Source organism: Arthrobacter sp. SLBN-112 (genome assembly GCF_030944625.1).
In the GTDB taxonomy this organism is placed as follows: Bacteria; Actinomycetota; Actinomycetes; order Actinomycetales; family Micrococcaceae; genus Arthrobacter.
Genome location: NZ_JAUSXY010000001.1, coordinates 2680145 through 2737815, shown reverse-complemented (window position 1 = coordinate 2737815; position 57671 = coordinate 2680145). Strand labels below are relative to the sequence as shown.

The window sequence follows — 57671 nt, the reverse complement described above, 5'->3', positions numbered from 1 at the left end:
TGCCATAGTCCACGTCCCCCGGGTTCAGCGCGTAGAGATGCACCGACCGGTCCTTGGCCAGTTGCGCCGCCTGGTCCAGGGTCATGATCGGTGCGCCCGAGAGGAAGTTGTCCGTGGCCAGCACCACTGACCGCGAGCGCTGCGGCACGGTGCTTCCCGTGCCCGCGGAGCCCTGGAAGCTGTTCAGGCAGGACGCCAGGCCGTCACCGATCAGCGAGGAACCACGGCCGCTCCAGGTGCCGTCAAGGAATCCGGAGCTGCCGGGCTTGCCGTCGAAAGCGTCCTTGGCGAGCTGGAGCTGTTCCTGGGCGTAGGCGTAGTCGTCCGTCAGCGGGAAGACCTGGATGGCGCTGCTGTCGAAGATGGTCAGGCCGATCCGCTCGCCGTTGAACTTCCTGGCCAGGCCGGAAAAGACGTCCACCACCGCGGCGTCGGCGCTGCTCATGGAGCCGGACGCGTCCAGGCACAGCATGATGTCGCGGTTGTGCTGCTCCGGCCTGGTGGTTGCCACGTCCACGGGGCGGGCGGCGGCAACGGCAGTGGAGGCCAGCAGCACGGCACATGCCGTCCCCGCCAGGAGCAGCCGCCTCCGGTGCCGCCGGAGGGCTGCCTGGTATTCCGGCAGGGCGGTGAGCCGGTCTGCGTGGGCCACCGGCCGGCGTCGTACGTTGGGCTGCCCGTTCCGCCGCAGCCCGGCCCACACGGCCCAAGCCACGGCAGCGGACGCCGGCAGGAGCACCCACCACAACATCAGTTCCATGCGCTCACCGCCGCCGAAGCCCGTGCCGCTGAGGCGCCCACGGAGGGCAGCGGACCGGGAGCGAATTCGGCCGGGTAAAGGGCCTCGACGGCGTCTGCGGCCGCCGGAAGCGGGTGCCGCAGCAGGTCCTGGTGCGTCATCCTGGTGGCGTCCACCCCGGTGGCATCCCGGACGAACCCGCGCAGGAGCATGCTGATCTGCTGGTGCGCGGCCCGTAGCTCGAGGTTCCCGGCCGCGGCTTCCCGTTCCACGTCGTGGATGCGCTGCAGGTAAGCCGCCTTGAGCGCCGGGAGGTCGGTCAGGGCGGGGCGCACCGGCGCGGGACTGGATGCGGGAGCAGTGCGGGTACTCAACAACACATAGGCATACCACCCGGCCACCAGGGCCAGGACGGCCACTCCGCACCACATCCAGGCGGGGTTGTAGGGCAACGGTCCGTAGAATCCCGGGTCAGCCTGCACGGCGGTGCCTTTCCAGCAGGGCGAACAGGCCGGTAATGACGTCGTCGCTGGCCGCCACTTCCCCCTCCGTGATCCCGGCAGCACGCAGCATGGCCTTGCGGTCCGCATCGCGTTGGGCAACGGCCGTGGCATAGGCGGCTGCCACGGCCGCGGACGCCGCAGGCTGCCAGGCCAGGAGCGCGGAATCGGCCACGCTGTAGGAATCCCCGGTCCCGGCAGCATCCGCCGTGCCGTGTGAATCCGCGGGTTCCATGCCGGACGGCGCAAGGTCCGCGTCCCGGACCGTCAGCCAGAGGATTTCGTGCTGTGCGCGCAGCCTGCGGAGCAGTTGGCCGGTGGCGGCATCCGCCGGCAGTTCATCCGCGACGACGAACAGCAAATGGCGGCCCTTGACGTTGCGGGCCACGTGCTGCAGCTGGTCCTGGATCCTGCTGGGGGCCCCGTCCAGCGTGGTGTGGGCATCGACGTGCCTCAGCAGCCGCTCCAGGTGTTGCTCGCCGCCCTTTGCGGGCAGCGACCGGGTAATGGAAGAGTCACCGCAGACCAGGCCCACCACGTCCCCGTGGCGGTGGGCGAGGTAGCCGAGTACTCCCAGCGTGAGGACGGCAATGTCCTTCTTTGCCTCCCCGGACTTCGCCACTGCGGCCATGTTGCGCCCCGTGTCGGTGACCAGGAGGACTGTCTGCCGGCGGACGGCCACGTAGCGCCGGATCAGGGGCGAGCCGTGGCGCGCCGAAGCCTTCCAGTCGATGTCGCGGACCTCGTCACCGGGAACGTAGGCGCGCAGGTCATCGAAGTCGAGGCTACGGCCCCGGAAAACGGAACCGTATTCGCCGTCGAGCATTCCACGGGCTTTGCGGTGCGCGTAGATGGCCATCTTCGACTTCACGCGCTGGAGGAGGCTTGCCACGCGGGGTCAGGGGGTTTGGACGGCTGCGACGACGGCGTCGATCACCGATTCGACCGGCACCTGCTCAGCCACTGCATCGAAGTTCAGGATCAGCCTGTGGCGCAGCACCCGGTGGGCCAGCGACCTGACGTCCTCGGGGATGACGTGGTCGCGGCCGTTCAGCAGGGCCACTGCGCGGGCCGCCTGGCTGAAGGCGATGCTGGCACGGGGGCTGGCGCCGAACTCGATGAATCCGGCAAGCCGGGCATCGATGTATTGGGCAGCGTTGCGGGTTACGTACACCAGTCCCACGATGTAGTTGATGACCGCCGGATCAATGTAGATGCGCCTGACAAGGGCCTGGATTTCGGTGACGGTGTCCAGGGAGGCGGCGGCCGCGGGCTTCTGGTCCGGGGTGAAGATGCCGGCGTCGATCCTGCGGATAATCTCGGCTTCCTCCGCGGGCGAGGGGTAGTCCAGTACATCCTTGAGCATGAAGCGGTCCATTTGGGCTTCGGGGAGCTGGTAGGTTCCCTCCTGCTCGATCGGGTTCTGGGTGGCCAGGACCAGGAACGGTGAGGGCAGCCTGTAGTCCTGGCCGCCGATGGACGTCTGGCGTTCCTGCATGGCCTCCAGCATGGCGCTCTGGGTCTTGGCGCTCGAGCGGTTGATTTCGTCCAGCAGCACGATGTTGGCGTGCACCGGCCCCAGTTGCGTGACGAATGTTCCCTTGGCTGCGTCGTAGATCTGGGTTCCCACAATGTCGCTGGGCAGCAGGTCCGGGGTGCACTGGATCCGGCGGAACTCGGCGCTGACGGCCTCGGCCACCGTTTGTGCCGCGGTGGTCTTTGCCAGTCCCGGCACGCTCTCCAGCAGGATGTGGCCGCCGGTCAGCAGGCCCACCAGGAGCGATTCGCGCAGCCGTGACTGCCCCACCACCTTCGCGTCAAAGCTGCGTGAAATGTTCGCGACCACCTGCTGCGCCCTGGCCAGCTCCGCCGGTTGGATTCTTTCGGGCACGCTGGTCGAAAGCACTGGTATTCCCCCTGATGACGGTGATGGACTCGCGGGCCGGGCCGGCCATGTCCCGTCCGCCATCCTATCCAAGACGGTGGCGCCGGGTCCGGCAATGGGCACCCCTCCCCATGCCGGGCTTGCGGGTCTATCCTTTTGCCATGATCGAGCTTCCAGACAGTTACAAGGAGTACCTCGCCGGCAAGAACCAGATGTTCGTCGACACGGTCAGGCCTGTCCTGATGCAGTCTGCGGCGGACAAACGGCACGGCGTCCGCGTGGTGAACAATCACTCCGGCCACCAGGCCCACCTGGACGACACCCTCCCCTTCGGTGTGGTGCTGGAGGATATCGATTAGCCCCTGACAGCTCCGGAAAGGGCCAACGAGCTGCCACCGCCGCGCGCCACGATGACGTAGAGGGCCAGGACCGGAACGGAATAGAGGATGGAAAACGCAGCCAACTGGCCGTAAGCCACTGCCCCGTGCTGGCCGAAGAAGCTGAAGATCGATACTGCCGCGGGCTGGTTGGCCTCGGAGAGCAGGAGCACGAACGGGACGAAGAAGTTCCCCCAGGCCTGGATGAACACGAAGATGAACACTACGCCCAGGCCCGGGCCCATGAGCGGCAGCACGATTGAACGCAAGCCAGCCATCCGGGATGCTCCGTCCACCCAGGCGGCCTCCTCCAGCGCCAGCGGCACCGCATCCATGAAGTTCCTGGTCATCCAGATGGCCATGGGCAGGCTGGTGGCGGACAGGAACAGGACCGTGGCGGGCAGGGAATCCAGCAGCTGAAGCTGCACGAACAATCCATAGACTGGAACCATGATGGCCGTGACCGGCAGGCAGGTACCGAACAGAATGCCGTACATGAACGGAGTGTTGAAGCGCGACCGGTAACGGGAGAGCGGGTAGGCCGCCAATACGGCCGCGGCAAGCGTCACGCCCCCGGTCCCCACGGACAGCAACAAGCTGTTCCACAGCGGCCGGAACAGCAACTCCGGGGTCAGGACAGCGGCGAAGTTGTCCAGGGCAGGCTGTTGCGGAAGTTTGATGCCGTGCCCGGCGGCCGGGTCCAGGGAACCGAGGACCAGCCACAGCAGCGGCAGCAGGAAGCAGGCGCCCATCAACAGGAGGGCTGCGTCCGCCATCACACTCCCCCGTGGATGGCGCCGCTGCCCTGGCCGGAGGGCCGTCCGTTCGGCCGTCACGGCTTCTGCTCCCGGAGCAGGCGGAGATAGGCTGCCCCGAACACTGCGCCGATCAGGATCAGCACCGACGCGACGGCGGTGCCATAGCCGATGTCGCCGAATTTGAAGGCCTCCTGGTAGGCCATGACCGGCAAAGTGGAGCTGCCGTTGGCCGGCCCGCCTGCGGTCATGACCCAGATCAGGGTGAAGACGGCCAGGGTCTGCAGCGTGACCAGCATCAGGTTGGTGGCGATGCTGCCCCTGATCACCGGCAGGGTGATGAACACCAGGCGTTGCCAGGCGCCGGCACCGTCCATGTGCGCGGCCTCGGTGAGTTCGGCCGGGACGCCGCCCAGCGCCGCACGGTACACCAGCATGGAAAAGGCGGTGCCGCGCCACATGTTCGCCAGGATCACAGCCACCATGGGCACAGCGTAGAGCCAGTCGATCTCCGCGAACCCCAGCCCGCCGAACAACTGGTTGAGGGTTCCGTCGCGGCTGAAGAAGGCGTAGGCGGCGAATGCGGCCACAATTTCGGGCAGGACCCAGGCTGCCACGACGGCGGTGCCCACCGTCGCCGAGACGGCCGGGCGCGCACGGCGCATGAGGACCGCCAGGGCCAGGCCCAGGATGTTCTGGCCCAGGACGGCGGAACCGGCCACGAAGAGCACCGTCAGGGCCAGCGAGAGCGGGAACACCGGGTCCTGCAGCAGCCGCTGGTAGTTTTCCAGTCCCACCCATTCCGGGTTCCTGGCGTGCCTGCCGGTGAGGCCCGCGTTGGTCAGCGAGGCCTGGAAGGCCCACAGCACCGGGCCGGCAAGGAAGACGGCCAGAAGCAGGACGGCCAGCAGGACCGGCAGGTAGCGGGCCAACTGCCGCCTGTGGTGGTGGCGCGCCACCGCTACTTCCGGATGGTCTTGTCGCCGCCCACGATCCCGGCCACTGCTGTGTCGTAGTCGCCGGCCGCCTGCTCCGGGGTTTTCGTGCCGGTGATGACGGCCTCGGTGGCTTCCTGGATGGCAGCGGATATCCGGGGGTAGTCCGATGTCGCGGGGCGGTACCGGGTCACCGCCACCAGGCTGGACACGTCTTTCACGAAGGGGTTGGCGGACTGGTAGCCGGGATCAGCGGCGACGTCGGTGCGGACGGCGATCTGGGAGCTGGCGACGGTGAAGGACAGGGAGTTCTTTTCGTTCAGCGCCGTGGTCAGGAACTTGAAGGCCAGGTCCGGCTGCTTGGTTTCCGAGCCCACGGCCAGGGTCCAGCCGCCGGACATGCTCACGGCCCCCGGTGCCCCGCCGTTCTGCGTGGGGAACGGTGACACACCCATGTCCTGCGCGTACGCCGGCCATTCGTAGTTTCCGCCTTTTTGCCAGAACGACGGCGCGTAGGAGCCTTCCACGGTGGCGCCCAGTTTTGCCTGCGGGAACCAGTCACCGAACACCTTCTTCCAGACGTTCGGGTCCAGCGCATCGGCGGGCGCGACGGCGAGGTTTTCACGGTAGAGCGTTTGGAGGAAGGTGAGCGAATCCTTGAAGCCTGCGGACCCGACGACCCACTTCTTCGAATCCTGGTCATAGAGGCCGGCGCCGGTGCCGTACAGCAGTTCGTAGAACCCCTGCATCACCGTTCCCTCGCCGGTGCCCTTGCCGGCGTACATGTTGAACGGGATCACGGCGGGGTTGGAGGCTTTGATCTTCCTGGCGGTGTCCAGGATGTCCTGCCAGCTGGCCGGGCGCCAAGGCAGTCCGATGCCCGCGGCCTCGAAGACCTTTTTGTTGTACCAAATGGTCCGTGTGTCGGTGCCCAGCGGCACCGCGTAAGTGCCGCCGTCGTCCGCTTTCCCCGCTTCTTTGGCGCCGGCGTCGAACTTGCCCCAGTCTTCCCATGCCTTGAGCCGGCTGTCCAGGTTCAGGAGGTACCCGGCGTCCACGTCCGAGCGGACTTTGAACGTATCTTCGTAGAAGACGTCCGGGGCAGTGGACGGGGACCTGAGCGCCAAGGCCAGTTTGGTGCCGTAGTCGTCATCGTTGGCCTGGATGGGCTGGAGTTCAACGGTGACGCCCTGGTTCGCGGCTTCGAACTCCTTTTTGGCGTCCTGGAAAACGGTGTCCAGGGCCGTGAACGAGTCTGTCTTCTGATAAGCCACCTTGATGGTCTTGGCGCCTGCAGGTTCGGCGGGAGTACAGCCTGCCAGGGCAAGTACTGCGGCGGCCAACAGGGACACGGTCGTGGATACCCGGCGAAGCATGGCCCGGTCAGCTTTCCAGCAGCAGCCGCTGGGCGCGGGGCGCGAGGGTATGCTCCAGGACCAGCGATGCCGCGCCGATGGCTCCCACGTCCTCCCCTACGCCGGTGCCCACAACCTCGATCGGATGGATGAGGCGGGCAGCGCTGTTGATGTCCAGGAGGGACGGGATCAGTTCCAGGTAGCGTTGCGACAAGCATGTCCAGAAGGGGCCGCCGAAGACAACCCGTTCAACATCCAGGGTGTTGGTGACCACCGAAACTGCGCGCGCCACCAGGACGGCGGACTTGTCGAGGATGGCGGCTGCCCGTTCATCTCCGGCGTAGGCCCGTGCGCACAGGTCGGCGAAGCTCTGCTGGATTTCGGCGGCACTGCTGGCGTGGGACCCCTCCAGGATGCCTGCCGCCTCCGCTTCCGCCACCAGCACCTGCGGGATGCATGAGGATTTCACGCAGCCACGCTGACCGCAGTCGCAGGGAGGGCCGTCCGGATCCACCACGATGTGGCCGATCTCGCCGGCGTTGCCTGACGTTCCGCGAATTACCTCGTCATTGAGGACGATGCCGCAGCCGATGCCGGTTCCCATGTACATGAAGACGAAGCTCCCGGCGCCGCTGGGGCCGCCCGCCCAGGTTTCCGCCACGGCGGCGCTGGTGACATCCTTGTCCACCAGCACCGAGTAGCCGGTTGCCCTGGCCAGCGCCTCACGCAGTTCCACCCGGTCCCAGCCCGGCAGCAGCGGCGGGTCCACCACGGTGCCGTTGTCCAGGTCGATGGGACCCGGTGCGGCCACGCCCAGGCCCGCGATGCGGCTGCGGTCCACGCCGGAGTCGGTCACGAGCTGCGCCAATTCCGCGGCGATGGTGGTGATGACGGCGGAGGGATCGTTCCCGCCGGGGGTCTTGATCCGTGAATGCTGCACCACCGCGCCCACGAGGTCCAGCACCACGAACGTGGTCACGGCCGGGTCCAGGTGGACTCCGAGTGCGTACATGCCGGCCGGGTTCAGGCGCAGGATGGTGCGCGGCTTCCCGGGTCCGCTGCCCTCTTTGCCGGCCTCCACGATGAGGTTCTGGTCCAGCAGGCGCCGGGAGATATTGGAGATGGTCTGCGGGGACAGGCCCACGATCTGCGCGAGTTCAACCCGGCTCAAGCCCCCGGTGGTCCTGCGGATCGCATCGAGGATGACGGTGAGGTTGAAATCACCCATCCTGGGCAAGTTGGTTCCGCGCCTCGGAGAAGATTGGCGGATCTCAGACACGGTGTCCCCTAAACGTCTTCGGCTACCTGCATATGGTGATGCTTTGAATCGTACGTTAAGGGCGGGCGCGCGCCCACATGGCCCGGCGGCGGCGCGGCGCGGGCGACGATCCACGTCAACGGCGGGTGCTTCGGGTGACGGTGAACTTGGGGTTCATGCCCTGCACCACGGTGGGCCCCACGTGCCTTTCCAGGGCCGGCAGGTAGGCGAGGTGCCGGTTGAAGACCGTCCACAACTCTCCGCCGGGGGCCAGGACGCGCCCAGCAGCCTCGATCATCTTCAGCCCGGCGCCCGCGTGGACGCCGGCGCCGACATGAAAGGGCGGATTCAGCAGGATGGCATCGGCAGCGCCATCGGGGAAGGTGCCGAGCGCATCGTCCTGCAGGACGGCGATACGGTCCGCCAGGCCGTTCGCCCGTGCGGTGGCCAGGGCGGACTGCACCGCGGCCGCCGACTGGTCCGTGGCCGTCACGGCCGCGCCGGGGAACTGGCGGGCGTACATCGCGGCAAGGATTCCGGTGCCGCAGCCAAGGTCGACGGCGTGCCGCGCCGGTTTCATGGCGGGCAGGAACGAGAGCAGGAAACGGGTGCCAATGTCCAGCTTGGCACCGGCGAAGACAGCGCCGTGGGCGGCCACTTGCAGGTCCAGCTCGGCGAGGTACTCCACCACCGGAAAGCGCAGCGGCCCGGAAGGTTTTGGTCCGGCGGCCAGGACCAGCCGTGATTTCTGCCGTGCCAGCTGCGGTTGGACGGTGGTGAAAAACCGTTCCAGGACCGCGTTCATGCCCAGGGACATGTGTTTCACGCGGCCGCCGGCCAGCAGCAGGACGCCAGGGGACGCATGCCGGGCGACCGCGGCCGCAATCTCCTCCAGCTCCGCCAAGGTTTTGGGCAGTTGCAGCAGGACGGTGTCCGCGCCGGCCAGGAGTTCAGGCCCGAGGGGCAGCTGGACGTATCCCGTCCCGTCACCAGCTGCGGCAACAAGGCCCGGCATGTGGGTGTCGCATTCGGTGGCGTTCAGCCGCAGCGCCCGCTCCCCCGTCACCAGATCCTGGTGCACGCGCAGGGAGGCCGGAGCGAGTATGGCGGATGCGCCCAGCGTCAGGGCGCCGTATCGGTCACCAATCACGGCAACAGTGCTGCCGGACCGGCCAAGCTGGGCTGCGGTCTCCAGCAGCAGCCGGTCCGTGGCGTCCCAGGCATGCAGGTTGGGCGCTTCCACGTCGGGCCGCCGCCGCAGGACATCGAAAACGTCCGCCAGGGTGTTTGCTGCCACCGGTGTCCTGCCGCCTTCTGTCGTTCGTTCCGTCCCCGGGTGCCCCGGGGGTCACCCCCACGTTACCGTTTCCGCCGCCGCAACCATTCCGGGCAGGGCTGCGATGGCGGCCACTGCCGCGCGTCCGGCCCGGTTGGCGCCGATGGTGGACGACGACGGCCCGTAGCCGACCAGATGGACGCGCGGCTCAGCTGCCACCTGGGTTCCCTCCATCGCGATCCCGCCGCCTGCTCCGCGGAGGTGAAGCGGTGCGAGGTGTTCCAGTTCGGCCCTGAAGCCGGTGGCCCAGAGGATGACGTCCGCCTTCAGGAAGCTGCCATCGGCACGGCGGACACCGTCCGGTTCGATGGACGTGAACATGGGCTGCCGGTCAAGGACACCACGCTCCCTGGCGGCGCGGAGGGCTGGAGTCCAGATGAGTCCGGTCACCGAGACGACGCTTTGCGGTGGGAGGCCTTGACGCACACGGTCCTCCACCAGCGCCACGGCGTCGTGCCCGGCCCGGGCGTCGAACGGAGCATCCCGCCAGACCGGTTCCCGGCGGGTGAACCAGCTGGTGGACGTGACACGGGAAATCTCGTCCAGCAGGCCCACGGCGGAGATGCCGCCGCCCACCACGATCACGTGCTTGCCCGTGAATTCTTCGGCGGCGACGTAGTCCGCAACGTGCAGTTGCCGGCCGCGGAACGAGGACCGGCCCGGGTAGATCGGCCAGAACGGGCGCGTCCACGTACCGGTGGCGTTGATGACCGCCCTGGCGCTCCAGCCGCCGTCGGACGTCTCCACCCTCAGCCGGCCGGCCGGGTCGTCGTCTTCCCGCCTGACTGCCCGCACTTTGACGGGCCGGTGCACTGAAAGGCCCAGTGCCGCCTCGTAGCGGCCAAAGTAGCGGGACAGGAACTCGGAACTGGGCTCGGCGGGATCCACCTCCGGTTTGGGGATTCCGGGCAGGTCGCTGATTCCGTTGACCGTTGCCATCCGCAGGCTCTTCCACCGGTGCCGCCAGGCGCCGCCCGGACCTTCCTCGGCGTCAAGCACGGCATAGTCGAATCCCCGGCGCTGCAGGTGGTAGGCGGCGGACAGGCCCGCCTGGCCCGCACCGATGACCACCACATCGGTTGGGTCAGGAATCACTCCCCCATGATAGTCGCGGAGGGCAGCGTAGCCTTAGGGTAGGCCCATGGACACTGCAGGAGCCGCAAGGACCACAGGACATGCTGACCGGCTGGCAAAGGCGTTGGGGGTGGTGCTCGGCACGGAAACGATCCCCTTGCGCCTGCGGGCCTGGGATGGCTCGGAGGCCGGACCAGCAGATGCGCCGGTCCTGGAGTTCAGGTCCCGGAAGGCCCTGCGGCGCATGCTTTGGTCGCCGGGGCAGCTGGGGTTGAGCCGGGCCTACGTGGCGGGCGAGATCGACGCGCCGGGTGACGTCTTCGCCGCCTTCGGGGCACTGAGCTCGGCCGGGAAGTTCGCCGAGCCGGGCCCTTTCCGGCCGCCCACTGCCCGCGAACTGTGGCTGCTGGCAAGGACGGCGGTCAGGCTGGGGGCGGTGGGTCCCAACCCGGTTCCGCCACCGGAGGAAGCCCGCATCGCAAGGAAGGGCAGGATGCATTCACGGGGCAGGGATTCGGCCGCCATCTCCCATCATTACGACGTCGGCAATGACTTCTACGCCCTGGTGCTCGGACCCTCCATGGTCTATTCCTGCGCGGTATGGCCAGCCGGGGGCGCGCCTGATCCGGATGCGCCGGACGCGGGCCTCGACGCCGCGCAGGAGGCCAAGCTGGACCTTGTCTGCCGCAAACTGGGCCTTCAGCCCGGGATGCGGGTCCTGGACGTAGGGTGCGGTTGGGGCAGCTTCGCCATCCACGCGGCGGCCAGGTACGGGGTCAGCGTTGTGGGCGTGACGCTGTCGACCGAACAGGCCACCCTGGCCCGCAAGCGGGCTGCGGACGCCGGCCTGACCGGCAGCGTGGAGATCCGGGTGCAGGACTACCGGGATGTGCAGGACGGACCGTTCGACGCCATCAGTTCCATCGGGATGTCGGAGCACGTGGGCCGGGCCCAGACCCCTGCCTACGCCGCAGCGCTTTTCGGGCTGCTCAGGCCCGGCGGCCGGCTGCTGAACCACGCCATCTCCTGGAACGCCGGGCCCACCAGCCCCGACCCCGACTCGTTCATTCCCCGGTACGTGTTCCCCGACGGTGAAATGATCAGCCTGGGCGAGATGGTGGGCGCCCTGGAAACGGCCCGCTTCGAAGTTCTCGACGTCGAGGCCCTCCGCCGCCACTATGCCCTCACCCTCCGGGCCTGGGTCAGGCGGCTGGAACAGAACTGGGAGGAAGCGGTGGCCTTGGCAGGTGCGGGCCGCGCCCGGGTATGGCGGCTGTACATGGCGGCCAGCGCCTTGGGCTTCGAAGACGGGCTGACCGGGGTCAACCAGGTCCTGGCCCGCCGGCCGGGCGGGGCGGAGCCACCACTGCGCCGCAATGACTGGCTGTGACCCCGGGCCCGGCCGTGACCCTACGCGACCGGCGAAGGGCCGCCCGGCTGGGTGTAATGCTGGGTCTGCTCGATCTGCACCACTTTCGGGTCCGTCTCGTCGGCGGCGTAGTCCGTCGGCCGGGTCAGGTCCTCCCCCGTCCGGACCTTCAGTGCCCGCAGCACCACGGTCAGGACGACGGCGACCACAAGGTTGAGCGCGAACGCCGACACTGCGATGTACACGCTGAAGTCCGTGCCCGGGAAGGCGGCCACCGAGCCGCCGAAATGGGCCTTGGTGACCGGATTGACCACGTTGTAGGCGGACACGGTTCCGAAGACGATCCCCACCGCCCAGCCGGCCAGCAGGGCCCACCGGTCAAACCAGCGGGTGTACAGGCCGGCCACCACGGCCGGGAACGTCTGCAGGATCCAGATGCCGCCCAGCAGCTGCATGTTGATGGCGGCGGACTGGTCCATCGCGATGACGAACACGAGCGCGCCCACCTTCACCACCAGCGAGACGATCTTGGATACTTTCGCCTCGGTCCTTGCATCGACGTCGGGCCGGATGAAGTCGCGGTAGATGTTGCGGGTGAACATGTTCGCGGCGGCGATGGACATGATCGCTGCCGGCACCAGGGCGCCGATGGCGATGGCGGCAAGCGCGATTCCCGCGAACCAGGCCGGGAAGTGGTCAAGGAAGAGCTGCGGGACCACGAGTTGCGGATTGACAGACCCATCCAGGTCGATGGGCTTGGTGCCGGCCTGGATCGCAACGAATCCCAGCAGGGCCAGGAAGCCGAGCATCAGCGAGTACAGCGGCAGGATCGCAGCGTTGCGGCGGATGGTGTTGCGCGCCTTCGAGGCCAGCACTGCTGTCACCGAGTGAGGGTACATGAACAGTGCCATGGCCGAACCAAGCGCCAGTGACCAGTACGCGGAGTAGTTGGCGGCGCCCGGGATGAAGACGCCCGCCGGCTTGCCCGTGGCCTGGCTGACAGTGCCCAGCTTGGCCTGTGCGGAGTTGAAGATCGTGTCCCATCCGCCGAACTTGATGGGCAGGTAGATCACGGCCACGATAACAGCGAGGTAGATCAGCAGGTCCTTGACGACGGCGATCATCGCCGGTGCCCGCAGGCCGGAGGTGTAGGTGTACGCGGCGAGGACCACGAAAGCCAGGATCAGCGGCAGGTCCGTCAGCAGCACGTTGCCGGAGCTTCCCAGGCCCAGGACAGTGAGCACCGCCTTGATACCGACCAGCTGCAGCGCGATGTAGGGCATGGTGGCAACGATTCCGGTGACGGCCACGGCCAGGGAGAGCCACCGGCTCCCGTACCGGCCGCCCACGAAGTCCGCCGAGGTGACGTAGCCGTGGCGGTGGGACACCGACCACAGCCGGCTCATGATGATGAAGATGATCGGGTAGAGGACGATGGTGTACGGGACGGCGAAGAAGCCGCTGACCGCGCCCGTGGCCCACATCGCCGCCGGGACCGCCACGAAGGTGTACGCGGTGTAGAGGTCACCGCCCAGCAGGAACCAGGTGATCCAGGTTCCGAACCCGCGGCCGCCCAGCCCCCACTCGTCGAGGCTGTGCAGGCCCTCCACGTCGGGTCCGCGCCGCCACTTGGCGGCCAGGAACCCCATGACGGCCACGACGACGAACAGCAGCACCACGATGACGAGGGCGGTCCAGTTGATTTCGCGTCCGTTCATGGCCGGTCCCCTCCCAGCCCGGTCCCGGCGGAGGTGCCGGCCGCCCTCGGCGGGCCGCCGGCACGTGCCTCGGCCCGCCGTCGTCGGTCTTCCCTGTTGACCAGCCAATAGGCTGTTCCGGTCAACACAGCCGAAACTGGCACCCAGACCAGCTGGTACCAGTAAAAGAACGGCATGCCGCCCAGCCGGGGCGCGTCAAAGGAGTACAGCTGCGGCATCAGCGGGAGGAGAATGGCGGCTGCCAGCAGGACGCCGGCACCAATGTAGGGGGCCGCCCTGGCCGGACCCCGGATCGCCGTATCACGGGAAAGCGGCGTTCCGTTCGGGAACGCTTCGCCGTTCGCACCGTAGGCGGAATTATCTGCATGGGACATCTGCGACCTCCTCGTCAGCGACGTCCCGAGGCTGCGTACCGGATGAATGCGGCCCAGCGGCGGGACTCTGGGCCCTCCACCATCAGTTGTACCCCCGTTTGACCTGCGCGGGAAGAGTTTTCCACCGGCGCTGATCCGAATCCGGGCAGCAAAGAAAAAGCGAACCATCACTCAGTGATGGTTCGCTTTTCCATGCTTCTTACGGTGGAGCTGAGGGGACTCGAACCCCTGACCCCCTGCATGCCATGCAGGTGCGCTACCAGCTGCGCCACAGCCCCGTAAAAACTTGTTCCTTCCGGTCGAATTCCCCGGAGCAACCTGACCAGAGTAATGCACTTTTGCGCTGTACGCCAATCGGGCGTTTCCCATCTCGTTGGCGTTCGCCGGCTGCCCCGGGAACTTGCACCCTTCCACGGCCGCGAACGCGGCGAAACAAAAAATCCGCCGGAACCTTAAAGGTTCCGGCGGATTTACCGGTGGAGCTGAGGGGACTCGAACCCCTGACCCCCTGCATGCCATGCAGGTGCGCTACCAGCTGCGCCACAGCCCCGGAATGTTGCCGCTCCGAGAAGCTTTCTTCCGGGTCTCCCCCCGAAGCAACTCAAATATCTTAGAACAGCAATTCCGAAAATTCCAAATCGGGAATATTCACGAATCTGGGCGTGCCTACTCGCCGTCGGACACCGCGGCGGCCTGGGCAGGGACGTCGTCGCCGAGCTGCAGGTCCACCACGGGGCAGTCCTTCCAGAGCCGCTCGAGGGCGTAGAAAACGCGGTCTTCCTCGTGCTGGACGTGGATGACGATGTCGGAGTAATCCAGGAGCACCCACCGGCCGCCGGACCGGCCCTCACGGCGCACCGGGCGGAGGTCCTGCTTGGCAAGTTCTTCCTCGATGCCGTCCACGATGGCGTTGACCTGGCGTTCGCTGGGTGCTGAGGCGATGAGGAAGACGTCCGCGAGGGCCAGCCGCTCGCTCACGTCCAGGGCCACGATGTCGTGGGCTATCTTGTCGGCGGCAGCCTTGGCGGCCGTACGGGCCATGGCGATGGACGTTTCTGTTGCAGTCACGGGACTCCTTGTTTGGGTTAAGTGTTTGATGCCGCTGGTCGGGTCAGCGGGAAATGCCGGTGACGATCAGGATGATGCCGGCAACCAGGGCCAGGATCCCGAACGCGAGGATACAGAATTGCAGGACCCGGTTACGCCGGGCCCTGGTGAGGCCTGCCGTTGCGGCGTCCAGTGGATCGAGGCCGTAGGCGGACCTGGCGGGCACCCGGGGAAGGTCCTCGAACAGGTCCTCCGACTGGCCTTCCGTACGCGCTGCCGGTTTGGGCCGGCTGGCCGCCTTGGCCGCGGCTTCGGCACGGGCGATCACTTGGGACCGGCCGGTGCCGGAATCGGCAGGTGCTGTTTTGGTGCGGGCGGCGGGCCGGCGCTTTCCGGCACCCTGGACCTTCGTGCCGGGGCGGGTCGTGACCGGAACATGGGAGGTTGCCGGCGGTTTCATCACCGGGCGCTCGACGCCGGGCACCTGGACGAACTCGAGCGGCGTGACCATGGCAAGGTTGCTGGCCGTGGACGGCCCGGCCTTGTCCTGGGAGGCGGCATCCGCTGCGGGGTTTGGGGGACCCGCGGGGTTGGCGGCGCCTCCTGCCTGTTCGGCGAGTTTCTGCCGGGCCATAGCCCGCCGGTTCAAGACCGCAGCCCTTTCGGCCAGCGCAATCTGTTCGGCGAGGATCTCCGGATCCACCGCTTCGGGGTCGTGGGAGACGATGTGCTCCATTTTGGCGATCTGGTTCCGGGCCTGTGCTGCGATGAGCGCGCGCGCTTCCAGGGCCTGCTCCACCGTCATGCCGTCCGGCGCGGTGGCAGGGGCCGGGCCGGGGCCGCCCGTTGTGGCCGCGGGGTTGATCGTGTCCTCTGCCGCGGCGTCCTTCCCGGCGGCGGGCTTTGCCGCGGGTGCCGGTGTCCCGGTGGACGGCGGCGCGGGCGGGCCTGCTGCAGGGGGAACCACCGGGTTCGCGGCCGTCAGTGCCTGCTCCTTGAGCTGCTGCAGCCGTAATTGGCGCCGGGTGGGCGGGCCGCCGGCGGACAGCTGGCCCTCTTTCTCTTCCAGCTCCTTGATGGTGCGCAAAGCGGCGCGGTCACGGGCCCGGATCTGGGATGAGCGCTGGGTGGCGGCCTGGCCTGGAACAGCCGGCGGACGGCCGGCGGGCTCGGCGCTTGCGGACGAGGCAGGGCGGACGGCAGATTCCGGCCGGGCAGGTTCGGGCGTGCCGGGGGCCGGCCGATTCGCGGCAGGCGGGCGTTGCTCCGTGGCGGCCGGGGTCGCCTGTTGGGCGTCCCTGGCCTTCCGGAGTTCCCGGCGGCTGCGGATGGGGGGCTGTTCCTGACTCATTGAGAACTCATTCAGTACTGGCTGGTTCGCGTGCTTCGGAAGTTGGTTCATCCGCGCCTGACGGCGGATCGGCATAGAGATCGTACTTGGCGATGTACTGCACCACCCCGTCCGGGACCAGGTACCAGACCGGATGGTTCGCTGCCACGCGGGCACGGCAATCCGTGGACGAGATGGCCATGGCCGGGACTTCCAGGAGGCTGACATCCTCACGGCCCATCCCGTCAAGGACGTGTCCCGGGCGGGTGACTCCCACGAAGTGCGCCAGCGACCAGAGCTCGTCAATATCCTTCCAGGACAGGATCTGCGCCAAGGCGTCAGCACCCGTGATGAAGAACAGATCGGCGTCCGGCCGCTGGGCCCGGAGGTCGCGCAGGGTGTCGATGGTGTAGGTGGGACCTGGCCGGTCCACGTCTACCCTGCTGACGGTGAAGCGCGGATTGGAGGCCGTGGCGATGACGGTCATCAGATAGCGGTGCTCAGGCTCGCTGACCTGTTTATGGGACTTTTGCCATGGCTGCCCAGTGGGGACGAAGACCACCTCGTCGAGGTCGAATTCGGCCGCGACTTCGCTGGCAGCAACCAAGTGGCCATGATGGATGGGATCGAATGTCCCGCCCATCACACCCAGCCGCAGCCTTCCCCGGGCACCATTGCGGTGCAGGTTGTGCGAAATGTTAGTGGCCCTGCCCGCGATCGTGCTTGTTGGGGTGCTGGCGGTGCGGATCCGCGTGCTCGTCGGTGGCTGCGTGCCGGTTGCCCAGGTTGTTGTAGGACCAGGCGATGAACATCAGGACCACCAGGATGGCGAACATTGACACGCCGAAGACCCACGGCTCGGCCAGCAGCGGGGCAGGCTCCTCGTGGGCTGCGTCGCCTGCGGCGGCGATGGACGTGACGATCTGCTGGAGCAGCATTTTCTCCCCTATGTTCAAGGATTTTCGGGCAGCGGAACCTTCCGCCGCTTTCTAAGGTTCTGGTCTATGTTACCGCGTTGCTACCCGCGGACTTGGCCTTCGCCTTGGACAATCCACTTCGTGGTGGTGAGCTCGGTCAGGCCCATCGGCCCGCGGGCGTGCAGCTTCTGGGTGGAGATCCCCACCTCTGCGCCAAGGCCCAGCTCGCCGCCGTCCGTAAACCGGGTTGAGGCGTTGACGATCACCGCCGCGGAATCCACCTCCGCGATGAACCGTTCAGCGTTGGCGAGGTTGTTGGTGAGGATCGCTTCGGTGTGCCCCGTGGACCAGGTGCGGATGTGCTGGACGGCCTCATCGAGGCTGTCCACCATGGCCACCGCAAGGTCCAGGTCCATGTATTCCGTTGCCCAATCCGCGTCGGTGGCCGGCTCCGCCTCGATCCCGGCCGGCAGGGCGGCACTGATCCGCTGGTCAACGTGCAGGCGAACCCCCGCGTTTCGGAGTGCAGTCGCGACGGCGGGCAGCACGGTCGCGCCGGAGTGGACCAGCAGGGTTTCCACGGTGTTGCAGACGCTGGGCCGCTGGGTCTTGGCGTTGAGCAGGATCTCCACTGCCATGGACTCGTCCGCGGACTCGTCCAGGAAGATATGGACGTTTCCCTCACCTGTCTCGATGACCGGCACGGCCGAATTGGTAACGACCGTCTGGATGAGGTCGCGGCCGCCGCGGGGAATCAGCACGTCCACCCGGCCGCGGGCCTTCATCAGGACGTTGGCGCCGGCCCGGCCGAACTGGTCGACGGTCTGCACGGCGTCGGCCGGCAGGCCAACCGATTCGAGGGCTTCACGCAGTACCCGCACCAGAACCTGGTTGGTGGCTTCGGCTGCGCTGCCTCCGCGCAGGATCACGGCGTTTCCGCTCTTGAGCGCCAGCCCGGCGATGTCCACGGTGACGTTGGGGCGTGCCTCGTAGATGGCTGCCACCACGCCCATGGGTACGTTGACCTGCCGGAGGCGCAGTCCGTTGGGGAGGGTTTGGCCGCGGACAACGTTGCCCACGGGGTCCGGAAGGTTGGCCAGGTTCTCAAGGGCTGCCACCAGGGCCTCAACACGGGTTTCGGTGAGGGTGAGCCGGTCCAGGAGCGCCTTGGACGTGCCGTTGTCCTTGCCGCGCTGGACGTCCATGGCGTTGGCGGCGAGGATGGCCTGCACGTTCTCCTCGAGTGCGGCTCCCACGGCGCGGAGGCCGCGGTCTTTCCATGCCCGGTTGGCGGTGGCCATGCTGCGAGCGGCGTGGCGGGAGCGGTCCGCGATGGCGTGGACTGCCGCTTCGACGTCTGCTGCGGAGACCGGTACCCCGGCTGCCGCCTGTCCTGCCGCCGGACCCGGCTGCGCGTGGGCAGCAGTGGTTCCGGTATTAACAGCTGCGTGGATCAGGGCTTCAGTCATGGTCCAAGTTTAGGCGAGCCGGCAGCTTAGACCAGCACCAGGTCATCAACATGAACAACTTCGCGGTCATAGCCGCTGCCCAGTTCCTCGCCCAGTTCCCTGGTGGAGCGTCCCAGCATGTGCGGCAGTTCCTGGGATGAGTAGTTCACCAGTCCCCTGGCAACTACGGTGCCGTCGGCGCCGGCCAGTTCAACGGCGTCGCCCGCTTCAAAGTCGCCGTGCACTGCGGAGATGCCCGCCGGCAGCAGGGACGTGTGGTGGTGGCGCACGGCCCGCACCGCGCCGTCGTCCAGGACCAGGCGGCCCTGGACGGAAGCGACATGGGCCAGCCACAGGAGGCGGACCGGCTTGCGCGAGCCGTTCACGGAGAACCACGTGCCGACGTCCTCGCCGTTCAGGGCCGCCGCAGCGTTGGGCGTGGACGTTACCAGGGCGTGGATTCCCGAACCTGCCGCCATGCTGGCAGCTTCCACCTTGGTCATCATTCCGCCGGTGCCCACCCCGGCCTTTCCTGCTTTGCCAATGGACACGCCCTCGAGGTCGTGGGCACCGGTAACCAGCGGGATGCGCTTGGCACCGTGCGCGGGCGGACCGTCGTAGAGGGCGTCGACGTCGGACAGCAGCACGAGCGCGTCGGCGCGCACCAGGTGCGCCACCAGGGCGGCGAGCCGGTCATTGTCGCCGAAGCGGATTTCGTGGGTGGCCACGGTGTCGTTCTCGTTGACGACGGGGACCACCCCGAGGCTCAGCAGCCGGTCCATGGCGCGGAGGGCGTTGGTGTGCTGGCTGCGCCGCATCAGGTCCTCGGCTGTGAGCAGGACCTGGCTGACGGTGACGCCATGCGCACCGAAGGCCTGGGTGTACCGGGCCATCAGCAGGCCCTGGCCCACGCTGGCCGCGGCCTGCTGGGTGGCCAGATCCCGGGGGCGCTTGGCAAGCCCCAGCGGGGCCAGCCCGGCGGCGATGGCGCCCGAGGACACCAGGATGATTTCGGCACCTGCGTTGCGCTTGGCGGCCAGGGCGTCGGCCAAAGCCGTGAGCGACTCCTCGGAAATGCCGCCCTTGATGCTGGTGAGCGAGGAAGACCCCACTTTCACCACGATCCGGCGGGCCCCTGCCAGCAGGCTTCTGTCCACGGACCCCGCAATGGGCGCCGTGTCCGGGACCCTAGAGGTCATCGTCCGCTTCCATTCCGCCGTCCTTGACGGGCCGGGCAGCACGGCGCCCGCTGACGGACTCGGTCCAAATGCCGGCCTTGCGTTCAGACTCGAGTTCGGCGCGCGCGGCAGCCTTGGCGTCCTTGCGCTCCTGTTGCTCCTCGCGCTTCTGGCCGCGCGTGGGGCGGTCGCCGATGTCGGCGAAGCGCACGTCCGTGCCACGGGGTGAGGCCAGGAGTTCGGCACCCGCCATCATGGTGGGCTCCCAGTCGAAGACCACGCCGTCATCCTCACCGATGACCACGGTGTCCCCCGGCTTGGCGCCCTGTTTGAACAGCTCTGTCTCCACGCCGAGCTTGGCCAGCCGGTCTGCCAGGTAGCCGATGGCTTCCTCGTTGGTGAAGTCTGTCTGCTTGACCCAGCGCTCGGGCTTCTCGCCGAGGACGCGGAACAGCGGCTCCAGGTTCTTCTCCTCGCGGCGGATCTTGAACCCGGCTTCATTGACGGCACGGGGCCGCAGCACGACGGGCTTGACCTTGGGCGGCTCGGCGGCAACGGCGTCGCGGGCGGCTTTGACGATCTCGGCCATGGCGAACCCAAGTTGGCGCAGGCCCTCGTGGCTGGTGGCAGAGACCTCGAAGACGCGGTATCCGCGCGATTCCAGTTCCGGGCGCACGAATTCGGCCATGTCCTTGCCGTCGGGCAGGTCCACCTTGTTCAATGCGACCAGGCGGGGGCGGTGGTTGAGGGGAACCACCTGGCCGTCGGAGCCCGCGTAGCTCATGTCGACCGCATACTTTTCGAGCTCAGCCTCGATGATGGCGAGGTCCGAGAGCGGATCGCGGTCGGATTCGAGGGTGCCGCAGTCAAGCACGTGGACCAAGGCAGCGCAGCGCTCGACGTGGCGCAGGAAGTTGTGTCCCAGGCCTTTGCCCTCGCTGGCGCCCTCGATCAGGCCGGGGACGTCGGCGATGGTAAACCGGACCTCGCCCGCCTGCACGACGCCAAGGTTGGGAATCAGGGTGGTGAAGGGGTAGTCGGCGATCTTGGGCCGGGCGGCGGACATTGCGGCGATCAAGCTGGACTTTCCGGCGGACGGGAAGCCCACCAGGGCGATGTCTGCGATGGACTTCAGTTCCAGGACCACATCGCGGGAGTCACCTTCGATTCCCAGCAGCGCGAAACCGGGTGCGCGCCGCTTCTGCGAGGACAAGGCGGCGTTGCCCAGGCCGCCCACGCCGCCGGCTGCGGCGATGTACTCGGTGCCCTCACCCACGAGGTCCGCCAGTACGGTGCCGTCCTTTGACTTGACCACGGTGCCGTCCGGAACGGGAAGGATCAGGGTCTCGCCGTTCTTGCCGCCGCGCCAGTCGCCCATGCCGGGACCGCCGTTGCTGGCGTGCCGGTGCGGTGCGTGGTGGTAATCGAGGAGGGTGGTGGTCTGGTGGTCCACCCGGAGGATCACGTCGCCGCCGTCGCCGCCGTTGCCGCCGTCGGGCCCGCCCAGCGGCTTGAACTTCTCACGGTGGACGGAAACGCATCCGTGGCCGCCGGTTCCGCCGGATACGTGAAGTACTACCCGGTCTACAAAGCTGGCCACGTGGATCTCCTCAGAATGCTGTTTACGCGGCGCCCGGGGACGCCACAACGATTGTAGTGCGGTTAAAAGAACAGTGGAGCGGGCCCTCAGGCCCGCTCCACCGCTTCAAAACTGGTTGTTACTCTGCGGCTGCAGCAGCAACGATGTTGACTACGCGACGTCCGCGGCGGGTGCCGAATTCAACGGCGCCCGGGGTCAATGCGAACAGGGTGTCGTCACCGCCGCGGCCAACGCCGGCGCCCGGGTGGAAGTGGGTGCCACGCTGGCGGACGATGATCTCGCCTGCGGAAACGACCTGGCCGCCGAAGCGCTTGACGCCGAGGTACTGAGCGTTGGAATCGCGACCGTTGCGAGTGGAGCTCGCGCCCTTTTTATGTGCCATCTGAAATGCCTGCCTCTAAATTCTGGGGAATCTGTTGAAATGCCTGAACAGTAACCGGTGGTTACTTGATGCCGGTGATCTTGACCTTGGTCAATTCCTGTCGGTGACCCTGGCGCTTCTTGTAGCCGGTCTTGTTCTTGAACTTCTGGATGACAATCTTAGGACCACGCAGGTCCTGGAGGATTTCAGCCGTAACAGTTACCTTGGCCAGGTCTTTGGCTGCGGAGGTGACCTTGTCACCGTCAACCAGGAGCAGTGCGGGCAGCTCAATGGTGCTGCCGGCTCCACCGGCGACGCGGTTCAGGGTAACGAAGTCTCCAACGGAAACCTTCTCTTGGCGGCCGCCTGCGCGGACAATCGCGTACACCACTTGGGAACTCACTTCTCTCGACGTTTATAACAAAATTTGCGTGCGGAACCGACTCACTAAAAGCCTGGTTTCTCGCTGTGCCTCAACGCCGTGGGATCATAACCCAAGTGTTGGCGTAAGCACCGAAGATCCAGAATACGCTAAATCCGTCTCCAGCCGCAAATGAGGCTGGTTCCGGCGGGCCGGCTGTGATAGTAACCACAACCTGGCATGCAGCGCCGCAACTGTGCGTATCCATCATAGCCGCGGCGCCGCCGTCGGACGTCAGGAGTGCAGGCGCGGCGCGTCGAAGAATTCCACTTCAAGCCGGCAGGACTGCTTGAACGCCGTCAGCATGGCAGCCTGTTCCTGGTCAGAGGCCTTCCGTCCCGCCGCATCCACGATGGCGATGGCCTGCCGGGTGGCCTCCGCGAAGCCTTCGTCGGCGTACGTGCGGAGCCATGCAGCGTAGGCGTGCCCGTCAGGTTCGCCCGCCGCGAGGAACTGTCCGTGCAGTGCCCTGCCCACCTCGGCGTAGAGCCAGAAGCAGGGCAGGACAGCGGCGGCAAGGACGGCATAGCTGCCCGACGCCGACACTGCGGTGAGGTGGTCAACGTAGGCCTTGGTGACGGGTCCAAGACCGGTTTGCCCGGGCCGGGTGCTGAGCCATGAGCGGTGGAGTTCCGATTCCACTTCAAGGCACTGCCGGGCTGAGCCTGCCCAGAAAAGCTGCTCCGCTTCGGAGGGGGCCAGGGCGCTGGCCCGGGCCAGGACCCGGGAGTATCCGTTCAGGTACAGGGCGTCCTGGGCGAGATAGTAGGCAAAGTCTTTCTCAGCCAGTTCGCCTGAGGCCAGGCCGTGGATGAAGTCCAGGGCGTAGATGTCCGCCAGGTCCTCCCGGGCTTCGGCCCAGAGCCGGTCAGCGAAGCCGCCTTCCTGGAGGTGGGCCCGCACATGGTGGAAGTGGTGCACGGGTCCGTTCCCCCGGCCGACCTCGAGCCGGCCGGAATTCTCAAGCGCCCCGGCCAGCCAGGGCTTGACCGTCCGCAACGACGCCTCCCAGTCGCCCAGGCGCGCCTGGACCGTTGCCATGGCAGAGGACAGCGAACAACCCGTGCCATGGCTGTTCCGGGTATCGATGCGGGTGCCGGGCACTTCCACGACATCATGCGCCAGCACGCCGGCGGTGTTCACCAGCGCGTCCGGGCAGCTTTCGCCTGACAGGTGTCCGCCCTTGACCAGGACGGTGGCGCCGGTGGCATCAGCCAGGCGCCGGCCCTGGTCCAAGGCTGCTTCCCAGTCCCCTGCCGGCTCCTCGCCCACCAGCACGGCGAGTTCCGGCAGGTTGGGGGTGATGAGGTGTGCAAGGGGCAGCAGTTCCCGGAGGGCGGCTTCGGCGGATTCCTTCAACAGCCGGTCGCCGCTGGTGGCCACCATCACCGGGTCCAGGACCACGACGGCGGGACGCACCTTTTCGAGCCATTGGCGGACCGTGCGGATCACCGCTTCGTCACCGAGCATGCCGATCTTGACGGCGTCGATGGTGATGTCGTCGCTGACGGCATCGAGTTGCTGGGCCAGGAAGGCTGCAGGTGGAACGTGGACGGCCACAACGCCGCGGGTGTTCTGTGCGGTGAGTGCGGTGATGGCAGCCATGCCGTATCCGCCGTGGGCTGCAATGCTTTTGAGGTCCGCCTGGATTCCTGCGCCACCGGATGGATCGGAGCCCGCGATGGAGAGGACACGTGGCACCTCCCGGCCCGCCGGAATCCCGGAGGGAACAGTGGAGGCGGTTGGCAGGGGCATGGAAAGGGTCGAAGACAACAGACATCCCTTCGCCGGTACTAGCCGGACAGGTTCAACGGGTGTGGATCTCAGCCGGCCTTCTGCGCGGCACCCCGTGTCGGTTTCCCAGCCTAGCCGGTAGCCCCGGGCTGCGGTAAAGCTGACAGCCCCCGGATGCAGGAAGTCCCCGCCTGGTGGACTGGTCCCCCCGTAATGACGGGGGGAATGGTCCACGGGACGGGGACTTCATTGGCAACCTTTGACGCGCGGCCTAGAGTTCCGAAGCTGGAACGCCGACGCCGAGGATGATGGGTTCCGCTGACGGCTTGCCGGTATCAGCAGGCTTTGCCGTCTGCTGCTTCGCGGGTTCCGGGGCCTTGGCTGCGTGCGAGTGGCCGGTATTGGCGGCCTGCACGTTCTCATGGTGCTGGACAGCGGTTTCGTTGGCAGCACCCTGGGCCCGGCTGGCAGCCCGGTGGCGGCGCGGCCTGCGTTGGCGGGTCTGCTCCAGCGTGTGGTCGGAGTAGTCCTTCTCAGCCGGCGCTTGCCCGACGCGCGCCTGGGCTTCCCCGCCCTGCGGCAGGTGCTCCGGCGTGGCCTGTTCCGTTGCCGGCTCAGCGGCTCCGGTGTTCTCCGGCGCGGCCTCAACGGGCGACGCCGGCTGGCCGAGGTGGGCGAATGCTTCCGCGAGCCGGTCAAGCGTCAGGGCAGGCCTGGGTTGCTGCTCCTCCGCATGCTCCACGAACGGAAGCGGGACTTTCTCGCCGCCAAACGTCAGGACCGCCGCGGGACGACCGTGCGCGTCGGCGTCGTGCGCGTCACCGTCTGCTGCCTGAGTAGGCTGGACCGGCGTTTGCGGGGCCGGAGCCTGCTGTGCCGGCGCCTGCCGGGCGGCGGCCAGCTCGTCGTCATGCAGGTGGGCCGCGTGGGCGGCGGCGGCAATGTTCGCCAGGGCAAGCCTGGTGGCCTCCGCCTTGGCGTGCCGCTCGGCGTCGGCGGGATCAGGCTGCACGGTGTGGACGTGCACCGCAGGTGCCGGTATCGTCTCGGCCTGCTGGCCGCCACGTCCGCGCCGGCGTTTGCGCTCGGTCCGGGCACCGGGCTGGCCGGCGTCGGTCCGCTGCCCCTCGGGGCGGTGGGCTTCCCCACGGGCGTCGGGACGGTTGTCGGCGCGCTGGACGTGGTGTTCGGCCGCCACGATATTGGCCCGCCGGTGCTCCACGGGATCGTCGTGGGTCACCACGCCGCGTCCGGCGCACGCCTCACACTGCTCGCCGAAGACTTCCAGCAGGCCGGTGCCCATGCGCTTGCGGGTCATCTGGACCAGGCCAAGGGACGTGACCTCGGCGACCTGGTGCTTGGTCCGGTCGCGGCCCAGGCATTCCACCATGCGGCGCAGGACCAGGTCGCGGTTGGATTCGAGCACCATGTCGATGAAGTCGATCACGATGATGCCGCCGATGTCGCGCAGCCGCAGCTGGCGCACCACTTCCTCGGCAGCTTCGAGGTTGTTCTTGGTGACGGTTTCCTCGAGGTTGCCGCCGCTGCCGGTGAACTTGCCGGTGTTGACGTCCACCACGGTCATGGCTTCGGTGCGGTCGATGACCAGGGAACCACCGGAGGGCAGGAACACTTTCCGCTCAAGTGCCTTGTGGATCTGCTCGTCGATGCGCCAGGCGGAGAAGATGTCCTGGTCCTTGGTCCACTTCTCGAGGCGTCCCACCAGATCCGGGGCCACGTACGTGACGTAGGCCTCGATGGTGTCCCAGGCCTCCTCGCCGGAGACGATGAGCTTGGAAAAGTCCTCGTTGAAGACGTCGCGGACCACCTTGATGGTCAGGTCCGGTTCGCCGTACAGCAGTTCGGGGGCAAGGACCTTGGTGGAGGCGGACTGGCTCTCGATGCCTTCCCATTGCGCGCGGAGGCGGTTGATGTCGTGCGTCAGTTCTTCCTCGGACGCGCCCTCGGCCGCGGTGCGGACAATGACGCCGGCGTGTTCGGGGAGACGGTCCTTGAGGATGCGCTTGAGGCGGTTGCGTTCGACGTCGGGCAGCTTGCGGGAGATGCCGGTCATGGAGCCGCCGGGCACGTACACCAGGTAGCGTCCGGGCAGGGAGATCTGGCTGGTGAGCCGGGCGCCCTTGTGGCCCACCGGGTCCTTGGTCACCTGGACCAGGACGGTATCGCCGGACTTGAGCGCGTTTTCGATCCGGCGCTGCTTGCCTTCGAGGTTGACGGCTTCCCAATTGACCTCGCCGGCGTAGAGCACGGCGTTGCGGCCGCGCCCAATGTCAACGAACGCCGCTTCCATGGACGGCAGCACGTTCTGGACCTTGCCCAGATACACGTTGCCGATCAGCGAGTCCTGCTGGGTCTTGGACACGAAGTGTTCGGCCAGGACGCCGTCTTCGAGGACGGCGATCTGGATTCTGTCGTCACGCTGCCGGACGATCATCTGCCGGTCGACGGACTCGCGGCGGGCCAGGAACTCGGCTTCGGTGATCACCGTGCGGCGGCGGCCGGTGTCGCGGGATTCGCGGCGGCGCTGCTTTTTGGCCTCGAGGCGGGTGGAGCCTTTGACGCTGGTGACGCGGTTATTCACGGGCGCTTCGGTGACCGGGCGCGGCGCGCGGACACGGGTCACCGTGTTGGGCGGGTCGTCATCCCCGCCGCCGGTCAGCTCAAGGTCCTGGTCACCGCGGCGGCGGCGGCGACGACGACGGGAGGTCACACCGTCTTCCAGCTGCAGGCTGGCGTCCTCGTCACCTTCGTCATCGGCGTCAGCCCCTGCACTGGCGCCGTCGATGTCTTCGTCCGCCTTATCATCAACGCGGCTGCGGCCGCGGCGGCCACGGCTGCGGCGCCGGCGCCGGCCGGCCGAGTCGTCGGCCTCTTCGGCTTCGTCCTCGTCAGTCTCCTCAGTCGCGGGCACCGCAGGGCGGACCACAGTGCTCAAGTCCGGGGCCTGGAAGAGGACCGAGGTCGCGGAACCCGGTTCGAGGAACAGGGAACCAAAGGGGCTCGCCGCCGCAGCGGACGCGGCTTCGCTTCCGGCTTCAGGAGCGTCGGTGGCGGCGGCAGGCTCCGGTGACTGCGCAGCGTCCCGGGGGGCCTCCTGGACGGTGCCTGGTCCACCGGCGATCTCCTGGGCCGCGGGAGCTGCCTCGGGGGTTTCTTCCGCTGCCGCTTCTTCCACGGCTTCCGGTGCTGCAGGGGCGTCGGCAGCGCCATCCGCGGCCGGTGATGCGGCTTCCGGGGCCGGGGACGCGACCTTGCGGGTGGCTACCCGACGACGGCGGACGGGCTTCGTTTCGACGTCCGCTTCGGCATCCGTGGCGGGGACGGCGGCGGGGCTTTCTTCGGCCCGTACCGCTGCGGATACCTCAGCCGAAGGGGCGGCGGCAGCGGCAACGGACTCAGCGTCATCCGCGAAGGCCGGAAGGGGTTCAGCAGCGTCGGGCTTCTTCCGGGCACGGGTGCGGCGGGCCGGGGCCTTCTTCTCCGCGACGGGTTCTTCCACCGGCGTATCGCCGGCGGGTTCGGGTGCGGTGGCCCTCCGCCGGGGTCACGGCGTCGGCCTGGGGCGCCGCCTTGCGCCGGGTGCGCGGTGCCTTCTTGGGTGCAGCAGCTTCCGCTGCTTCGTCGTTAACTGCCAGATCTCGATCATTTTCCATATGTGGCAACACTCCTGCCCCTGACGTACCGCCACATCCGGCACCCATTGGGGCACATATTGTCAAAACCCGCAGGCGTTGACAGAAGTCAAATGGATGCTCCCAGGTTCGCACCGGCATTGGGGTGCGGCAGCCCACGGGAGCCGGCGGATGTTCTGAAACCCGTTGTTCTGCGTGCCACAACCAGGTGCCGCTCAATGGAGTCGCGGGAGTGCCGGAGAATTCCGAAGCCTGCCCTGCTCATCATTGGCGGTCTTGGGAACAAACCACCGGACCGGAGTCCGAATGTGGATCGGCTTCCAGCCACTGTCATTCTCTCATACCCGGGCGGGATCGCCGCGGAGGCCTGCGTTTCCGTTGCCTTCCCTGGGTGGAAGCACCAGCCACCGGCGTTACAATCAGGCACAGGAGCACCGGATGAAAAGGACGCCACACCCATGCCCAGCATCTCCCCCGTCAGCGCCCACGAAAGCGACCGCGCCGTCCAGCCGCGCACCAGTGCTGCCGAAAACATTCCCCCGATGACCCGGAACCGGCCGTTCGGCTGGCTGCTGGTCATCACCGGAATCGTGGGGTGGCTTGCCTCCGGAACGCTGGTCCTGGAGAAGCTCGAAGTACTCAAGGACCCCAACCACACCACCGTGTGCGACGTGAATCCCTGGATCTCGTGCGGCCAGGTCATGCAGACCTGGCAGAGCTCCGTGTTCGGCTTCCCCAACATGTTCATCGGCATCGTGGCGTTCGCCATCATCATCACAGTCGGCATGGCCCTGCTTTCCGGCGCCACCTTCGCCCGCTGGTACTGGGTTGGCCTGCAGGCAGGCGTCACGCTTGGCTTCGCGTTCGTGGTCTGGCTGTGGTCCCAGGCCCTTTACTCCATCCACATCCTCTGCCCGCTCTGCATGATCGTGTGGTCGGCCATGATCCCGCTTTTCGTGTGGACCACCATCCGGAACATCACGGCCGGCGTCATCCCCATGCCCGCCCGCGCAACCCGCATCCTCGGTGACTCCGGCTGGATCATCACGGCACTGCTGTACGTGGCCGTCATCGCCACCATCTTCTTCGCATTCATCCAGGTGTTCGCGGGAACATCCGGCTTCTGAACCGCAGACAAAAGAAGCCCTTGGTTCCGAAGAACCAAGGGCTTCTTGCTGTCCCGGGCCTGTCAGGCCTGGAACCAGATCTTGATCTCGCGCTCGGCGGAGTCGATGGAGTCCGAGCCATGCACCAGGTTCTGCTGCACCTTCAGGCCCCAGTCACGGCCGAAGTCGCCGCGGATGGTGCCCGGTGCCGCCGTCGTTGGGTCGGTGGTGCCGGCCAATGAACGGAACCCTTCGATGACGCGGTGGCCTTCGAAGATGGCTGCCACGACCGGGCCGCTGAGCATGAACTCCACCAGCGGCTCGTAGAACGGCTTGCCCACGTGCTCTTCGTAGTGCTGCTCCAGCAGTTCCCGGGTGGCGTCAACCTTCTTCAGCTCAACGAGGCTGTAGCCTTTGGCTTCGATCCGGGCCAGGATGGCACCGGTCAGGTTACGGGCGACGCCGTCGGGCTTGATCAGGACGAGGGTGCGCTCTGTAGTCACAACTGCTCCAATGGTTTGGGTGGGGTTTCGGGTCAAGTCTACGGGGACTAAGGCTGGGCCGGGCCGGCCGCCTGGTCCGGGTGGGAGGCTTCCCATTCAGCTTGCTCGCGTGCGCGCTGCGCCGCTTCACGGTCCAGCCGGATGCCGGTGCGGATCCCGTACCACCAGGCGATGGCGAACAGGGCGCCCACCAGGAACATGGCGGGCTCAAAGATCCCCGTCAGGATCAGGATGACCTGCAGGATCCACCCCAGTGCCACGCCCCAGGGCTTGTTGAGGACCGCGCAGGCCGCCACCATGACGGCGCTCAGGGCAAGGCCGACGCCCAGGATGAGGGCGGGCGGGAACTCCCCGCGGCGCAGGCCGAACACAGCCAGGGTGGCGAAGAACATGACGAACGCTTCCAGCAGCAGCACCGTGGAGGCGAACATCACTTTGGTGGAGCGGCGCTTCTTCGGCATCCCGGGGCGCCACTCGCGCTGTGCCTTTGTGAGTCTGGCCACGGATTACGCCTCAGTCTTCCCGAGCAGGATCCGGGCTTCGGCCACCAGGGTGATGGAGCCCGTGACCAGCACTGCGCCGGAGAGGTCGTCATTGGCTTCCGCCCGCTCAACGGCCCACTCCAGGGCGTCGTCCAGTTTCTCGGCGACGTGCACCTTGTCTTCGCCGAAGCCAAGGTCAACCGCGAGTTCTGCGAGTTCGGCTGCCGGAACCGCCCGCGGGGAGTTGGACTGGGTGAAGCAGTACTCGTCCGCCAGGCCGCCCAGGGATTCCTTGAGTTCGCGCAGGATCTCCTCGGCGTCCTTCTCCTTGAGCACACCCACCACCGGAACCAGCTTGGTGAAGGTGAATGCTTCCTGCAGGGCGGCGGCGGAGGCCTTGATGCCGTCGGGGTTGTGTGCGGCGTCCACGATGATGGTGGGCGCAGTGCGCACCACTTCCAGGCGGCCGGGCGAGGTCACTGCCGCGAACCCTTCCTGCAGGACCTCGAAGTCGAGTTCCTTTTCGCCTCCGAAGAACGCCTCCAGCGCGGCGACCGCCACGGCGGCGTTCTGGGCCTGGTGGGACCCGTGCAGCGGCACCAGCAGGTCCGGGTAGCGCCCGGCGATGCCCTGGATGGTGACCATTTGGCCGCCGACTGCCACGGTGCGTGACTCGACGCCGAACTCCACGCCCTCGAAGCGGAAGGGCACGCCCACTTCCTTGGCCTTCTCCAGCAGCACCTGGGCCGCGTCGATGGGCTGGGCGGCGCTGATGAGGTAGCCGCCGGGCTTGATGATGCCGGCCTTTTCGCGGGCGATGTCCTCCGTGGTGTCACCGAGCAGGTCGGTGTGGTCCAGGGAGATCGGCGTAACCACCGAGACCTGGCCGTCCCCGACGTTCGTGGCATCGGTGATGCCGCCCAGGCCCACCTCGATGACGGCCACGTTGACCGGCTGGTCAGCGAAAATGGCGAAGCCCAGGATGGTGAGGCATTCGAAGTACGTCAGCCGCGGCTGGCCTTCGGCTTCCAGTTCCGAGTCCACGATCTGCAGGTAGGGCCGGATTTCGTCCCATATCCGCACAAAGGTCTCATCAGGCACGGGGTGGCCGTCGATGCTGATCCGCTCGGTGACCTTGGACAGGTGCGGGCTGGTGTACCGTCCCGTACTCAGGCCGTGGGCGCGGAGCACGGACTCGATCATCCGCGACGTGGAGGTCTTGCCGTTGGTTCCTGTCACGTGGATGATCGGGAACGCCTTGTTGGGTTCACCGAGCACGTCCATGGCGCGGAACAGCGGAGCCAGGCGCGGCTCCATCTTGTTTTCCGGCGCCCGGCCCAGCAGTTCGGCGTAGACGCTTTCCACCGAAAATTCGTCGGTCATGTCCTAGGCCTCCACTTTTTCCACCACGACGGCGGGTTCGTCCACGTCTGCCGGTTCAGCAGCCAGGTCAACGGTCAATGTCTCGCCCTTGACCAGTTCGGCGTTCGCCAGCAGTGCCGCCACGACGTTCTGCGCGGCGGTGACCGTGGTACGGATCCGGTCGCTCACGTTGAGCCCGGCGTCCTTGCGCGCCTGCTGGATGGCCCGAACCATGTCGCGTGCCATCCCTTCGGCCTCAAGCTCGGGCGTGACCTCGGTGTTGAGCACCACGAAGCCCCCGCCGGGCAGGACGGCCACGGCCTTGGAGCCGCCGTCACCGCCGTCGGAATCCGCAACGACCGTCTCCAGGGTGTACTCCTGGTGCTCCAGCCGCAGCCCGCCCGCGGTGACCACACCGTCGTCGTCCACTGACCAATCGCCGGACTTGGCGCCCTTGATGGCAGCCTGGACGTTCTTGCCCAACCGCGGGCCCGCGGCGCGGGCGTTGACCACCAGCTTCTGCTGGATGCCGAATTCCTCCGGCGACGCGCTCTCGGCGTCGAGCAGGCGGACAGCACGCAGGTTGAGTTCATCGGCAACGACGGCGGCGAAACCATCCAGCGCGCCGGCACCGGGTGCCACCACGGTGAGCTCCTGCAGGGGCAGGCGGACACGGAGGTTGGCTGCCTTGCGGAGCGAGGACCCGGTGGAGCAGATCTGCTGGACGCGGTCCATGGCTTCCACGAGGGACGGGTTTGCCGGGAAGAGGCCCGCGTCCGGCCAGTCGGCGAGGTGCACGGACCGGCCGCCGGTCAGTCCGCGCCAGATCTCCTCGGACACCAGCGGCAGCAGTGACGCCGCGGCGCGGGAGACCGTCTCGAGGGCCGTGTAGAGGGCGTCGAAGGCGTCCTTGTCCTCATCAAAGAACCGCTGCCGGCTGCGGCGGACGTACCAGTTGGTGAGCATGTCCAGGTAGCTGCGCAGCGAGTCGCAGGCACCGGAGATGTCATACGAGTCCAGCTGCGCGGTCATATTCCGGACCAGGTCGCCGGTGTTGGCCAGCAGGTACTGGTCCAGGGTGTCGGCGTAGCCGTCGTAGCGCAGCTTAGCGTCGTAGCCGGCGCCACCGTTCGCGGCGTTGGTGTACAGCGTGAAGAAGCTGTAGACGTTCCAGAGCGGCAGGATGACCTGGCGGACGCCATCACGGATGCCTTGTTCAGTGACGATCAGGTTGCCGCCGCGGAGGATGGGGCTGGACATCAGGAACCAGCGCATGGCGTCGGAGCCGTCGCGGTCCAGGACCTCGGAGACGTCCGGATAGTTGCGCAGGCTCTTGGACATCTTCTGTCCGTCCGAGCCCAGAACGATGCCGTGGCTGATGACGTTCCGGAAAGCCGGGCGGTCGAACAGCGCCGTGGAGAGGATGTGCAGCATGTAGAACCAGCCGCGGGTCTGGCCGATGTACTCCACGATGAAGTCCGCCGGGTTGTGCGTGTTGAACCAGGCTTCGTTCTCGAATGGGTAGTGCACCTGGCCGTAGGGCATGGAGCCGGAGTCGAACCAGACATCCAGGACGTCCTCGACGCGGCGCATCACCGACTGGCCCTCTTCCGGGGTGCGGGGGTCGTCGGGGTTGGGCCGGGTGAGCTCGTCGATGAACGGCCGGTGGAGGTCCACCTGGCCGTCCTTGTTCAGGGGCAGCCGGCCGAAGTCCGCTTCCAGTTCGGCGAGGGAGCCGTAGACGTCGGTGCGCGGGTATTCGGGATCCGTGGACTGCCAGACAGGGATGGGGCTGCCCCAGAAGCGGTTGCGGCTGATGGACCAGTCGCGGGCGTTGTCCAGCCACTTGCCGAACTGGCCGTCCTTGACGTTGCCGGGGATCCAGTTGATCTCCTGGTTCAGCTCGGACATCCGGTCCTTGAACTTGGTGACCTCGACGTACCAGGAGGACACGGCGCGGTAGATCAGCGGGTTGCGGCAGCGCCAGCAGTGCGGGTAGCTGTGCTCGTAGCTCGCCTGACGGACAAGCCGGCCCTGGGCGCGGAGCACCTGGGTGATGGGCTTGTTGGCCTCGAAGACCTGCAGTCCGGCGATGTCGTGAAGGTCGCCGTGCTTGAACAGGGGCAGGAACTTTGCGCCCTCGTCGACGGAGAGCACCACCGGGATGCCGGCTTCTTCGCAGACCTTCTGGTCATCTTCGCCGTAAGCCGGGGCCTGGTGCACGATGCCAGTACCGTCCGTGGTGGTCACGTAGTCGGCCACCAGGAAGCGCCAGGCGTTCTCCATGCCGTACTTTTCGTTGTCGGCGAAGTCATCCCAGAGCCGCCGGTACGCCAGGCCCTCCAGCTCAGCACCGGTGTGCGTGGAAACGACCGCCGCTTCGGCGTCCTCGAAGCTGTCGTAGCCGAGGTCTTTCGCGTAGTTGCCCAGCAGGTCTGCCGCCAGCAGGAAGCTGCCCGTCACCGGGGCGTCCGCCGAGGCAGCCTTGACGCCGTTGGGCCCGACGGGCAGCACCGCGTAGGTGATGGAGGGGCCGACGGCGAGCGCAGCGTTGGTGGGCAGCGTCCAGGGCGTGGTGGTCCAGGCGAGGGCCTGGACGCCGTCGAGCTGCTTGGACAGCGCGGATTCGCCGGCCACGATGGGGAACGTGACGGTGACCGTCTGGTCCTGGCGGTTCTTGTAGACGTCGTCGTCCATGCGCAGCTCATGGTTGGACAGCGGCGTCTCGTCCTTCCAGCAGTACGGCAGGACCCGGTAGCCGTTGTAGGTCAGGCCCTTGTCGTGCAGCTGCTTGAAGGCCCAGAGGACCGACTCCATGTACTCGACGTTCAGGGTCTTGTAGTCGTTGTCGAAGTCCACCCAGCGTGCCTGGCGGGTGACATAGCTGCGCCATTCATCGGCGTACTTCATGACGGAGGCCCGGCAGGCGTCATTGAACTTGTCGATGCCCATGGCTTCGATCTGGGTCTTGTCCGTCATGCCCAGCTGCTTCATGGCCTCGAGTTCGGCGGGCAGGCCGTGCGTGTCCCAGCCGAACCGGCGCTCCACGCGCTTGCCGCGCTGGGTCTGGTAGCGGCCCACCAGGTCCTTGGCGTAACCGGTGAGGAGGTGTCCATAGTGCGGCAGGCCGTTGGCGAACGGCGGGCCGTCGTAGAACACGAATTCGTTGCTGCCCGGCTCGCCGCCGGGGGCGTCGGCGCTGCGCTGGTCGATGCTGGCCTGGAAAGTTCCGTCCTGGTCCCAGTACTTCAGGATGCGCTCTTCGATCTCCGGGAACTTCACGGAGGCGGAAACGCCGGCATTGCCGCTGGCTGGGGTGCTGGAGGCTGAGGCCTTGGGGTAAAACGTCATGTTCGACATCCTGGGTTGGGCGCGGTGAACCTCCGGCGCAGGCCGGCTGTTCCGTTCAGGATGCGAGGACGGCGTCCGTGCCGCCCTGGGACTGCACGCTCACCGCGGTACCACCTCACTTACCGGCGCTGCGTGTCCCTCGCGGAACGGGCGCCGCACCGGCCTCTCGTTAACTGCTGTGACGGGCTTACCCGTCCGGTTCTACTGACGCGGCCGGCCCTGGACGGGCGGCAGCGGGTTCTTCCGGAAGCTCACCGGTGATTGCCGGGTCATAGCCACAGGCCAGTCTACTATTTCCGTCGCGTCCAGTGCCATTCCGCGCGTCGGAAGTCCCACACCTACGTATCCGAGCCGCGGACATATCGGGTTCCCTTAGCACCGCAGGAGGGAAGTCGCGGGCCGCATTAGGGGTTTCCCTCTATGATGCCGGAACTGGGGCTCGAATAATGGACAGATGCAAGAGATCCGCGGGTCTGGGCCGGCCGGGCGCGGGGGGCGCCTACGCCGTGCGGGCTCCTGGGCCTTGTGGTCGGCTGCAGCCCTCCTGTGGCTGCCGGTCGCTGGACTGACCGCGTTGCGTCTCACTGCAGGAGACTTCGGCACCCCCTGGGTCCAATTGCTGTCCCTCTTCCCGGCGAGCCTGCTCCCATCTTTGGCAGCGGCGGCCGCAGCTCTTGCCGCCGCGGCGCTGGAGCCACGAGCTGCGCGCACGATGCTGGCGACGCTTACGGTTGGCGTCCTGCTTGTCCAAATGCTGCTGGTGGCGCCGCGGATTATCCAAGGCTCCGAATCACCCCGCAGAGCCGCCGAAGCGCAGCACAGCGCCTTTGCCTCCGGCGCCAAGTCCGCCCGGCCGCTAACCGTAATGGCGCTGAACGTGGGGTCCAAGGGCGTTGACGCGGCCGCGCTAATCGCGCAGGCCCGGGCCTGGGGCGTGGAAATCCTGGCGCTTCCAGAGTTGGCGCCAGAAGGGGTGGAAAGCCTTGCGGAGGCAGGCATTGAAGCGGACTTTCCCTACCGGGTCCTCGACGTTGACGGGGCCGGCACCGGCAACGCAATCTTTTCCCGCTATCCCCTCCAACCGATGGGCCGCGTGACCGGGACGTCCTTTTACCAAACCCGGGCGGTTGCCTCCGTTCCGGGCTTGGGCGAAGACATCTATCTGACATCTGTCCACGTTGATTCCCCGCGTCCCGGACGTGTACCAGCCTGGCGCGCCGAACTCGAGCAGCTGGCAGACCTGCATCTGGATCTGCCCCCGGGCAGTAGAGATGTCCTTCTGGGCGACTTTAATGCCAGCCAGGACCATGCCGGGTTCCGGAACATCCTCGCGGCCGGTTTGGCTGACGCTGCGCAGGCCGTCGGCAAGGGACTGGCACCCACCTGGCCGGCAAATGCTCCGGCGCCCGCCTTTACAGCCATCGACCATGTCCTCGCCGGCCCCGGCTTCACGGTCCTGGCTTTCAGCACGGTGAGTTTTCCTGGGACGGACCACACCGCCGTTATCGCAACCCTGGGCGTCGGATCCTGACATTCCCGCCGAACCTCAGCGTCCCAGGGCTGACCACGGGGGGCATGTTGCCTAGACTCGCTCCATGACAGCTTCGAAGCGTTCCGCAGGGGCCGCGCGTGCGGCTGCGGCATGCCGGTGGCTGTTCCTGCCCGTGGCACTTCCGGTGGCGGCGGTTTCGGCCGTCCGCGCCGTACCCGCAGACTGGCCGGTGCTCGGGGTGCAGCTGGTGGCCTTCACCCCGTGGCTCGCCGCCCCCGGAGCGGCCGCAGTTGTCCTGGCCTTCGCCGGGCGACGCCGCTGGCAGCAGGTTGTGGCAGCCGTCCTGCTGGGATGCCAGGCGCTGTGGCTTTTTCCGTTGGACATTCGGGAGCCCGCGGCCGAGGCAGCGGCGCCGGTCCCGCTGGTTGCCATGACCATCAACGCGGAACTGGGCGGCGCGGACGCATCCGGCATCGTGGAGCTTGTCCGTGACCGGCACGTGGACCTGCTCGCGGTGGAGGAATACACACCCGCACTGGAACGGAAGCTTACCGAGGCTGGACTGGACCAACTGCTCCCCCACCGGGTTGCCCATGCCAGGGAGGGCGCAGGCGGCGCCGCCATCTACTCAACCTACAAGCTCAAGGAGGCCGGCGTGCTCCCCGGAACGCAATTCACCATGCCCGTGGCCCGTCTTGAGCTTGCAGATGGCAGCGGGACGTCGCTGCGGATAGCAGCCGTTCACACCTTGGCACCCGTAGGCGACGCCCTCCAGCAATGGCGCAGCGACCTCGCGGCCGTGGGGAGAGTGGACAACGGCGCCGGTCCGCTGCTGCTGGCCGGCGACTTCAACGCCACCTATGACCACCACGAATTCCGGTCGCTGCTGGCCGGTACCGGGGGCAGCCGGACCCTCGTGGACGTGGCCGCGTCCCTTGGAAGCAGGCTCGTGCCCACCTGGCCGATGCGCGGCTACCGGCTGCCCGGCATCACCCTGGACCATCTGGTGACCAGCCCGGACATCCGGGGCTCGGGCTATTCGGTCCAGCGGGTTCCGGGCACTGACCATGCGGCGGTGGTGGCCACCCTGCACATCAAGGGTTCCTAGCCCTTCCGGATCAGTTTGTGGGTTGCGGCCTGCGCCACCGGCCGGATGACGATCTGGTCCAGGTTGACGTGGTGCGGGGCGGATACCGCGTAACGGACCACATCTGCCACATCCGCGGCGGTCAGCGGCTTCTCCACCCCCTGGTAGACCTTCCCGGCGGCCTGTGCATCGCCCAGGCGGTTAAGCGCGAATTCCTCGGTCTGCACCAGGCCCGGCGCCACCTCGATGACGCGCACGTTGTGCTCCGCTTCCTCCAGGCGGAGGGCACTCGTCAAGGCGTGCTGGCCGAACTTGGCCGCGTTGTACCCTCCGCCACCCTCGTAGGCGTCCAGGCCCGCCGTGGAAGTCAGGTTGAGCACTGTTCCCCGGCCGGTGGCGCGGAGCATCGGCAGGAAGGCGCGGGTGAGCTTCATCGTTCCAAGGACGTTGACCCGGAACATCCACTCCCAGTCGGCGGTGCTGGCGGCGCCCACCTTATCCGCCCCGCGGGCGCCGCCGGCGATGTTGATGAGCGTATCGATCCCGCCCGCCTCGGTGACCCGGGCGAGAAGCCGGGACACGTCGTCGTCCTCTGCGATGTCAGCAGGGATCGCGACGGCGCCCGTCTCCCCTGCCAGGGCGGCGAGGCGGTCGGCGCGGCGTGCGACGGCGAAGACCGTCCAGCCGTCCGCGCTTAGCGCGCGGACCGTCGCTTCCCCGATTCCGCTGCTCGCGCCGGTCACCAGTGCTGCCTTTTTCTGCAAGTCCTCAGTCATGGCACAACCCTAACGGGACCAGCGGGGAACGTCCGGAAACGTAACCACAGCCGGGCCGGGGTGGTCGGACCGCACGTCCGGAAGCAGTGCCGGGGAACGGTGCCGCCCGGGCTGGACGAGGTTGGTTGGGTGGGATCGGAGCGGGCATGAAAGAATTGCCCAATGGCTGAAGACATGCAGGGTACAGACACGCCCACCACCGCCCCCATCAACGTTCCGGACAAGCCGGCCCTCGAAGGCCTCGAAGCCGCGCTCACCCGGCGCTGGCTGTCCGAAGGAACCTACAAGTTCAACCCCGACACCACCCGGGAGCAGGTCTACTCGATCGACACTCCCCCGCCCACCGCATCGGGCTCCCTGCATGTGGGGCACATGTTCTCCTTCACCCAGACGGACGTGCAGGCCCGCTACATGCGCATGACGGGCAAGAACGTCTTCTACCCCATGGGCTGGGACGACAACGGCCTGCCCACCGAGCGCCGGGTGCAGAACTACTACGGCGTGCGGTGCGACCCCGCCATTCCGTACAACGCCGACTACCGGCCGCCGGCCCAGCCCGCCAAGAACCAGCGGGACTTCGATGTCGTGTCCCGCCAGAACTTCATCGAACTCTGCGAGGAACTCGCCGTTGAGGACGAGAAGGTCTTCGAGAACCTGTTCCAGACCCTGGGCCTGTCCGTTGACTGGGACCTGACGTACCGCACCATCGATGACACGTCCCGTGCCGTGTCCCAGCGCGCGTTCCTGGCCAACCTGGCCGCCGGGGACGCGTACATGGCCGAGGCCCCCACCCTGTGGGACGTAACGTTCCGCACGGCCGTGGCCCAGGCCGAGCTGGAGGACCGAGAAGTCCCTGGCGCCTACTACCGCTACCCCTTCTTCACCGAAGACGGCGAAAAGATCTTCATCGAGACCACGCGTCCGGAGTTGCTGGCCGCATGCGCCGCCTTGGTGGCAAATCCCGACGACGAGCGGTACCAGCCGCTGTTCGGCAAGACCGTGACGTCGCCGCTGTTCGGCGTCGAACTGGAAGTCAAAGCCCACCCGCTGGCAAAGGCGGACAAGGGCTCGGGTATCGCCATGGTGTGTACCTTCGGCGACTTGACCGATGTCACCTGGTGGCGCGAACTGCAGCTGCCCACACGCGCCATTATGGGCCGTGACGGCCGCATCATCGCCGAGACCCCTGAGTGGATCACCAGCGAGTCCGGCAAGGAAGCGTACGCCGCGATTGCCGGCAAGACCGCCTTCTCCGCGAAGGAGGCCGTGGTGGAACTGCTCAAGGACGCTGACCTGCTGGACGGCGAACCCAAGAAGATCACCCACCCGGTGAACTTCTTCGAAAAGGGCGACAAGCCGCTGGAAGTGGTGACCTCCCGCCAGTGGTACATCCGCAACGGCGGCCGCGATGAGGACCGCCGCGAACGCCTGATCGGCCGCGGCAAGGAGATCGACTTCCACCCGTCCTTCATGCGCTCCCGCTACGAGAACTGGATCGCCGGCCTGAACGGCGACTGGCTGGTCTCCCGGCAGCGCTTCTTCGGCGTGCCCATTCCCGTCTGGTACCCGCTGGACGGGCAAGGCAACCCGGACTACGACAACCCCGTCCTCCCCTCGGACACCATGCTCCCCGTGGACCCGGCAGCGGACGCCGCCCCGGGCTTCGAGGAAGCGCAGCGTGACCAGCCCAACGGCTTCACCGGCGATGCCGATGTCCTGGACACGTGGGCCACCTCATCCCTGACCCCGCAGATCGTGGGCGGCTGGAGCCGGGACGAGGACCTCTTCGCGAAGGTGTACCCGTTCGACCTCCGCCCCCAGGGCCACGACATCATCCGTACCTGGCTGTTCTCCTCCGCGGTCCGCGCCGATGCCCTCCAGAAGAGTGCGCCCTGGAAGCACGCCGCCATTTCCGGCTGGATCCTGGACCCGGACCGCAAGAAGATGTCCAAGTCCAAGGGCAACGTGGTAGTCCCCACCGATGTGCTCAATGAGTACGGCTCGGATGCCGTCCGTTACTGGGCTGCCTCGGCGCGGCTCGGGGCCGACACCGCCTATGAGATTGCCCAGATGAAGATCGGCCGGCGCCTGGCCATCAAGCTGCTGAACGCCTCCAAGTTCGTGCTGAACCTGGGTGCCACCGAAAACTCCGTCCTCTCGGACGACCTTTCGGTACTGACCAACCCGCTGGACCGCGCGCTACTGGCGCAACTGGCCGACGTCGTTGCCCAGTCCACAAAGGCGTTTGAGAACTACGACTACGCCCGCGCCCTGCAGCTCACGGAATCGTTCTTCTGGCAGTTCACGGACGACTACGTGGAACTGATCAAGGACCGCGCCTACGGTGCCGCCGGCGAATCGGAGCAGGCATCGGTGCTGGCCGCCCTGGCCACCACCTTGGATGCCCTGCTGCGGCTCTTTGCCCCCTTCCTGCCGTTCGCCACGGAGGAAGTCTGGAGCTGGTGGCGCAGCGGCTCCGTGCACCGGGCCGCCTGGCCTTCGGCGCTGGAGATTCCCGGCGGTGACACCACCATGCTGGCAACCGTGGGGATTGCCCTCAGCGGCGTCCGCAAGGCCAAGTCCGAGGCGAAGGTCAAGCAGCGGACGGAGGTGCTGTCAGCTACGATCACTGCCGCGGAGGCCCTGACGGCGCAACTGCAGGCCGGGCTGGCGGATTTGAAGGCGGCATCGAACGCCCGGGAAATTACCTTGGTGGTGGGTGACGGGGACCTTGCGGTGACCGATGTTGCCCTCGCCGCGAGCGACGAGCCCGCCAAGGCCTGACCGGCCGGCCGGAAGCCGGCCCTGCGCCCGGCGGCCGTTTTAGGCAAAGGGGAAGCCCCATCAGCGTTTTGCCGTTGGTGGGGCTTCGACTTTTTCGGCCATCTGGTGACGTTTTTCCAATGGTCTGGCAGGATCCGCTGAGTTTCCAGGTCTTACTACACCGTCACTGGTAGCTTGCATTCGACTTCGCCGATGGCTGCGTCGAAATTGCATATCACTGAATCTTTGGTTCCTGCGTCCCGCTTCTTTCGAAGTGGGTAAGAACCATTGTTCTCCCGCCCCGGTCCACGTGCAAGGGCCCCGGGGGAACTACTGTCATGTAGTTCCCCCGGGGCCCTTGGCGTGCTGTCGATAAGCGCCTAGTCGAATTCGGGGCTTTCAGTGCGGCTGCGCTTCAGTTCGAAGAAGTGCGGGTACCCGGCGATTGCCGTGGTGGCGTCCCACAACTTGCCCGCTACCTCGCCGCGGGGAATGCGGGTCAGCACGGGTCCGAAGAACGCTGTTCCATTGAACGCAACCACCGGGGTTCCGACATCCTGGCCCACCAGGGAAATGCCTTTGTCGTGGCTGGCCCGGAGTAGGGCGTCATAGGCGTCAGTGGTTGCGGCGTCGGCCAGGGACTCCGGGAGGCCGCATTCGGCGAGGGCCTTGGCAATGACCTCCGAGCGGTCCTTCTCGCCACGGTCGTGAATCAGGGTTCCCATGGCGTCGTAGAGCGGCTTGATGACCTGGGGGCCATGCTCTTCCCGGGCGGCAATGATCACGCGGACCATGCCCCAGGCGTTGTCCATGGATTCCCGGTAGGACGGCTCAAGGTCGCGGCCCTCGTTTAGCACGGCGAGGCTCATCACGTGCCATTCGGTCTCGATGTCACGGACGGCTTCCACCTCGCCAATCCAGCGGGACGTAATCCACGCGAACGGGCACAGGGGGTCGAACCAGAAGTCGGCTTTGTTCTTGGCGGGTGCAGTCACGGTGTCCTCTCGGTCAGGCAGACTTGCGGCGCTTGGCCGCGTGCGGAATCAGGGTGGGTTCGGCGCCCCGCAGCACCACGTCTTCGGTGATGACCACGCTGGCAACGTCCTCGCGGCTTGGCAGATCGAACATCACCGGAAGCAGGACTTCCTCCAGGATGGCACGGAGGCCGCGGGCGCCGGTCCCGCGCTCAAGGGCCTGCTCCGCGATGGCATCCAGGGCAGTGTCGTCGAACAGCAGGTCCACGCCATCGATCTGGAACATCTTCTGGTACTGCTTCACCAGGGCGTTCTTGGGGGTCGAGAGAATCTGGATCAGGGCGTCACGGTCCAGGTTGGAGACCGTGGTGATGACGGGAAGCCTGCCGATGAATTCGGGGATCAGTCCAAACTTCAGCAGGTCCTCCGGCATGACCTCGCCGTAAGAGTCAACCTTCTTGCTGGCCTCATTGAGGGGGGCGCCGAAGCCGATGCCCTTGCGCCCGGAGCGGGAGCCGATGATCTCCTCCAGCCCGGCAAACGCACCGGCCACAATGAACAGGACGTTCGTGGTGTCGATCTGGATGAATTCCTGGTGCGGATGCTTTCGGCCGCCCTGCGGCGGCACCGACGCCACCGTACCTTCCAAGATTTTCAGGAGGGCCTGCTGGACGCCCTCGCCGGACACGTCCCGGGTGATGGAAGGGTTTTCGCTCTTGCGCGAGATCTTGTCGATTTCATCTATGTAGATGATGCCCTGCTCGGCCTTCTTGACGTCGTAGTCAGCGGCCTGGATGAGCTTGAGGAGGATGTTCTCCACGTCTTCGCCGACGTAGCCGGCCTCGGTGAGGGCGGTGGCATCTGCCACGGCGAACGGGACGTTCAGGCGCCGGGCAAGCGTCTGTGCAAGGTAGGTCTTGCCACAGCCGGTGGGTCCAATGAGGAGGATGTTTGATTTGGCGATTTCCACGTCGTCGTGGTGCCCGGCGTCGCCAAGGCTCCCGGACTTGGGCGCGTGCCCGGCCTGGATTCGTTTGTAGTGGTTGTAGACCGCGACGGCGAGGGAACGCTTGGCGGGCTCCTGGCCAATGACGTATTCCTGCAGGAAGTCGAAGATCTCCCGCGGTTTGGGAAGTTCGAAGCTGCCGAGGTCCGCGACCTCGGCGAGTTCCTCTTCAATGATTTCGTTGCATAACTCGATGCATTCATCGCAGATGTAGACACCGGGCCCGGCAATGAGCTTGCGGACCTGCTTCTGGCTCTTTCCGCAGAAAGAGCACTTCAGCAGATCAGTGCTCTCGCCAATCCGAGCCATATGTGAACCCCTTAGTATCCTGCTGCCAGGCAGCCCTGCGCCATTGCTGAAAAATCGTTCCCGGCCAGCGGAGGCCGGATTGTGACATCTTCCACTCTAGGTCACATTCGACGCCAAGGGTGGAATGAAAAGGCCGGTGCGGCCAAATGAATCTGGCCTGCACCGGCTTTCCGGATTGTTACCGGGTGATCGCTTGGGGTTTGATCTTGCGGGAATCAAGGACCTGGTCGATGAGCCCGTAGGTCTGGGCTTCAGCGGCAGTGAGGATCTTGTCGCGCTCGATGTCGTTGTTGACCTGCTCGGACGTGCGTCCGGAGTGGTGGGCGAGGGTGTCCTCCAGCCAGGAGCGCATGCGCATGACCTCGGCAGCCTGGATCTCCAGGTCGGAAGCCTGGCCGCCCTGGCCGCCGGAAAGTGCCGGCTGGTGGATCAGGACGCGCGCGTTGGGCAGGGCCAGCCGCTTGCCGGGGGTGCCAGCTGCCAGAAGCACGGCGGCCGCGCTGGCGGCCTGCCCCAGGCAGACAGTCTGAATCTCGGGGCGGATGTACTGCATGGTGTCGTAGATGGCCGTCATGGCAGTGAACGAGCCGCCGGGCGAGTTGATGTACAGGGTGATGTCGCGGTCCGGGTCCGTTGACTCCAGGACCAACAGCTGGGCCATGATGTCGTCAGCCGACGCGTCGTCCACCTGGACGCCGAGGAAGATGATGCGGTCCTCGAAGAGCTTGGTGTACGGGTCCTGGCGCTTGAAGCCGTAGGGCGTGCGTTCCTCGAACTGAGGCAGGACGTAGCGGCTGGACGGAAGATTCCCGGCGGACCACCCGAAGTTGTAGTTCATTGTGTTTGCTCCTGATCGAAGGGGTTCTGGATGCCGGTTAGTTCTGGGAGGCTGATTCGCCGGAGGATGAGTTGGACGTTCCGCCACCGCCGGAGACCGAGCCGGCATGCGCGGCGATCTTGTCGAAGAATCCGTATTCAAGGGCCTCGGCGGCGGTGAACCACTTGTCGCGGTCGTTGTCCTTGAGGATGGTCTCAACGGTCTGGCCGGTCTGCTCCGCGGTCAGTTCCGCCATGACCTTCTTCATGTGCAGGATGAGCTCGGCCTGGATCTTGATGTCCGAGGCGGTGCCGCCGATGCCGCCGGAAGGCTGGTGCATCAGGACGCGTGCGTTCGGCGTGGCGTAACGCTTGCCCTTGGTGCCGGAGGACAAAAGGAACTGGCCCATGGAGGCTGCCAGGCCGGTGGCCACGGTGACGACGTCGTTGGGAATGAACTGCATGGTGTCGTAGATGGCCATGCCTGCCGTGACGGAACCGCCGGGCGAGTTGATGTAGAGGTAGATGTCCTTTTCCGGATTCTCGGCGGACAGCAGCAGCAGCTGCGAGCAGATTGCGTTGGCGTTGTCGTCACGCACCTCCGAGCCCAGCCAGATGATCCGCTCCTTGAGGAGGCGGTTGTAAATGTAGTTGTCCTGGGCTGCAGGATCGACGGTCGCCATCCGGGGGGCCTCTGAGTGCTGTGACATGTTTATTTACCTCTCACTGGTGACGGTGACATCACTGAAAATCACTACTTGGACACTAACCGGTTTCCCGGACGATTTGTTCGCGCACTCACTGCTGTTCGCTGACGGCGCACGATCGGAGAACGGCGCACGCCCCGGTTTCCGGACCAACGCGAACGACCCCCCGGATCGGAAGGATCCAGGGGCCGTTGGCTGCGGGCGGGAAGGACTATGCCTTGGCCTCGGCAGTGGTTTCCTCTGCCTCGGCAACGTCAGTTCCGGCCGCTTCGGTGGCGTCGTCAGCAGCTTCCGCAGCGGGAGCTTCCTCGCCGCCGGGACGGACGAAGTCGCTCAGGTCAACAGCCTTGCCCTCGGTGTCGGTCACCGTGGCCTGGCCGAGGACGACGGCCAGTGCCTTGCGGCGGCGGACCTCGGAAACCATCATGGGGACCTGGCCGCTCTGATCGATGATCTGGGCAAACTGGTTGGGGTCCATGCCGTACTGGCTGGCGGTGGTGACGATGTAGTCGATCAGCTCGTTCTGGCTGACGTTGACTTCCTCCTTCTCGGCAATGGCGTCAAGGATGATTTCGTTCTGGAAGGCGCGGGCCGTATTGGCCTTGACCTCGGCGCGGTGCTCTTCGGTGTCGTGCTCACCGTCTCCGTGGCCGTTGCCCTCCTGGAAGTGGGCTTCGAGCTGCTCCTCCACCACCGAGTCGGGAACGGGGACCTCAACCAGCTCCACGAGCTTGTCCAGGACCTTGTCGCGGGCTTCTACACCCTGCTCAACGATCTTGGAGTCGGCAGCCTGCTTGGCCAGGTCCTCGCGGAGCTCGGCGAGGGTGTCGAATTCGGAAGCCAGCTGGGCGAAGTCATCGTTCGCTTCGGGCAGTTCGCGTTCCTTGACGGCCTTCACGACCACCTTGACCTGGGCGGCTTCGCCGGCGTGGTCGCCACCGACCAGGGTGGTGTCGAAGATGGCATCTTCATCCGCGCTGAGCCCGGTGACGGCCTCGTCCATGCCCTCGAGCATGGTGCCTGCGCCCACCTGGTAGGACAGGCCGGCAGCGGAGTCAACCTCTTCGCCGTCGATCGTGGCGGTGATGTCGATGGTCAGGAAGTCGCCGTCGGCAGCGGGGCGGTCAACGGACTTGAGGGTGCCGAAACGGCCGCGCAGCTCGTCAAGGGCCTTGTCGACGTCCGATTCGGAGGATTCCGCGGCGGCAACCTGGACCTCGATGCCGGCGTAGTCCGGGAGCTCGATTTCGGGGCGGACGTCAACCTCGGCGGCGAACTTGAGGCCACCATCGGTTGCGGAGGGGTCCGGTACCTCGGTGATCTCCACCTCGGGACGGCTCAGGGGGCGGATGCCGGATTCCTGCACCGCAGCCTGGTACCAGCCGTTGAGGCCGTCGTTGATGGCGGTCTCCAGGACGTAGCCGCGGCCGACGCGCTGGTCGATGAGCTTGGCGGGAACCTTGCCCTTGCGGAACCCGGGGACCTGGATCTGCGACGCAACGGTCTTGTAGGCCGAGTCGATGCTGGGCTTCAGTTCCTCAAAGGGGACCTCAACATTGAGCTTGACCCGCGTGGGGGTGAGGTTCTCGACAGCGCTCTTCACGGTCTAAGTACTCCTGGGTTGTGGGATGGGTTTCTGCAAACGCAATAGATGTCCAGGCCTGCTGGTCCTGGCCGCAGAGTCGGGGTGACAGGATTTGAACCTGCGACTTCCTGCTCCCAAAGCAGGCGCTCTAGCCAAGCTGAGCTACACCCCGTAAGTGCACAGGCAAGTCTACGGTGATACGCGTCGCGAATGCACATTTGACACGTAGGCCATGGATTAGGTTTAGTTGTATCCGGCTTCAACAGCCAGCCCGGAGTTTCCGCGAAAACGGATCTTCCTTCGGGGACGTAGCTTAATGGTAAAGCCTCAGTCTTCCAAACTGATTACGCGGGTTCGATTCCCGTCGTCCCCTCCACGAACACAAGAAGGCCCCTCTTTCGAGGGGCCTTCTTGTGTTTATACATCTGCCGGCAAGAACCGTCGTGGGGCACTTTGGCGGCGTCAGAGGGAACAACGTACGACGACGGGCGGCGTGTCCGTGTCAAAGTGCCCCGTTTTCGCGTGGCGGCAGTGGCCCGGCTAGTCCCGGGGCTGCTGGCAGGAGGGGCACCAGTAGAGGTTCCGCCCCACCAGGTCGGTGACGAGCACGATGGTCCGGCACACCCTGCAGGGAAGGCCCTGCCGCTTATAGACGAAGTGGACGTCCTCGCGGATGGGGAAGTGCAGGCTCTTGGACGGCACGGGGGTCCCGGCTGCGGCAGCCTTGGCGGCGGTGGTGCCGTTGAGGGTCCAGTACTTCGGCGGCGTGGTGATGATCCGCCCGTCGGTGACGCCGTCGGCCATGACGGTGACGACGTCGCGCCACAGCTTCCGGGCATCGCTGTCCGGGAGGGCGCCGCCGGGAAGCCACGGATCCAGCCGGCGCCGGAACAGCACTTCAGCGCGGTAGACGTTGCCTACCCCGGCAATGATTTTCTGGTCCATGAGCAGCGCTGCCAGCGGCGTCTTCCGGGTCCGAAGGTTCGCAGCGAACCGGCCTGCGTCGCCGCGGAGGTTCCGCAGCGGATCCGGCCCAAGCCGCGCCAGGACGGCGTCGGCCTCGGCGGCGGTGATGGTTTCGCAGGTGGTTGCCCCGCGCAGATCCGCCCAGCCGTGGCTTCCGGCCAGCCTGACACGGACGGCCCCTACGGGCGCGGGCGGACCATCGTAAAGTGCGCCGCCGTCGTCGTCCGCGTCTGCGAAGGCTTCCCGCTCCCCCACCCGGCGTGGCGCGCCAATGCTGGAGGCGCCGGCGAAGGTGCTGTCGCCGCCGAAGCTCCAGGCACCGTACAGCCCGAGGTGGACGTGCAGCACCAGTGCGTTGTCAAAGTGCAGGAAGAGGTGCTTGCCGTGCGCCTCGGCGGCGACGATGGTGTGCCCGTCGAGCAGGGCAGCTCCCCCGGCGAACCTGCCTTGGGGACTGGAGACGGCGAGGGTTTCGCCGAGGAAGACGTCGCCGAACTGCCGGGCGAGCCGGCGGACCGAATGTCCCTCAGGCACTACTCGATGACCTCGCCCGTGGCCTCGTAGGCTGCGATCTTTCCGATCCGGCGGACATGCCGTTCATCGTTGCTGAACGGCTCGGCCAGGAAGGCTTCGATCAGTTCGGTGGCTTCTTCCACCGAGTGCTGGCGTCCGCCCACGGCTACGACGTTCGCGTCGTTGTGCTCGCGGGCCAGGGTGGCGGTGGAGAGGTTCCACGCCAGGGCGGCACGCACGCCCTTGACCTTGTTCGCGGCAATCTGCTCGCCGTTTCCGGAACCGCCCAGCACGATGCCCAGTGCGTGCACGCCCGCCTGCTGGTCAGCGACCACCGCGAGGGCGGCGTTGATGCAGAATGACGGGTAGTCGTCCTGGGCGTCGTAGACCTTGGGCCCGTGGTCCACCACGTCGTATCCCCTGCCTGTCAGGTGGGACACCAGATGGGCGCTGAGCTCCATGCCGGCGTGGTCGGTGGCGATGTGGACCCGCGGGAAGGCAGGGGAAGTTGTCACGAGCAAGATCCGTTCGGTTCGGTGGGCTGGCAGGCCGGCCGGGTGGGGGCCGGAACAACACCGATAAGGATACTAGGACTGCCGGGGTCAGGACTCCGGCTGCTCCGCGGCGCCCGGCGGCCCGCCCCCGCGCCGGGCCCTGGCCGCCACCCGGGTCAGGACATCGGCCAGCCGCGCCGCCGAAGCCTGGGTGCCGCCGCTCACGGCCAGGCGCTGGCCGTCCGTCTTGCTCACGACGACGGCGGGCCCGCTGCTGACGAGCATGGCCGCGGTGCCGCGGTGGTGCCGGTAGCCCCACCCGCCGTAATCCGCGGCCCTCACCTCGGCTGCGCTGGCGGCCGAAATGGCGCCGGCGGGGACGTCCATGACAGGTACTACACCGGCAAGCAGGACCTTCAGGCCGCGGCGGTCGGCCTTGACGCGGGCGAATAGAAACGCCGCGCTGACGGCAGCCAGGAGGACCAGCAGGATCCCCAGCCAGGGCACCACGACGGCGAGGAGCGCCGCCGGGAAAAGCGCGGCGACGCCGATCATGACGAAGACCGAGCTCCGGGCGTGCACCCACAACCGGAACGTGTCCAGGGCGAGTTCCGGGTCGGTTTCCTTGGCGATGGCTGTCTGCAGGGCACGGTCGTCATCCGGGGACCACTGCCGGTCAGCCTTGTAGACCATGGCCATGGTGACGCCCAGGGAAACGGCGGCACCGCTTCCAAGGGCCAGGACGGTCATGTCCACGCGTGACTGCCGGGCGTCGGCCAGCCCCACCTGGCCGATGAGTCCTGCCGCCAGGGCCGAGGTGATGAAAAGGCTGAGGAAGAACCCGACCCCCATCATGATCCGGCGCATCAGCACGGGCCTGCCCAGGGGTACCGCCTGCAGCAGGACCAGCCAGCCGGCAATGACAATCGCTGCTGCCCCTGCGCCCACGTAGGCGCCGAACGGGGCAAAGGCTGCACCGCCGTCGTCAGTCCAGCGCACCGCGACCGGGTCCGGAAGGTCCGGGCGGAGCAGCCAAGCGCAGAAGGCGAAGGCGGCGGCGAGCGCGACGGGGAACCCGACGGCAAAGCGCAGGGCCTTGGCATCCACCGAATCCAGCAGCTTTCCCATGCATCCAACGCTACCCCTGCCGCCGCCTCCGGAAATCACCTGCTCGTGACCGCGGCGCGCTGTGACCCGGGCAACTTGCCAAGGACCGCAAGGATGAAAGAATGCAGCAGAGTGCCGGAACCGGGACCACCGGCCGGCAACCGAAACTTCTCTGGAGGCCCTCCTTTGCCAGGAATGAACCTGACGCGCGCCGAAGCCCGTGAGCGCGCAGAACTGATCACCGCCGAGTCCTACGATGTCAGCCTGGACCTGACCCGCGGCGGAGAGGTCTTCGGCAGCACCACCACCGTGAAATTCACGGCTTCGCCGGGTTCGTCCAGCTTCATCGACGCCGTAACCCGGACCGTGCACAGCGTGACCCTTAACGGCCGTGCCCTCGATCCCGCAACGGTGTCCGACGGCGTGCGGATCCAGCTGCCCGGCCTGGAGGAGCACAACGAGCTGACCGTCGTGGCCGACATGCCCTACATGAACACCGGCGAAGGCCTGCACCGCTTCGTGGATCCGGTGGACAACGAGGTCTACCTGTACACCCAGTTCGAGGTTCCGGATTCGCGCCGGATGTTCGCCGTCTTCGAGCAGCCCGACCTGAAGGCAACCTTCGCGTTTACGGTCACGGCACCCTCCCACTGGGATGTCATCTCCAACTCCCCCACCCCGGAGCCGGTGCCGGCCCCGGTTACAGAAGACGGCGGAGCCAGGTCCGTGTGGGCATTTGCGCCCACCCCGCGCCTGTCCTCCTACGTCACCGCCCTGATCGCCGGGCCGTACCAGTCCGTCCGCAGCGAAGTGACCAGCTCGGACGGCCGTGTCATCCCGCTCGGGGTGTTCGCGCGGAAGTCCCTGATGCAGTACCTGGACGCGGAGAACATTTTCGAGCTCACGCGGCAAGGGTTCGGGTTCTTCGAAGCACAATTCGGCTGCCCCTACCCGTTTGCAAAGTACGATCAGCTGTTCGTGCCGGAATTCAATGCCGGTGCCATGGAGAACGCCGGCGCGGTGACCATCCTGGAGGGCTACGTCTTCCGCAGCAAGGTCACCGGCGCGCAGATCGAGCGGCGCGCCATCACGGTGCTCCACGAACTGGCGCACATGTGGTTCGGGGACCTGGTGACCATGCGGTGGTGGAACGACCTCTGGCTCAACGAGTCCTTTGCCGAGTACATGTCCCACCTGGCGGCCGTGGAGGCCACGTCCTTCACCAGCGCCTGGACCACGTTCGCTTCGGTGGAGAAGTCGTGGGCGTACCGCCAGGACCAGCTGCCCACCACGCACCCCATCTTCGCGGAGATCAACGACCTGCAGGATGTCGAGGTCAACTTCGACGGCATCACCTACGCCAAGGGCGCCTCCGTGCTCCGGCAGCTGGTTGCATGGGTGGGCCCCGAACAGTTCATGGCCGGCGTTCGGGAGTACTTCGCGAAGCACTCGTGGCGCAACACCGAGCTGCGCGACCTGCTGGTGGAGCTGGAGAAGGCCAGCGGACGCGACCTTGACGGCTGGGGCAGGCAGTGGCTGGAGACGGCCGGCGTCAACACCCTCACCCCCGAGCTGGACGTGGACTCCGACGGGACGCTGAAGTCCATCACTATCGTGCAGTCCGCGGTTCCCGAATGGCCCACCCTCCGGCCACACCGCCTTGCCGTGGGGTTCTACAACCTCAACGACGCCGGGAAGCTGGAGCGGGTGCACCGCGAGGAGCTGGATGTCGACGGCGAACGCACCGACGTGCCGGGCGTCGCCGGCCTGGCGCAGCCGGACCTGATCCTTGTCAACGACGACGACCTCGCCTACGCCAAGGTGCGGCTGGACCCGAAATCCCTGGCCACCGCCACCGCACACCTCAAGGACTTCAACGCCAGCCTGCCCCGGACCCTCGTCTGGAATTCGGCGTGGGACGCTGCCCGGGACGGACAGGCTCCGGCCCGGAAATACGTGGAGCTGATCCTGGCCAACGTCGCCGCGGAGACGGATTCCTCCGTCATCCTGGTCCAGCTCCGCCAGCTGGCCACCACCTTGAACTTCTACGTGGCGGAAGAACACCGCGAAGCCACCACGGTGGCGGCCGTGGACAGGTTGTGGGAGCTGGCTTCAGAGGTTCCCGGCGGCTCCGACGCGCAGCTGCAGTTCGTGAAGTCCTTTGCCCTCCTGGCCCGCAGCGCATCCCAGCTGGACCGGGTGGCGGGCCTGCTGGACGGGTCTGCCGCATTGGCCGGGCTGGCCGTTGACCAGGACCTCCGCTGGGAGCTCGTGGCGTCGCTGGTGGCCGGGGGCCGGATGGGGCAGGACGGCATCGACGCCGAGCTGGCGCGTGACAACACGTCCAGCGGGCAGAACGCCGCCGCCCTGGCAAAGGCCGCGCTTCCCACCGCCGACGCGAAAGCCGCCGCCTGGGAGTCGATCGTGGTCAGGGGCGAGCTCTCCAACGCGCTGCAGGGATCGGCCGTGGCGGGCTTCATGCGGGTCCGGGACCGGTCGCTGCTGGAGCCGTACGCGGAGAAGTATTTCGCGGCGGTGCCAGGAGTCGTGGCAACCCGGACTCACGCACTCGCCCAGCAGATCGTCGTCGGGCTCTACCCGGCGCTGCTGACCACGCAGGCCACCATCGATCAAACTGACACCTTCCTGGCGTCGCTGCCGGCGGAAAGCGCCGCGCTGCGGCGGATGATGCTGGAAAACCGCGACGGCGTGGCCCGGGCCCTGCGCGCACGTGCCGCCGACGTGCTCCCGGACGGCAGCGCCGGGTGAGCCTCGACGTACACAAGTACTCGCTGACGGTCCAATGGACCGGCAACCGGGGTGAGGGCACGTCGTCGTACCGAAACTACTCCCGTGACCATGACGTGCTCATCCCGGGCCTTCCGGTCCTGAAAGGCTCGGCGGACCCGACATTCCACGGGGACCGGGCGCGGTACAACCCGGAACAGCTCCTCCTGGCCGCGCTGGCGCAATGCCACATGCTGTCCTACCTGCATGTGGCCGTGAAGCACGGCGTGGTGGTCACTGACTACCGGGACGAGGCATCCGGGCTGATGCGGCTCAACCGCGACGGCAGCGGCCAGTTCGAACAGGTGACACTGCACCCCAGGGTCACGGTGGCCGATGCCGGCCAGGTTGATCTGGCTGCCGGACTGCACCATGAGGCGAACCAGGTCTGCTTCATTGCCCGCAGCGTGAATTTCCCGGTGGAGCACCAGCCTGTCACGGTCGCCGGCTAGGCACCGCCCCGGTGGAGAGTGCTGACGAGCCGCTGCTCCACCGCGGGCGGAAGGCCGGCCTTGCGGGGCCGGTCCAGCCCGCGGGCGCGCTCATCATGCAGGGTGTCCGCCACGGTTTCCTGCCACGGCCGCAGCGCCATGCCTGCGGCCCTGGCGGCCTTGTTGCTGCGGGCCATGAAGCCCTCATGCCCCGGCGGGAGCCAGAGCGGCAGGGACTCCGGGCCTGACCAGTAGTTGACACCCTGAGCCACCAGCCACTCTTCGGCGGCGGTGGCCGGGACGTCACGGTGGCCGGCCGTTTCGCGGCAGGCGGCGACCACATCGCCGAAGGACACCTGCTCCCCACAGGCGTTCAGGGCACCGGTGGTGCCCTGAACGGCCGCGGCCAGGATCCAGGCAGCCAGGTCCCGGACATCAATGGCCTGGGTGGGGTGGACGGCAATATCCGGGACCAGCACTGGACCCTGGTTCCGGGCGAAGCGGGCAGGCCAGTAACCGTAACGGTCGGAGGGGTCGCCGGGACCACTGATCAGGCCGGCCCGGCACAGATGGGCGTTGCCGGCAGTCGCCTCAAGGGTGGCTGCCTCAATGGCCACCTTGGACTCTCCGTAGTTTTCCGGAGCGGACGGGGTGCCCCCGGCAAGCGCCGGAAGGAGGGCAGCATCTTCCGCAGCCCCTGGAACGGAGTGGTCCGCGTAAGCTGAGCAGCTGGAAACGAAGGTCCAGTGCCCAGACCGGGCGGCCAGCGCCTCGAGGGCGTCGCGGGCAGGTTCAGGGTCCCGCGCCACCTCGATCACGGCGTCCCACTCGCGCTTCACCTCGGCATATGCCGCAGCTCCGCTGGAACGGTCGGCCTTCACCCATGCCGCGCCGGGCGGCGGTTCAGCAGTTGCGCCCCGGGCCAGGCATGTCACGCCATGTCCGGCGGATATCGCCTGCCTGGCAATTTCCCGTGAGAGGAAGGCTGTACCGCCGAGGATGAGAATGCGCATTGCTCCACGCTACGGCGCTAGGGTTGAAAGAGAACAGCGCAATCCCCCAAGGAGCTATTTCCACCCATGGTCAGTATGTTGTCGATCATTCCCCCAGCCACAACGCAACCCGATGGCATAAGCATCCCGGGCATCGTGATCAGCCTCGGCATCGGCGTGGCCTTCTGGCTCGTGGCCACGTTCATCATCTCGCGGATCACCAGGCGCATCGCTGCCGGAAGCAATTTCTTCAAGAAGCCCATGTTTAAATGGGTGGCACCGGCGATCCGCGCCCTGGACCATGAGAGGCGGGTGCAGCGCGCCGAAACCATCGGCTCGCTGCTGAACAGCGTGGTGGGAGTGCTGGTGGTCATCATCACCGGCATGTATGTCCTGCAGAACCTGGATATCAACATCGCTCCCCTGCTGACCAGCGTGGGAATCCTGGGTGTCGCCATCGGCTTCGGCGCCCAGCAACTGATCCGCGACTTCCTGTCCGGGATCTTCATTACCATTGAAGACCAGTACGGCATCGGCGACGTCATCGAAACCAGCGAAGTGGTGGGCGTGGTGGAGTCCATGGGACTGCGGATCACCCGGGTCCGCTCTGACGACGGCGCCATCTGGTACCTGCGCAATGGTGAAATCCTGCGCGTGGGCAACCGGTCGCAGGGCCGTTACCTGCCGCTGCATGAGTCCGACGACGGCACCACAGACCAGGCCTCGGCGCATGTGGAGACCAAGAAGACCGACCAGAAAGCCGGTGAATAGCATGACGCTTCCCATTGAGCCGCGCCCTGGTGTCCCGGGCCCCCTCCAGCCGCAGCGGCCCCAGCTGATGCAAAATGACCCTTTCAGCCAGCCGGCGTACACCGACAGTTTCTACGACGCAGTGGGTGGCCACGATACGTTCGTGAAGCTCATCGACGTTTTCTACGACGGCGTCGCCACCGATCCGCTGCTGCGGCCGATGTACCCGGAGGAGGACCTGGCCCCGGCAAAGCGCAGGTTCCTGATGTTCCTGGAACAGTACTGGGGCGGGCCCACAACCTACGGTGAGGAGCGGGGGCATCCCCGCCTGCGGATGCGGCACATGCCCTTCAAAGTCACACCCGAGGCAAAGGACCGGTGGCTGTTCCACATGCGCGCGGCCGTGGACGCCCTGGACCTGCCGCCGTTGTATGAGGGAACCCTGTGGGAGTACATGGAGCGGGCGGCGCTGTCCATGGTGAACAGCCCCTCCGACGCCTGATGCCGGCCCGTCAGAGGCCTGGGATTACAGGAGGCCGCTGCCGGTGCGTGCCAGGACGTGCCCGCGCGGGCCACTGAGTCGGAACCATCGGCCGGCACGGTAGAGCGCCTGGTCCCCTTCAGCGAGGAAACCCAGGGCGAGGGCTGCGAAGGCAGCACCGGCCGGCAGGCCGGAGTGGTCCAGTTCCCGCCCCCACACGGCAGCCCGGGCGTTGTTTACGATCAGGGCGCCGGGCTTGTCCGGCACAATGCCAGCCACTTCGGCGATGCCGGCTTCGGCGGCCTCCCGCAGGTGGGCATCGCTGATGGGGCCCAGCGGCTCCCATCCGCCCCGCGGGGCGCCAACCCCGGTCCAGGATTCGGTGACGGTGGCGGGCGGAACCGGCAGCTCGACGTCGGACTCTCCGGCGCGGGCCAGCCGGTCCAGGACAGCCGCCAACGGCACTGTGACGTCCGTTGCGGACGGGTCCGCCAGCGCCATGGTGCGCAGGCCCAGGATAGTGGGGGTCGATTCACCGAGCAGCCGGGGCCGCAAAACGCAGACGTAGGCCGCCAGGACGGAACCGGCGGCCTGGAGCCGGATGGCGCCGTCGTCAATGGCTTTAGCACGGGTGGCGAACGTCTTCAGGTCCGCAAGATCCCTGGGGTCGGCGAAACGGAAGGACGAAGTGAGGAGATCAGACACACCAAGAACACTACCGGCTGCGCGCAGGTTGAGTGGTTCCGCGGGCGCCGTCTAGAGTCGGACCATGACTGAAGCCGAAGCCGGACTGCTGGCGCCGCCCAGTGGCGATCCCACCTCATCGCTGATCGAACTGCTGGACCTTGGCGATCTTGAAGGTGCCCGGACGGACGAGGACATCTTCCTTGGCCCCTCCCAGCGGCAGCCGCACCACCGGGTATTCGGCGGCCAGGTGCTGGCGCAGTCCCTCGTCGCCTCGACCAGGACCGTTGATCCGGATCGGTTGGTCCACTCGATGCACGGGTACTTCCTGCGGCCCGGCGACGCCAACAAGCCCATCACGTTCGGTGTCGAGCGGCTCCGGGACGGCAGGTCCTTTTCCGCCAGGCGCGTCCACGCGTACCAGGACGGGGTGCCCATCCTGTCCATGATTGCTTCCTTCCAGGTCGAAGCCGAGGGGATCGACCACTCTTCCGTGATGCCGGCGGGGATCCCCGATCCGGAGTCGCTTCCCAGCACGGCGGACCTGCTGGGAAAGTTTGACCATCCCGTGGCCCGGCATTGGGCATACGAGCGGCCCTTCGATATCCGGCACGTTGACCCTGCGCTGTACGTCTCGGCAACCGGACCGCGCGAGGCGCGCAACGCCGTCTGGATGAAGACCCTCGGGCCCGTGCCGGACAATCCCAACCTGCACCGTGCAGCCTTGGCCTACGCCAGCGACTACACCCTCCTCGAGTCAATCCTCCGGAGGCATGGGCTGAGCTGGATCACGCCCGGGATGAACGTTGCCAGCCTGGACCACGCCATGTGGTGGCACCGTCCGGCGCGGGTGGACGACTGGCTGCTCTATGTCCAGGAGTCCCCTAGCGCCCAGGGTGCCCGCGGACTGGCCACCGGCAAGATCTTCAACCGGGAAGGCCAGCACGTCGCGTCCGTGGCCCAGGAGGGCATGGTGCGGGTCCCCGCCGACACGGATGAGTCGCACAAGAATCAGGGGTGACGACATAAGGCCGGCGCCCTGGGGGCGCCGGCCTTATGTCCACGTCGTGGTTGTTCCCGCGGCGGAGTCCCGCCGACCCAGTCGCTAGTCGCGGGTCAGCCGGCGGTGGGTCACACGGTGCGGCTTGGCCGCATCGGGGCCCAGGCGCTCTACCTTGTTCTCCTCATAGGATTCGAAGTTGCCCTCGAACCAGTACCACTTGGAGGGGTTTTCCTCGTCACCTTCGTAGGCGAGGATGTGCGTGGCCACTCGGTCAAGGAACCACCGGTCGTGGGAGACGACCACTGCACAGCCGGGGAACTCCAGCAGGGCGTTTTCAAGGCTGCTGAGGGTTTCAACGTCGAGGTCGTTGGTGGGCTCATCGAGGAGCAGCAGGTTACCGCCCTGCTTCAGGGTCAGGGCCAGGTTCAACCGGTTCCGTTCACCACCGGACAGGACGCCGGCCTTCTTCTGCTGGTCCGGGCCCTTGAAGCCGAAGGCTGCAACGTATGCGCGGGACGGCATCTCCACGTTGCCGACCTGGATGAAGTCCAGCCCGTCCGAGACAACCTCCCACAGGGTCTTGTTGGGGTCGATGCCGCCGCGGCTCTGGTCCGCGTAGGAGATCTTGACCGACTCGCCGATCTTCAGGTCGCCGCCGTCGAGCGGTTCCAGTCCCACGATTGTCTTGAACAGCGTGGTCTTGCCAACACCGTTGGGGCCGATGACGCCCACGATGCCGTTGCGCGGCAGGCTGAAGGACAGCCCGTCGATCAGGGTCCGGTCCTCAAAGCCCTTCTGCAGGTTCTTGGCCTCCAGCACCACGCCACCGAGGCGGGGTCCCGGCGGGATCTGGATCTCTTCGAAGTCGAGCTTGCGGGTGCGGTCTGCTTCCGCGGCCATTTCCTCGTACCGGGCCAGGCGCGCCTTCGACTTGGTCTGGCGGCCTTTGGCGTTGGAGCGGACCCAATCAAGTTCTTCCGCAAGGCGCTTGGCCTGCTTGGCGTCCTTCTTGCCCTGGATCTCAAGGCGGGCGCGCTTCTTCTCCAGGTAGGTGGAGTAGTTGCCTTCGTAGGGGTAGAGGTGGCCGCGGTCCACCTCGGCGATCCATTCCGCCACGTGGTCGAGGAAGTAGCGGTCGTGGGTGACGGCGAGGACTGCGCCCGGGTAGCTCGACAGGTGCTGCTCAAGCCACAGCACGCTCTCGGCATCCAGGTGGTTGGTGGGCTCGTCGAGCAGCAGCAGGTCCGGCTTCTGGAGCAGGAGCTTGCAGAGGGCTACACGGCGGCGCTCACCACCGGAAAGGTTGGTGACATCGGCGTCGGCCGGCGGGCAGCGGAGGGCGTCCATGGCCTGCTCGAGTTGGGAGTCGAGGTCCCAGGCGTCGGCGGCGTCAATGGCTTCCTGCAGCTTGCCCATCTCTTCGAGGAGGGTGTCGTAATCGGCGTCGGGGTTGGCCATTTCCTCGGAGATCTCATTGAAGCGCTGGATCTTGCCGTAGATCTCGCCGACACCTTCCTGGACGTTGCCCAGGACAGTCTTTTCCTCGTTGAGTGGCGGCTCCTGGAGCAGGATGCCCACGCTGTACCCGGGGCTGAGCCTGGCCTCGCCGTTTGAGGGCGTGTCCAGTCCGGCCATGATCTTGAGGATGGTGGACTTACCGGCACCGTTGGGGCCCACAACACCAATCTTGGCGCCCGGGAAGAAGGACATGCTTACGTCATCAAGGATGAGCTTTTCGCCAACGGCCTTGCGGGCCTTGGTCATTGTGTAGATAAATTCC

At 66.7% G+C, this 57671-nt stretch carries 49 protein-coding genes, 4 tRNA genes, 1 pseudogene and 1 riboswitch (2 of these 55 running past the window's edge); of the genes and pseudogenes, 12 read left to right on the top strand and 42 right to left on the bottom strand.

The genetic code is table 11. The features are described 5' to 3' along the window. The 4 genes in view from QF050_RS12870 to QF050_RS12855 are tightly spaced (at most 6 nt apart) and all read right to left on the bottom strand, a layout consistent with a single transcriptional unit that may run on beyond the window. Nucleotides 1-760, bottom strand: the beginning of a protein-coding gene (locus QF050_RS12870) for a VWA domain-containing protein (protein ID WP_308930761.1). It extends 1220 nt beyond the left edge of the window; only the first 760 of its 1980 coding nucleotides appear in the window; it begins with the start codon at nt 758-760; the stop codon falls past the left edge of the window. Next, nucleotides 751-1221, bottom strand: a complete 471-nt coding sequence (locus QF050_RS12865; RefSeq protein ID WP_308930760.1) for a hypothetical protein — start codon at nt 1219-1221, stop codon at nt 751-753. Before QF050_RS12865 ends, QF050_RS12870 begins: the two co-directional genes overlap by 10 nt. Continuing rightward, complete coding sequence (locus QF050_RS12860; RefSeq protein ID WP_308930759.1) at nt 1211-2131, bottom strand: DUF58 domain-containing protein; 921 nt, start codon at nt 2129-2131, stop codon at nt 1211-1213. The genes QF050_RS12865 and QF050_RS12860 overlap by 11 nt, the downstream gene beginning before the upstream one ends. A gap of 6 nt (nt 2132-2137) precedes the next feature. After that, entirely contained in the window at nt 2138-3145 is a 1008-nt protein-coding gene (locus tag QF050_RS12855) for a MoxR family ATPase (protein ID WP_308930758.1), read from the bottom strand. A gap of 140 nt (nt 3146-3285) precedes the next feature. Between QF050_RS12855 and QF050_RS12850 the strand changes: the two genes are divergently transcribed. Continuing rightward, nucleotides 3286-3483 carry a hypothetical protein gene (locus QF050_RS12850; RefSeq protein ID WP_308930757.1) on the top strand — a complete coding sequence of 66 codons (198 nt, stop codon included), beginning with the start codon at nt 3286-3288 and terminating at the stop codon, nt 3481-3483. Here the strand turns inward: QF050_RS12850 and QF050_RS12845 are convergent. The 6 genes from QF050_RS12845 to QF050_RS12820 all read right to left on the bottom strand — a co-directional run bounded on the left by QF050_RS12845 (nt 3480) and on the right by QF050_RS12820 (nt 10235). After that, nucleotides 3480-4277, bottom strand: coding sequence for a carbohydrate ABC transporter permease (locus QF050_RS12845; protein WP_308930756.1), 798 nt, complete (start codon nt 4275-4277; stop codon nt 3480-3482). The genes QF050_RS12850 and QF050_RS12845 overlap by 4 nt on opposite strands. Before the next feature lie 56 nt (nt 4278-4333). Then, on the bottom strand, nt 4334-5215 hold the full coding sequence (locus QF050_RS12840) for a sugar ABC transporter permease (protein WP_308930755.1): 882 nt from the start codon (nt 5213-5215) through the stop codon (nt 4334-4336). Between the two features lie 2 nt (nt 5216-5217). Continuing rightward, nucleotides 5218-6567 (bottom strand): extracellular solute-binding protein, encoded by a 1350-nt coding sequence (locus tag QF050_RS12835; protein ID WP_308930754.1) that lies wholly within the window; start codon nt 6565-6567, stop codon nt 5218-5220. A 7-nt stretch (nt 6568-6574) separates the two neighbouring features. Further along, nucleotides 6575-7774 (bottom strand): ROK family transcriptional regulator, encoded by a 1200-nt coding sequence (locus tag QF050_RS12830; protein WP_308930753.1) that lies wholly within the window; start codon nt 7772-7774, stop codon nt 6575-6577. 166 nt (nt 7775-7940) lie between these two features. Further along, nucleotides 7941-9101: a methyltransferase gene (locus tag QF050_RS12825; protein ID WP_308930752.1), complete on the bottom strand. Its 1161-nt coding sequence runs from the start codon at nt 9099-9101 to the stop codon at nt 7941-7943. A gap of 51 nt (nt 9102-9152) precedes the next feature. After that, nucleotides 9153-10235, bottom strand: coding sequence for an FAD-dependent oxidoreductase (locus tag QF050_RS12820; protein ID WP_308930751.1), 1083 nt, complete (start codon nt 10233-10235; stop codon nt 9153-9155). Nucleotides 10236-10281: 46 nt separating this feature from the next. Between QF050_RS12820 and QF050_RS12815 the strand changes: the two genes are divergently transcribed. Next, nucleotides 10282-11604, top strand: coding sequence for a class I SAM-dependent methyltransferase (locus QF050_RS12815; RefSeq protein WP_308930750.1), 1323 nt, complete (start codon nt 10282-10284; stop codon nt 11602-11604). A gap of 20 nt (nt 11605-11624) precedes the next feature. Here QF050_RS12815 and mctP read toward each other — a convergent pair whose 3' ends face one another. From mctP to QF050_RS12740, 15 genes and pseudogenes are all read right to left on the bottom strand, one after another. Then, on the bottom strand, nt 11625-13301 hold the full coding sequence (mctP, locus tag QF050_RS12810; RefSeq protein WP_308930749.1) for a monocarboxylate uptake permease MctP: 1677 nt from the start codon (nt 13299-13301) through the stop codon (nt 11625-11627). Further along, nucleotides 13298-13675, bottom strand: coding sequence for a DUF3311 domain-containing protein (locus tag QF050_RS12805; protein WP_308930748.1), 378 nt, complete (start codon nt 13673-13675; stop codon nt 13298-13300). The genes mctP and QF050_RS12805 overlap by 4 nt, the downstream gene beginning before the upstream one ends. Before the next feature lie 205 nt (nt 13676-13880). Next, nucleotides 13881-13953: transfer RNA gene (locus QF050_RS12800), tRNA-Ala, on the bottom strand. Nucleotides 13954-14152: 199 nt separating this feature from the next. Continuing rightward, nucleotides 14153-14225 (bottom strand) — tRNA-Ala (locus QF050_RS12795). A 116-nt stretch (nt 14226-14341) separates the two neighbouring features. Continuing rightward, on the bottom strand, nt 14342-14743 hold the full coding sequence (gene rsfS / locus QF050_RS12790; RefSeq protein WP_308930747.1) for a ribosome silencing factor: 402 nt from the start codon (nt 14741-14743) through the stop codon (nt 14342-14344). Between the two features lie 43 nt (nt 14744-14786). Further along, nucleotides 14787-16073, bottom strand: a complete 1287-nt coding sequence (locus QF050_RS12785) for a hypothetical protein (protein WP_308930746.1) — start codon at nt 16071-16073, stop codon at nt 14787-14789. 7 nt (nt 16074-16080) lie between these two features. Continuing rightward, nucleotides 16081-16749, bottom strand: coding sequence for a nicotinate-nucleotide adenylyltransferase (gene nadD, locus QF050_RS12780; protein ID WP_374121567.1), 669 nt, complete (start codon nt 16747-16749; stop codon nt 16081-16083). A gap of 1 nt (nt 16750) precedes the next feature. Beyond that, nucleotides 16751-16990, bottom strand: a complete 240-nt coding sequence (locus tag QF050_RS12775) for a hypothetical protein (protein WP_308930745.1) — start codon at nt 16988-16990, stop codon at nt 16751-16753. A gap of 80 nt (nt 16991-17070) precedes the next feature. Further along, nucleotides 17071-18438, bottom strand: a complete 1368-nt coding sequence (locus QF050_RS12770; RefSeq protein WP_308930744.1) for a glutamate-5-semialdehyde dehydrogenase — start codon at nt 18436-18438, stop codon at nt 17071-17073. 26 nt (nt 18439-18464) lie between these two features. Then, the gene (gene proB, locus QF050_RS12765) at nt 18465-19616 is read right to left on the bottom strand and encodes a glutamate 5-kinase (protein WP_308930743.1); all 1152 of its coding nucleotides are present in this window, start codon (nt 19614-19616) and stop codon (nt 18465-18467) included. Next, nucleotides 19606-21195: a GTPase ObgE gene (gene obgE, locus QF050_RS12760; RefSeq protein WP_308930742.1), complete on the bottom strand. Its 1590-nt coding sequence runs from the start codon at nt 21193-21195 to the stop codon at nt 19606-19608. Before obgE ends, proB begins: the two co-directional genes overlap by 11 nt. Before the next feature lie 118 nt (nt 21196-21313). Beyond that, nucleotides 21314-21577: a 50S ribosomal protein L27 gene (gene rpmA, locus QF050_RS12755; RefSeq protein WP_009372867.1), complete on the bottom strand. Its 264-nt coding sequence runs from the start codon at nt 21575-21577 to the stop codon at nt 21314-21316. 61 nt (nt 21578-21638) lie between these two features. Beyond that, nucleotides 21639-21947: a 50S ribosomal protein L21 gene (rplU, locus tag QF050_RS12750; RefSeq protein ID WP_018761567.1), complete on the bottom strand. Its 309-nt coding sequence runs from the start codon at nt 21945-21947 to the stop codon at nt 21639-21641. A 264-nt stretch (nt 21948-22211) separates the two neighbouring features. Then, on the bottom strand, nt 22212-23732 hold the full coding sequence (thiD, locus tag QF050_RS12745) for a bifunctional hydroxymethylpyrimidine kinase/phosphomethylpyrimidine kinase (protein WP_308932165.1): 1521 nt from the start codon (nt 23730-23732) through the stop codon (nt 22212-22214). Between the two features lie 7 nt (nt 23733-23739). After that, a riboswitch (TPP riboswitch) is annotated at nt 23740-23837 on the bottom strand. 145 nt (nt 23838-23982) lie between these two features. Then, nucleotides 23983-27385, bottom strand: a pseudogene (locus QF050_RS12740) (Rne/Rng family ribonuclease). Between the two features lie 437 nt (nt 27386-27822). On the opposite strand from QF050_RS12740, the gene QF050_RS12735 reads away from it, so the two are divergent. Next, nucleotides 27823-28491 (top strand): vitamin K epoxide reductase family protein, encoded by a 669-nt coding sequence (locus QF050_RS12735; protein WP_308930741.1) that lies wholly within the window; start codon nt 27823-27825, stop codon nt 28489-28491. A gap of 62 nt (nt 28492-28553) precedes the next feature. Here the strand turns inward: QF050_RS12735 and ndk are convergent, their stop codons facing one another. Genes ndk through ileS form a run of 4 tightly spaced genes read right to left on the bottom strand, consistent with a single transcriptional unit; the run spans nt 28554 to nt 34168 of the window. Next, nucleotides 28554-28973, bottom strand: a complete 420-nt coding sequence (ndk, locus tag QF050_RS12730; RefSeq protein WP_308930740.1) for a nucleoside-diphosphate kinase — start codon at nt 28971-28973, stop codon at nt 28554-28556. A gap of 47 nt (nt 28974-29020) precedes the next feature. Then, a complete protein-coding gene (locus QF050_RS12725; RefSeq protein WP_308930739.1) occupies nt 29021-29476 on the bottom strand; it encodes a DUF4233 domain-containing protein in 456 nt (151 codons plus the stop codon). 3 nt (nt 29477-29479) lie between these two features. Next, nucleotides 29480-30838 (bottom strand): folylpolyglutamate synthase/dihydrofolate synthase family protein, encoded by a 1359-nt coding sequence (locus tag QF050_RS12720; RefSeq protein WP_308930738.1) that lies wholly within the window; start codon nt 30836-30838, stop codon nt 29480-29482. 3 nt (nt 30839-30841) lie between these two features. Then, nucleotides 30842-34168: an isoleucine--tRNA ligase gene (gene ileS, locus QF050_RS12715; RefSeq protein WP_308930737.1), complete on the bottom strand. Its 3327-nt coding sequence runs from the start codon at nt 34166-34168 to the stop codon at nt 30842-30844. A gap of 574 nt (nt 34169-34742) precedes the next feature. Between ileS and QF050_RS12710 the strand changes: the two genes are divergently transcribed. Together QF050_RS12710 and QF050_RS12705 are read left to right on the top strand one after the other, a co-directional pair. Next, complete coding sequence (locus QF050_RS12710) at nt 34743-35699, top strand: endonuclease/exonuclease/phosphatase family protein (RefSeq protein ID WP_308930736.1); 957 nt, start codon at nt 34743-34745, stop codon at nt 35697-35699. Between the two features lie 64 nt (nt 35700-35763). Continuing rightward, nucleotides 35764-36768 (top strand): endonuclease/exonuclease/phosphatase family protein, encoded by a 1005-nt coding sequence (locus QF050_RS12705; protein WP_308930735.1) that lies wholly within the window; start codon nt 35764-35766, stop codon nt 36766-36768. On the opposite strand, the gene QF050_RS12700 is transcribed toward QF050_RS12705, so the two are convergent. Beyond that, nucleotides 36765-37523, bottom strand: a complete 759-nt coding sequence (locus QF050_RS12700; protein WP_308930734.1) for an SDR family oxidoreductase — start codon at nt 37521-37523, stop codon at nt 36765-36767. The genes QF050_RS12705 and QF050_RS12700 overlap by 4 nt on opposite strands. Before the next feature lie 162 nt (nt 37524-37685). Here QF050_RS12700 and valS point away from each other — a divergent pair, with 162 nt between their 5' ends. Beyond that, nucleotides 37686-40307, top strand: a complete 2622-nt coding sequence (valS, locus tag QF050_RS12695) for a valine--tRNA ligase (RefSeq protein ID WP_308930733.1) — start codon at nt 37686-37688, stop codon at nt 40305-40307. Nucleotides 40308-40666: 359 nt separating this feature from the next. Here the strand turns inward: valS and QF050_RS12690 are convergent, their stop codons facing one another. From QF050_RS12690 to QF050_RS12665, 6 genes are all read right to left on the bottom strand, one after another. Continuing rightward, nucleotides 40667-41281 (bottom strand): DsbA family protein, encoded by a 615-nt coding sequence (locus QF050_RS12690; RefSeq protein WP_308930732.1) that lies wholly within the window; start codon nt 41279-41281, stop codon nt 40667-40669. A 13-nt stretch (nt 41282-41294) separates the two neighbouring features. Next, nucleotides 41295-42575, bottom strand: coding sequence for an ATP-dependent Clp protease ATP-binding subunit ClpX (gene clpX, locus QF050_RS12685; RefSeq protein WP_308930731.1), 1281 nt, complete (start codon nt 42573-42575; stop codon nt 41295-41297). Between the two features lie 178 nt (nt 42576-42753). Then, nucleotides 42754-43413, bottom strand: coding sequence for an ATP-dependent Clp protease proteolytic subunit (locus QF050_RS12680; RefSeq protein WP_308930730.1), 660 nt, complete (start codon nt 43411-43413; stop codon nt 42754-42756). Nucleotides 43414-43450: 37 nt separating this feature from the next. Then, on the bottom strand, nt 43451-44074 hold the full coding sequence (locus QF050_RS12675; RefSeq protein ID WP_308932164.1) for an ATP-dependent Clp protease proteolytic subunit: 624 nt from the start codon (nt 44072-44074) through the stop codon (nt 43451-43453). Between the two features lie 235 nt (nt 44075-44309). After that, nucleotides 44310-45701, bottom strand: coding sequence for a trigger factor (gene tig, locus QF050_RS12670; RefSeq protein WP_308930729.1), 1392 nt, complete (start codon nt 45699-45701; stop codon nt 44310-44312). 79 nt (nt 45702-45780) lie between these two features. Then, nucleotides 45781-45855 (bottom strand) — tRNA-Pro (locus tag QF050_RS12665). Between the two features lie 130 nt (nt 45856-45985). Between QF050_RS12665 and QF050_RS12660 the strand changes: the two genes are divergently transcribed. Further along, nucleotides 45986-46059 (top strand) — tRNA-Gly (locus QF050_RS12660). 164 nt (nt 46060-46223) lie between these two features. Here the strand turns inward: QF050_RS12660 and QF050_RS12655 are convergent. The 3 genes from QF050_RS12655 to QF050_RS12645 form a co-directional block, all read right to left on the bottom strand. Next, nucleotides 46224-47183, bottom strand: a complete 960-nt coding sequence (locus QF050_RS12655; protein ID WP_308930728.1) for a DNA-formamidopyrimidine glycosylase family protein — start codon at nt 47181-47183, stop codon at nt 46224-46226. Beyond that, entirely contained in the window at nt 47183-47677 is a 495-nt protein-coding gene (locus QF050_RS12650) for a ribose-5-phosphate isomerase (protein ID WP_308930727.1), read from the bottom strand. Before QF050_RS12650 ends, QF050_RS12655 begins: the two co-directional genes overlap by 1 nt. Before the next feature lie 87 nt (nt 47678-47764). Then, nucleotides 47765-48784 carry a hypothetical protein gene (locus QF050_RS12645; RefSeq protein ID WP_308930726.1) on the bottom strand — a complete coding sequence of 340 codons (1020 nt, stop codon included), beginning with the start codon at nt 48782-48784 and terminating at the stop codon, nt 47765-47767. 174 nt (nt 48785-48958) lie between these two features. Between QF050_RS12645 and pepN the strand changes: the two genes are divergently transcribed. Continuing rightward, nucleotides 48959-51532, top strand: a complete 2574-nt coding sequence (gene pepN / locus QF050_RS12640; protein ID WP_308930725.1) for an aminopeptidase N — start codon at nt 48959-48961, stop codon at nt 51530-51532. Continuing rightward, on the top strand, nt 51529-52002 hold the full coding sequence (locus tag QF050_RS12635; protein ID WP_308930724.1) for an OsmC family protein: 474 nt from the start codon (nt 51529-51531) through the stop codon (nt 52000-52002). The genes pepN and QF050_RS12635 overlap by 4 nt, the downstream gene beginning before the upstream one ends. Here QF050_RS12635 and QF050_RS12630 read toward each other — a convergent pair. Continuing rightward, complete coding sequence (locus tag QF050_RS12630; protein ID WP_308930723.1) at nt 51999-52994, bottom strand: epimerase; 996 nt, start codon at nt 52992-52994, stop codon at nt 51999-52001. The genes QF050_RS12635 and QF050_RS12630 overlap by 4 nt on opposite strands. A gap of 66 nt (nt 52995-53060) precedes the next feature. On the opposite strand from QF050_RS12630, the gene QF050_RS12625 reads away from it, so the two are divergent. Further along, nucleotides 53061-53744: a mechanosensitive ion channel domain-containing protein gene (locus QF050_RS12625; protein WP_308930722.1), complete on the top strand. Its 684-nt coding sequence runs from the start codon at nt 53061-53063 to the stop codon at nt 53742-53744. A gap of 1 nt (nt 53745) precedes the next feature. Further along, on the top strand, nt 53746-54225 hold the full coding sequence (locus tag QF050_RS12620; RefSeq protein WP_308930721.1) for a globin: 480 nt from the start codon (nt 53746-53748) through the stop codon (nt 54223-54225). Between the two features lie 24 nt (nt 54226-54249). On the opposite strand, the gene QF050_RS12615 is transcribed toward QF050_RS12620, so the two are convergent. Then, entirely contained in the window at nt 54250-54909 is a 660-nt protein-coding gene (locus QF050_RS12615; protein WP_308930720.1) for a hypothetical protein, read from the bottom strand. 64 nt (nt 54910-54973) lie between these two features. Here QF050_RS12615 and QF050_RS12610 point away from each other — a divergent pair, with 64 nt between their 5' ends. After that, nucleotides 54974-55909 carry an acyl-CoA thioesterase II gene (locus QF050_RS12610; RefSeq protein ID WP_308930719.1) on the top strand — a complete coding sequence of 312 codons (936 nt, stop codon included), beginning with the start codon at nt 54974-54976 and terminating at the stop codon, nt 55907-55909. 84 nt (nt 55910-55993) lie between these two features. Here QF050_RS12610 and ettA read toward each other — a convergent pair whose 3' ends face one another. Next, nucleotides 55994-57671 carry the 3' portion of an energy-dependent translational throttle protein EttA gene (gene ettA, locus QF050_RS12605; RefSeq protein WP_018761593.1) on the bottom strand. 5 nt of this gene lie beyond the right edge of the window, so 1678 of the gene's 1683 nt are visible here — the last part of the coding sequence; its start codon lies beyond the right edge, outside the window — the gene reads right to left on this strand; it ends in the stop codon at nt 55994-55996.

Excerpts from the sequence above, each read along its gene's own strand:
- QF050_RS12850 (WP_308930757.1), top strand. The coding sequence starts at position 3,286 with ATGATCGAGCTTCCAGACAGTTACAAGGAGTACCTCGCCGGCAAGAAC.
- QF050_RS12845 (WP_308930756.1), bottom strand. The coding sequence starts at position 4,277 with ATGGCGGACGCAGCCCTCCTGTTGATGGGCGCCTGCTTCCTGCTGCCG.
- QF050_RS12835 (WP_308930754.1), bottom strand. The coding sequence starts at position 6,567 with ATGCTTCGCCGGGTATCCACGACCGTGTCCCTGTTGGCCGCCGCAGTA.
- QF050_RS12830 (WP_308930753.1), bottom strand. The coding sequence starts at position 7,774 with ATGGGTGATTTCAACCTCACCGTCATCCTCGATGCGATCCGCAGGACC.
- QF050_RS12815 (WP_308930750.1), top strand. The coding sequence starts at position 10,282 with ATGGACACTGCAGGAGCCGCAAGGACCACAGGACATGCTGACCGGCTG.
- mctP (WP_308930749.1), bottom strand. The coding sequence starts at position 13,301 with ATGAACGGACGCGAAATCAACTGGACCGCCCTCGTCATCGTGGTGCTG.
- QF050_RS12805 (WP_308930748.1), bottom strand. The coding sequence starts at position 13,675 with ATGTCCCATGCAGATAATTCCGCCTACGGTGCGAACGGCGAAGCGTTC.
- QF050_RS12785 (WP_308930746.1), bottom strand. The coding sequence starts at position 16,073 with ATGAGTCAGGAACAGCCCCCCATCCGCAGCCGCCGGGAACTCCGGAAG.
- QF050_RS12775 (WP_308930745.1), bottom strand. The coding sequence starts at position 16,990 with ATGCTGCTCCAGCAGATCGTCACGTCCATCGCCGCCGCAGGCGACGCA.
- QF050_RS12770 (WP_308930744.1), bottom strand. The coding sequence starts at position 18,438 with ATGACTGAAGCCCTGATCCACGCAGCTGTTAATACCGGAACCACTGCT.
- proB (WP_308930743.1), bottom strand. The coding sequence starts at position 19,616 with ATGACCTCTAGGGTCCCGGACACGGCGCCCATTGCGGGGTCCGTGGAC.
- rpmA (WP_009372867.1), bottom strand. The coding sequence starts at position 21,577 with ATGGCACATAAAAAGGGCGCGAGCTCCACTCGCAACGGTCGCGATTCC.
- thiD (WP_308932165.1), bottom strand. The coding sequence starts at position 23,732 with ATGCCCCTGCCAACCGCCTCCACTGTTCCCTCCGGGATTCCGGCGGGC.
- QF050_RS12735 (WP_308930741.1), top strand. The coding sequence starts at position 27,823 with ATGCCCAGCATCTCCCCCGTCAGCGCCCACGAAAGCGACCGCGCCGTC.
- QF050_RS12720 (WP_308930738.1), bottom strand. The coding sequence starts at position 30,838 with ATGACCGACGAATTTTCGGTGGAAAGCGTCTACGCCGAACTGCTGGGC.
- ileS (WP_308930737.1), bottom strand. The coding sequence starts at position 34,168 with ATGACGTTTTACCCCAAGGCCTCAGCCTCCAGCACCCCAGCCAGCGGC.
- QF050_RS12705 (WP_308930735.1), top strand. The coding sequence starts at position 35,764 with ATGACAGCTTCGAAGCGTTCCGCAGGGGCCGCGCGTGCGGCTGCGGCA.
- QF050_RS12700 (WP_308930734.1), bottom strand. The coding sequence starts at position 37,523 with ATGACTGAGGACTTGCAGAAAAAGGCAGCACTGGTGACCGGCGCGAGC.
- valS (WP_308930733.1), top strand. The coding sequence starts at position 37,686 with ATGGCTGAAGACATGCAGGGTACAGACACGCCCACCACCGCCCCCATC.
- clpX (WP_308930731.1), bottom strand. The coding sequence starts at position 42,575 with ATGGCTCGGATTGGCGAGAGCACTGATCTGCTGAAGTGCTCTTTCTGC.
- QF050_RS12680 (WP_308930730.1), bottom strand. The coding sequence starts at position 43,413 with ATGAACTACAACTTCGGGTGGTCCGCCGGGAATCTTCCGTCCAGCCGC.
- QF050_RS12675 (WP_308932164.1), bottom strand. The coding sequence starts at position 44,074 with ATGGCGACCGTCGATCCTGCAGCCCAGGACAACTACATTTACAACCGC.
- QF050_RS12645 (WP_308930726.1), bottom strand. The coding sequence starts at position 48,784 with ATGGGAAAGCTGCTGGATTCGGTGGATGCCAAGGCCCTGCGCTTTGCC.
- pepN (WP_308930725.1), top strand. The coding sequence starts at position 48,959 with ATGAACCTGACGCGCGCCGAAGCCCGTGAGCGCGCAGAACTGATCACC.
- QF050_RS12630 (WP_308930723.1), bottom strand. The coding sequence starts at position 52,994 with ATGCGCATTCTCATCCTCGGCGGTACAGCCTTCCTCTCACGGGAAATT.
- QF050_RS12625 (WP_308930722.1), top strand. The coding sequence starts at position 53,061 with ATGGTCAGTATGTTGTCGATCATTCCCCCAGCCACAACGCAACCCGAT.
- QF050_RS12620 (WP_308930721.1), top strand. The coding sequence starts at position 53,746 with ATGACGCTTCCCATTGAGCCGCGCCCTGGTGTCCCGGGCCCCCTCCAG.
- QF050_RS12610 (WP_308930719.1), top strand. The coding sequence starts at position 54,974 with ATGACTGAAGCCGAAGCCGGACTGCTGGCGCCGCCCAGTGGCGATCCC.